46 protein-coding genes and 1 tRNA gene are annotated in these 49,400 nt (G+C 33.0%); 39 read left to right on the forward strand and 8 right to left on the reverse strand.

Going from position 1 to position 49,400, the window contains the following annotated elements; translation table 11 throughout:
- The 8 genes from CDIMF43_RS05860 to CDIMF43_RS13605 all read left to right on the forward strand — a co-directional run.
- Window positions 1-865 (forward strand): GH25 family lysozyme (locus CDIMF43_RS05860; protein WP_269845347.1); only part of this gene is annotated, 865 nt, incomplete at its 5' end.
- Window positions 866-870: 5 nt separating this feature from the next.
- Window positions 871-2,217, forward strand: a complete 1,347-nt coding sequence (locus CDIMF43_RS13600; protein WP_162532918.1) for a hypothetical protein — start codon at window positions 871-873, stop codon at window positions 2,215-2,217.
- Window positions 2,218-2,230: 13 nt separating this feature from the next.
- Window positions 2,231-2,656 carry a hypothetical protein gene (locus tag CDIMF43_RS05870; RefSeq protein ID WP_109841457.1) on the forward strand — a complete coding sequence of 142 codons (426 nt, stop codon included), beginning with the start codon at window positions 2,231-2,233 and terminating at the stop codon, window positions 2,654-2,656.
- A gap of 16 nt (window positions 2,657-2,672) precedes the next feature.
- Window positions 2,673-3,047 (forward strand): hypothetical protein, encoded by a 375-nt coding sequence (locus CDIMF43_RS05875; protein ID WP_109841458.1) that lies wholly within the window; start codon window positions 2,673-2,675, stop codon window positions 3,045-3,047.
- Window positions 3,040-3,195, forward strand: coding sequence for an XkdX family protein (locus tag CDIMF43_RS05880; RefSeq protein WP_109841459.1), 156 nt, complete (start codon window positions 3,040-3,042; stop codon window positions 3,193-3,195). Before CDIMF43_RS05875 ends, CDIMF43_RS05880 begins: the two co-directional genes overlap by 8 nt.
- 35 nt (window positions 3,196-3,230) lie before the next feature.
- Entirely contained in the window at window positions 3,231-3,539 is a 309-nt protein-coding gene (locus CDIMF43_RS05885; protein WP_109841460.1) for a hypothetical protein, read from the forward strand.
- On the forward strand, window positions 3,529-3,771 hold the full coding sequence (locus CDIMF43_RS05890) for a phage holin (protein ID WP_109841461.1): 243 nt from the start codon (window positions 3,529-3,531) through the stop codon (window positions 3,769-3,771). Before CDIMF43_RS05885 ends, CDIMF43_RS05890 begins: the two co-directional genes overlap by 11 nt.
- Before the next feature lie 56 nt (window positions 3,772-3,827).
- Window positions 3,828-4,727, forward strand: a complete 900-nt coding sequence (locus tag CDIMF43_RS13605; RefSeq protein WP_162532919.1) for an N-acetylmuramoyl-L-alanine amidase — start codon at window positions 3,828-3,830, stop codon at window positions 4,725-4,727.
- A 174-nt stretch (window positions 4,728-4,901) separates the two neighbouring features.
- Here the strand turns inward: CDIMF43_RS13605 and CDIMF43_RS05900 are convergent, their stop codons facing one another.
- The 3 genes from CDIMF43_RS05900 to CDIMF43_RS05910 form a co-directional block, all read right to left on the reverse strand.
- Window positions 4,902-5,714 (reverse strand): type II toxin-antitoxin system PemK/MazF family toxin, encoded by an 813-nt coding sequence (locus CDIMF43_RS05900; protein WP_109841462.1) that lies wholly within the window; start codon window positions 5,712-5,714, stop codon window positions 4,902-4,904.
- Between the two features lie 329 nt (window positions 5,715-6,043).
- A tRNA-Arg gene (locus CDIMF43_RS05905) sits at window positions 6,044-6,116 on the reverse strand.
- Between the two features lie 100 nt (window positions 6,117-6,216).
- Window positions 6,217-7,455, reverse strand: a complete 1,239-nt coding sequence (locus CDIMF43_RS05910; protein WP_074402025.1) for an aminopeptidase — start codon at window positions 7,453-7,455, stop codon at window positions 6,217-6,219.
- 501 nt (window positions 7,456-7,956) lie between these two features.
- Between CDIMF43_RS05910 and CDIMF43_RS05915 the strand changes: the two genes are divergently transcribed.
- Window positions 7,957-8,520, forward strand: a complete 564-nt coding sequence (locus CDIMF43_RS05915) for a TetR/AcrR family transcriptional regulator (protein WP_074402026.1) — start codon at window positions 7,957-7,959, stop codon at window positions 8,518-8,520.
- Window positions 8,521-8,584: 64 nt separating this feature from the next.
- Here the strand turns inward: CDIMF43_RS05915 and CDIMF43_RS05920 are convergent, their stop codons facing one another.
- A complete protein-coding gene (locus CDIMF43_RS05920) occupies window positions 8,585-9,025 on the reverse strand; it encodes a flavodoxin (RefSeq protein WP_074402027.1) in 441 nt (146 codons plus the stop codon).
- Window positions 9,026-9,253: 228 nt separating this feature from the next.
- Between CDIMF43_RS05920 and map the strand changes: the two genes are divergently transcribed.
- The 16 genes from map to wecB all read left to right on the forward strand — a co-directional run bounded on the left by map (window position 9,254) and on the right by wecB (window position 26,513).
- Window positions 9,254-10,009 (forward strand): type I methionyl aminopeptidase, encoded by a 756-nt coding sequence (map, locus tag CDIMF43_RS05925; RefSeq protein ID WP_074402028.1) that lies wholly within the window; start codon window positions 9,254-9,256, stop codon window positions 10,007-10,009.
- 90 nt (window positions 10,010-10,099) lie between these two features.
- Entirely contained in the window at window positions 10,100-11,029 is a 930-nt protein-coding gene (locus tag CDIMF43_RS05930) for a YihY/virulence factor BrkB family protein (RefSeq protein WP_109841463.1), read from the forward strand.
- Window positions 11,030-11,269: 240 nt separating this feature from the next.
- Window positions 11,270-12,004: a YveK family protein gene (locus CDIMF43_RS05935; protein ID WP_109841464.1), complete on the forward strand. Its 735-nt coding sequence runs from the start codon at window positions 11,270-11,272 to the stop codon at window positions 12,002-12,004.
- Window positions 12,005-12,016: 12 nt separating this feature from the next.
- Entirely contained in the window at window positions 12,017-12,736 is a 720-nt protein-coding gene (locus tag CDIMF43_RS05940; RefSeq protein WP_074402031.1) for a CpsD/CapB family tyrosine-protein kinase, read from the forward strand.
- Window positions 12,733-13,500 (forward strand): tyrosine-protein phosphatase, encoded by a 768-nt coding sequence (locus CDIMF43_RS05945; RefSeq protein ID WP_109841465.1) that lies wholly within the window; start codon window positions 12,733-12,735, stop codon window positions 13,498-13,500. The genes CDIMF43_RS05940 and CDIMF43_RS05945 overlap by 4 nt, the downstream gene beginning before the upstream one ends.
- Window positions 13,501-13,522: 22 nt before the next feature.
- Window positions 13,523-15,334 (forward strand): nucleoside-diphosphate sugar epimerase/dehydratase, encoded by a 1,812-nt coding sequence (locus tag CDIMF43_RS05950; protein WP_109841466.1) that lies wholly within the window; start codon window positions 13,523-13,525, stop codon window positions 15,332-15,334.
- Window positions 15,335-15,352: 18 nt separating this feature from the next.
- Window positions 15,353-16,546, forward strand: a complete 1,194-nt coding sequence (locus tag CDIMF43_RS05955) for a DegT/DnrJ/EryC1/StrS family aminotransferase (RefSeq protein WP_109841467.1) — start codon at window positions 15,353-15,355, stop codon at window positions 16,544-16,546.
- Between the two features lie 14 nt (window positions 16,547-16,560).
- Window positions 16,561-17,676 (forward strand): ATP-grasp domain-containing protein, encoded by a 1,116-nt coding sequence (locus tag CDIMF43_RS05960; RefSeq protein WP_199198157.1) that lies wholly within the window; start codon window positions 16,561-16,563, stop codon window positions 17,674-17,676.
- A gap of 15 nt (window positions 17,677-17,691) precedes the next feature.
- Window positions 17,692-18,585: an NAD-dependent epimerase/dehydratase family protein gene (locus CDIMF43_RS05965; protein WP_109841468.1), complete on the forward strand. Its 894-nt coding sequence runs from the start codon at window positions 17,692-17,694 to the stop codon at window positions 18,583-18,585.
- Window positions 18,566-19,153, forward strand: coding sequence for a sugar transferase (locus CDIMF43_RS05970; protein WP_109841469.1), 588 nt, complete (start codon window positions 18,566-18,568; stop codon window positions 19,151-19,153). Before CDIMF43_RS05965 ends, CDIMF43_RS05970 begins: the two co-directional genes overlap by 20 nt.
- A gap of 20 nt (window positions 19,154-19,173) precedes the next feature.
- Entirely contained in the window at window positions 19,174-20,430 is a 1,257-nt protein-coding gene (locus tag CDIMF43_RS05975; protein ID WP_109841470.1) for a glycosyltransferase, read from the forward strand.
- Window positions 20,431-20,479: 49 nt separating this feature from the next.
- A complete protein-coding gene (locus CDIMF43_RS05980; protein ID WP_109841471.1) occupies window positions 20,480-21,922 on the forward strand; it encodes an O-antigen polysaccharide polymerase Wzy family protein in 1,443 nt (480 codons plus the stop codon).
- 43 nt (window positions 21,923-21,965) lie between these two features.
- Window positions 21,966-22,913, forward strand: coding sequence for a glycosyltransferase family 2 protein (locus CDIMF43_RS05985; RefSeq protein ID WP_109841472.1), 948 nt, complete (start codon window positions 21,966-21,968; stop codon window positions 22,911-22,913).
- Window positions 22,914-22,922: 9 nt separating this feature from the next.
- Window positions 22,923-24,341 carry an MATE family efflux transporter gene (locus CDIMF43_RS05990; RefSeq protein WP_109841473.1) on the forward strand — a complete coding sequence of 473 codons (1,419 nt, stop codon included), beginning with the start codon at window positions 22,923-22,925 and terminating at the stop codon, window positions 24,339-24,341.
- A gap of 9 nt (window positions 24,342-24,350) precedes the next feature.
- Window positions 24,351-25,256: an LCP family glycopolymer transferase gene (locus CDIMF43_RS05995; protein ID WP_109841474.1), complete on the forward strand. Its 906-nt coding sequence runs from the start codon at window positions 24,351-24,353 to the stop codon at window positions 25,254-25,256.
- A gap of 108 nt (window positions 25,257-25,364) precedes the next feature.
- Window positions 25,365-26,513 carry a non-hydrolyzing UDP-N-acetylglucosamine 2-epimerase gene (gene wecB, locus CDIMF43_RS06000; protein WP_109841475.1) on the forward strand — a complete coding sequence of 383 codons (1,149 nt, stop codon included), beginning with the start codon at window positions 25,365-25,367 and terminating at the stop codon, window positions 26,511-26,513.
- A gap of 159 nt (window positions 26,514-26,672) precedes the next feature.
- Here wecB and CDIMF43_RS06005 read toward each other — a convergent pair whose 3' ends face one another.
- Window positions 26,673-27,323 (reverse strand): deoxynucleoside kinase, encoded by a 651-nt coding sequence (locus CDIMF43_RS06005; protein WP_109841476.1) that lies wholly within the window; start codon window positions 27,321-27,323, stop codon window positions 26,673-26,675.
- A 106-nt stretch (window positions 27,324-27,429) separates the two neighbouring features.
- Entirely contained in the window at window positions 27,430-28,806 is a 1,377-nt protein-coding gene (gene rlmD / locus CDIMF43_RS06010; protein ID WP_109841477.1) for a 23S rRNA (uracil(1939)-C(5))-methyltransferase RlmD, read from the reverse strand.
- 173 nt (window positions 28,807-28,979) lie between these two features.
- Here rlmD and recX point away from each other — a divergent pair, with 173 nt between their 5' ends.
- The 5 genes from recX to CDIMF43_RS06035 all read left to right on the forward strand — a co-directional run bounded on the left by recX (window position 28,980) and on the right by CDIMF43_RS06035 (window position 34,812).
- Window positions 28,980-29,819, forward strand: a complete 840-nt coding sequence (gene recX, locus CDIMF43_RS06015; RefSeq protein WP_109842347.1) for a recombination regulator RecX — start codon at window positions 28,980-28,982, stop codon at window positions 29,817-29,819.
- Entirely contained in the window at window positions 29,816-30,985 is a 1,170-nt protein-coding gene (gene mutY, locus CDIMF43_RS06020; protein ID WP_109841478.1) for an A/G-specific adenine glycosylase, read from the forward strand. The genes recX and mutY overlap by 4 nt, the downstream gene beginning before the upstream one ends.
- A 569-nt stretch (window positions 30,986-31,554) precedes the next feature.
- On the forward strand, window positions 31,555-33,057 hold the full coding sequence (locus tag CDIMF43_RS06025) for a helix-turn-helix domain-containing protein (protein ID WP_109841479.1): 1,503 nt from the start codon (window positions 31,555-31,557) through the stop codon (window positions 33,055-33,057).
- A gap of 242 nt (window positions 33,058-33,299) precedes the next feature.
- A complete protein-coding gene (ntdP, locus tag CDIMF43_RS06030; RefSeq protein ID WP_034570730.1) occupies window positions 33,300-33,833 on the forward strand; it encodes a nucleoside tri-diphosphate phosphatase in 534 nt (177 codons plus the stop codon).
- 133 nt (window positions 33,834-33,966) lie between these two features.
- A complete protein-coding gene (locus tag CDIMF43_RS06035; RefSeq protein WP_109841480.1) occupies window positions 33,967-34,812 on the forward strand; it encodes an SGNH/GDSL hydrolase family protein in 846 nt (281 codons plus the stop codon).
- Between the two features lie 33 nt (window positions 34,813-34,845).
- Here CDIMF43_RS06035 and CDIMF43_RS06040 read toward each other — a convergent pair whose 3' ends face one another.
- Window positions 34,846-35,937, reverse strand: a complete 1,092-nt coding sequence (locus CDIMF43_RS06040; RefSeq protein ID WP_074402053.1) for an FUSC family protein — start codon at window positions 35,935-35,937, stop codon at window positions 34,846-34,848.
- Between the two features lie 145 nt (window positions 35,938-36,082).
- Window positions 36,083-37,375 (reverse strand): glutamate-1-semialdehyde 2,1-aminomutase, encoded by a 1,293-nt coding sequence (locus CDIMF43_RS06045; protein ID WP_109841481.1) that lies wholly within the window; start codon window positions 37,373-37,375, stop codon window positions 36,083-36,085.
- 244 nt (window positions 37,376-37,619) lie between these two features.
- Between CDIMF43_RS06045 and CDIMF43_RS06050 the strand changes: the two genes are divergently transcribed.
- The 9 genes from CDIMF43_RS06050 to CDIMF43_RS06090 all read left to right on the forward strand — a co-directional run bounded on the left by CDIMF43_RS06050 (window position 37,620) and on the right by CDIMF43_RS06090 (window position 48,908).
- A complete protein-coding gene (locus CDIMF43_RS06050) occupies window positions 37,620-38,093 on the forward strand; it encodes a Fur family transcriptional regulator (RefSeq protein WP_074402055.1) in 474 nt (157 codons plus the stop codon).
- A gap of 113 nt (window positions 38,094-38,206) precedes the next feature.
- Window positions 38,207-39,172: a LacI family DNA-binding transcriptional regulator gene (locus CDIMF43_RS06055; RefSeq protein ID WP_109841482.1), complete on the forward strand. Its 966-nt coding sequence runs from the start codon at window positions 38,207-38,209 to the stop codon at window positions 39,170-39,172.
- A gap of 145 nt (window positions 39,173-39,317) precedes the next feature.
- Complete coding sequence (locus tag CDIMF43_RS06060) at window positions 39,318-41,006, forward strand: alpha-glucosidase (protein WP_109841483.1); 1,689 nt, start codon at window positions 39,318-39,320, stop codon at window positions 41,004-41,006.
- 2 nt (window positions 41,007-41,008) lie between these two features.
- Window positions 41,009-42,775, forward strand: a complete 1,767-nt coding sequence (locus CDIMF43_RS06065) for a glycoside hydrolase family 13 protein (RefSeq protein WP_109841484.1) — start codon at window positions 41,009-41,011, stop codon at window positions 42,773-42,775.
- 162 nt (window positions 42,776-42,937) lie between these two features.
- Window positions 42,938-44,203, forward strand: coding sequence for an extracellular solute-binding protein (locus CDIMF43_RS06070; protein WP_109841485.1), 1,266 nt, complete (start codon window positions 42,938-42,940; stop codon window positions 44,201-44,203).
- A gap of 68 nt (window positions 44,204-44,271) precedes the next feature.
- Window positions 44,272-45,576 carry a carbohydrate ABC transporter permease gene (locus tag CDIMF43_RS06075; protein ID WP_109841486.1) on the forward strand — a complete coding sequence of 435 codons (1,305 nt, stop codon included), beginning with the start codon at window positions 44,272-44,274 and terminating at the stop codon, window positions 45,574-45,576.
- Window positions 45,577-46,428 carry a sugar ABC transporter permease gene (locus tag CDIMF43_RS06080; RefSeq protein ID WP_109841487.1) on the forward strand — a complete coding sequence of 284 codons (852 nt, stop codon included), beginning with the start codon at window positions 45,577-45,579 and terminating at the stop codon, window positions 46,426-46,428.
- A gap of 29 nt (window positions 46,429-46,457) precedes the next feature.
- Window positions 46,458-47,267, forward strand: a complete 810-nt coding sequence (locus tag CDIMF43_RS06085) for a DUF1189 domain-containing protein (protein WP_109841488.1) — start codon at window positions 46,458-46,460, stop codon at window positions 47,265-47,267.
- Window positions 47,268-47,279: 12 nt separating this feature from the next.
- Window positions 47,280-48,908: a glycoside hydrolase family 13 protein gene (locus CDIMF43_RS06090; protein ID WP_109841489.1), complete on the forward strand. Its 1,629-nt coding sequence runs from the start codon at window positions 47,280-47,282 to the stop codon at window positions 48,906-48,908.
- Window positions 48,909-49,400 lie beyond the last annotated feature (492 nt).

Consider the following 49,400-nt stretch of genomic DNA (forward strand, 5'->3'; position numbering starts at 1 on the left):
AGAAACGTCTGAACTGACAATTGGTGATCGTTTTATTTCATTATCACAGTACCAAGCAGAATTAAAAAAGAAAAATAACGCGTTGAATGATATTGCCGATAAAACAAACTCTTTAATCAAACGCACCAATAATCTTAATAAAACAACAGCTGGATTGGGAAAAGAATTAATTGAAAGTAATAAAGTTATCTCCCAGCAACAGCAATTAATCGAGGATGCACTTCGGCGTATTAAAGAACTTGAAAATGGGACGGATCCAGAACGTCCAATCGGTAAAATTATTGATGTTTCTGAACACCAAGGGCAAATTGATTGGGCTAAAGTAAAAGCGGATGATATCGAACTTGCGATTATAAGAGTTCAAGATGGCAGCTCTTACGTTGATAACTATTACCGTTATAACATCCAACAATGTCAGCAACTTAATATTCCTTATGCAGTGTACGCTTTTGCGCGATATGTTAATGAGGCTGATGCTGGTCAAGAAGCAACTGACTTCTATAATCGCACAAAATCTATTTCCGGAACAGGTAAGCAACCTTTATTTTATATGATTGATGTTGAAGTGGCCACGATGGAAAATATGAGACAAGGAACTGAAGCGTGGCAAAATAAGATGATTTCATTTGGAATTGCCCAAACGAATCAAGTCGCTTATATCGCAAATTATTTATACGATCAATTTAATATCAATGTCGCTCGCTTTGGAAGTATTGTAATACCTGCTTATCGCAGCACTCCGCCAGATCATCCGTGGGATTTATGGCAATACAGCGACAAAGGAAGCGTACTGGGAATTAATGGCAATGTTGATATGAATAAAGATCCATCAGAAAGATTTAAAAAACAATATTTAGGTAGGTGAAAAAAATGCCCGTAAATTATAGAGACCCAACTCATATAACAGGAGAGAGTTGGATTTTCGAAGACAAAGTTAGCAAAGTTCATAAAATTTTAGCGAAATGGATTCGTGAAAAAATGTATGGTCAAGATGTTCGAGAGGCACTTGCTCTATTGGTTGAACAGACTTCTTCCGATTTATACGACGATAAACAAATTGCACTTGCACTTGAAAAATTAGCACAAGAACTGCAGATTAAATGGGACAACGACACTCAAAAAATTATAGACGAGTGGAAGAACACAATAGGTGGTGTGACAGTCGATAGTGAACTAATCAACGCTAGAATCGACTTACACGGAATCGTTTATAAAACGCTTAAAGAGCGCTTAGACGATATGCAATCGAAGATTGAAAACTTAGATGCTACGGAATCTGTTTTTAAACTAACCCACAATCAAAATTGCTATCCGGCATTAAGAGTGTTTTACAGCACTTATGGCGCAGCAGTTGTACCATCGGAAGAAGAACCAACGGGAGCTGGAGGGTCAGAAGTTAATTACGTTCATGCTGAACCTCTTTATCATGATTTAGATTCTCTAACTGTAAAAGTTCCATTTAAGTATAAGATGGTCAACCCGACAGTTGAACGAATTTCTGAAAATCAATATTTATTAGTTGAGGACATTCGGACATTGCTGGTTGAGATAGGTTCTAAGGGTGAAGCGAATGTTGAAACCACGATGGAATATACATCTACTTTAGATTATAAAAATAAAGTAGCCAACAGCATTGTAGAGAATCCAAATAAATCGTATCGCACACCATATAGCGGTATTGGATCAATAGATTTAATTGATCCAGATACATTAAAAGGTACATTAGAATTAGATGGTGGGCTATATAAAAATATCAGTTATAAAGATAATGTCATTACAACAATCACCATAAATTCTGGTGAATATCGTAGTCAAATGCTATTTAAATACAATGTTGTGGAGGATATTAAGCGTAATTTTCCGTCATTATTCAACGGATTAGTATTAGAGCAACAAGCTATTTTAGCTAGAAAATATGTTGTCGCTGCTAATTCAAGTGCATTTGCAAGAGGAAGCAACAGCGATGGGAATCATTGCCAAATTAATAATTATGGTTTTGGCGTTTGGCAAGGTGGAGAAACTAATGCCAATAAAACAAACGAGATTAAAAAAATAGGTAGTGAAATTACAAAAGTTGGAAATTATATACAAGAAGACGGAACAGTTAATTCGTTAGTATCAGCTAAGCCAAGTGACGGGAAAATACCAAGCTCGCTAATGGTTGATTACGCAAGTTTAGAATACACTGTAGCTGTACCATTCGCACCAATAAAATAAAGGAGTGAACTAAATGGATTTGAAAAAAATATTTAAAGGGTTGCCAGATTGGAATAAAACCGTTAATGATAATTTTGATTTGATTAACAAAAGAGTAGAGCAAGATACCGGATGGATTAAAGCTTCGATTGGGGCAGGTGCCACAACTCAATTTCTTGAATATCGACGCATTGGAGATCAAGTTTTTTATAAAGGAGAGGGGCGAACAGCAAAAACAGGAAACATTATTGCGTTTGCGGCAGGTTTTAGACCAGACTCCGATGCCGTTGTTGAAGCAGGGTGTGTGGAAGGAGGGGGAAGTGCAGTAGGGGATCAGACAGTTATTAAAATCGATAAAGTTAATAATTGTATGACTATTGTATACAGAACCCGTGCGGACTCGACTTTTAGCATGCATGGTATAAGTTATTTTACTAAAGATCCATTTCCACAAAAATAAAGAAGGAGGAAAAAAGATGAAATTTATAGAAGTTATCCAAATCGATGAAAAAGGAAATGTTGAAATACCGATAGTGGTTAATAAAGAAACGTTCGAGGAATCAGAGTATACGAAGTTCCAATGGGAAGGGTTATTTCTAAAACCTAAATGGTCTTTCCGCTTGAATAAATGGATTGAAACGGCAACGGATGATGAACTTAATCCACCAGATATGGAAGAAGAGTTATCGGAGGTTCAACAGTTAGCTCAAGCCCTTACTGAATTAGAATTAGATAATTTTGAAAAAGACAACAGAATCAACGAACTAGAAAAAGAAAACCAATTGCTTGGCCAAGAATCAACAGATCACGATTTACGATTAATTGAATTGGAGGAAAAATTAAATGTATAAATCACTAAAAGAAAGATATTTAAAAGAATGGGTTACAGAAAAACAGCTTGCTCACTATGTTGATTTAAAAAAAATTACTGCTACACAAATGCAAGAAATCATGAAAGAAAAAGATGCCAAAGACAAAGAAGAAGCTATTGAAATTTAATAGCTTCTTTATTTTATAAAAAAGAAGGTGTAGGAGTGACAATTGAATTGACTATTTTATTATCAATCGTATCTGTATCAGCCGCGGTTTATTTTGGCTTGTCTGGTGCTCGACGGGACCAAAAGAATGATGATATGCAGGAAGCTGCGCAACTAACAACGGTACTGGTTAAGTTAGAGAATATAAACAATGGAATCAATAAAATTGAATCTAAGATGGATCGTGTTGAAAGCGAGACACGAGCCAATTCAGAGAAACTGATTAAAGTTGAAGAGTCCACGAAACAGGCTCATAAACGCATTGATGAAATTGTTCAGAAAGGGGTGATTGATAGTGAAAATTAATTGGAAAGTAAGAATTAAATCAAAGGCTTTTTGGTTGGCCATGATTCCAATTTTATTGGTATTAATCCAACAGATTTTAAGTTGGTTTGGAATTGGATTTGCTAAAGAGTTAATCGAAAACGAAGCAATGCAATTTATTAATACCTTATTCCTGTTATTGGGAATTCTAGGGATTGTAAACGATCCTACGGTACCAGGTATCAGTGATAGTCAAAAAACTTTAAATAAATGATAGTCCTCAATCGGGGGCTATTTTTTTATAAATAAAATTAGAAATGGAGAGATAAAATGAAAAAATTAAACAAAGTATTATTAATGTTAGTAGTATTAATGACATTAAGCACATCAACGGTAGCAACTGCTGCGATTACAACGTCACATGCTGGTCATGGTGGAGTTGATCCAGGAGCGATCGGAAACGGCTATAAGGAAGCTGATATTGCTAGAATGATTAATAATCAAATTGTAGCTAAATCGGGAGCAGTTGATGCCACTGACAATAGCGCAATTTCTGTGAATGATAACCTTGCAAAAATTGTAAATAAAGTAAACTTGAATTCGAACGGAACATCATGGAATTTATCAAATCACTTAAATAGCGCGTCCCCTGCAGCAACTGGTGTAGAAGTATTTTATTATGCTGGTGACCCTGTAGGAAAAGTCAAGGCGGAGCAAGTAAGTGCAACGATTGCAAATGTATTGGGGATTCCAAATAGAGGTGCAAAGACTGCAGATTTATACGTTATCCGTAATACTAAAGGGCATTCATTGCTGATTGAATGGGGCTTTATCAGTAACAGCGGAGACGTCCAAAAATTACTAACTAAGATGGATACCGTAACTACAGAAGTTGTTAAGCTATTTAATTCAACTGTTAATCCAGTTCCGCCAGTGACACCACCTGTTAATCCAGTACAGCCTCCAACAACTGGATTTGCTAGAGCATATAACGAAACCGGAACGATGTATGCGACAGAGCGAAATTGGGTGAAAGACACACCAACTAAAGCAGCACGACTTGTTGAATATCAATCAACTGGGCAAGCGATTAAATATCATAAAGTTGTATGGTCAGACGGAATCGTTTGGTTGCAATTAACAGGGTGGGATGGAAAACAACGCTATGTTGCCTATTCTGATGCAACGCAAGGGAATGGATTTGGTCGTAAGTACGGTTATTGTTTATAGAAAGAACCTCCTACTTTGTGGGAGGGTACATAAAGAAAAAAAGCACCAATACTTGAATAAAATCAAGTGTTGGTGCTTTTTGATAGGCTTAAAGCCTCAGTCTCAAAATAATGGAGTCAAGCTCCCAGTAACACAATTATCACACTTAAAAGTAAATTTGTCAACATTATCTTTTTATCTTGATGCATAAAGTTTTATTAACTCTGTACTAATTTTATTCATAATTTCATTAGATAACTTGATTTTTCCAGAGGGATCAAATTTATTTATTTTGTTAATTCTATATTTAGAAATAGTTTTTATATCTGAAATTCTAACAAATGACTCATTGTTATACTTACTATAAATATCAATAACTTTAAGAATTGATTTTTTATTTTTTTTAAGCTCAGAAATTTTTTTAGAATACGATTCATGCACAGCCGATATTTTATCAGCAGCTGAAATCACTTTTTCTAAATCTTCTTTTACGTCGTTCGAATTTACTGTATTTGATTCTATATATTTCTTTATGTTTTCTATTCCTTTTGTCGTTTCGTTAATATCGTTATCTAATTCTATACTAGTCAATTCTATGTCGGTATATTCTTGTCCCATAAGATTTACATTTTTTTGTAGTAAATGAACTGTTTGAGTAAATAATTCTTTACCTATGGAGAAACGGTTATTTCCTCCTTTAGAGGTTAATGGTAAAACTGTTAAAACCGGATTGTTAGGGTTATCCTTTTTATTTAGAATTATAGCAAAGTGTTTTCCAGAGAACTCACTATCGATATTAACCCCAAAATCAATCATTACTATTGTACCTCGTTTAAAATATGGATATTTATTATGTTGTTTAGACTTACATTCTTTTTCATGCATTTTAGCTTCAAATAATAACCAACTCGGCAAATAAGTAAAGCGACTTAAACCACTTAAAAATGTATTTTTATGAATCTCACTTGCATTTGATATTTTAGAAATAAGAAAATCACTTTTTTCCATAAAACCATCCTTACTTTAGTATTTTTTTATTTTCTTAATTACTATATCAAAATATATAAGATAAACCAAATAAATATTTATCAAAATTATTTTTTACCTAACTATAATTACTATATTAATTTAACCATCCAGCCTAACCGCTAGATGGTTTTTTTGTATTAAAAAGACCACCTATTTACTTAATAGGTGGCATACATATTAAATTTAGGATCAAGCGTTTAACTCAATTAATTTAAAAAATATTCCCAAAATATTCCCAAATCTAAAAAAATGCATAAAAACAAGCTGATATACAAATCAAGAAGGTTAATATACCAGTCTTAATCTAACGTTCCTAACAGGATTCGAACCTGCGACACATCGTTTAGGAAACGAATGCTCTATCCCCTGAGCTATAGGAACAAAAGAAATCTCTTACACAGTTTCTCATGGTTTAAAAAAAATGTCTAGCCCTTAAAAAGAAAAAAGAACCCGTAATGTAGAATTACGAGTTCTTTTCTATTTATGCCCAGTTTCCGTTTCTAAAGATTGGAACAATTGAGCCATCTTTACGGATTCCGTCAACATTCATTTCATTTGAACCAATCATAAAGTCAACATGGACGTTGCTACGGTTTAAGCCAGCAGCAATCAATTCTGCTTCGGTCATTTCTGTACCACCTTCTAAACTAAACGCATAGGCTGATCCTAAAGCTAAATGATTAGAAGCATTTTCGTCAAATAAGGTATTATAGAAAACAATTCCTGATTGAGAAATAGGAGAGGGATCTGGAACCAAGGCCACTTCACCTAAACGAGCAGAGCCATCATCTGTTGCAATTAATTTTTTTAAAACCTCTTCACCTTGTTTAGCTGTAACATCTACTACTTTTCCATCTTTAAAAGTAAAAGTCATATCTAAAATAGTCGTGCCAGCATAGCTAAGTGGTTTAGTGCTTCTGACTACACCATCTGCGCGATTTGCGTCAGGAGCAGTGAAAACTTCTTCTGTAGGCATATTTGCCATGAATTTTTCGCCACGAACATTAAAGCTACCAGCGCCTTCCCAACGATGATTTTTTGGCAAACCAATGGTTAAATCAGTTCCAGGAGCAGTGTAATGAAGAGCATCAAATTGTTCTTTATTTAATTCATTTGCTTTTGCTTCTAAAAGTTGATCATGATTAACCCATGCCTCAACTGGATTGTTTTCATAAATACGAGTGGTTTTAAAGATTTGATCCCATAATGCGTCTACTTGTTCCTCTGAAGTTGCTAAATCAGGGAAGACCTTAGCTGCCCATTTAGCACCAGCTGCAGCAACGACTGACCAACTAACTTTATTTGATTGAGTAGCTGTGCGTTGCTCTGAGAGAGCTTTTCCAACAGCACTTTGGTAGGCCGCAACTTTATCTGTATCTACGCCAGCAAGAGCATCAGGGTCAGCAGAACGGACACTAATACGACTTGCGCCTTTTTTAATTTGATCAATAGATTCATCGATCTTATATTGAGGAATGTCTACTAAACGTTCTTCTGGAGTACCTAAAAAGACTTCGCGATTAATTTCATCATCTAACCATTTTACAATGACTTCTGTTGCCCCTAATTTGTAGGCTTCTTTAGTAATCAAACGAGCAAGTGGTGCTTGTTCAACATCTATTTGTAACACAACAGTGTGGCCTTTTGATACATTTACGCCTGTACTAACAATTAGTTCAGCATATTTTTGTAGATTTTCTTGAAAATTTGGTAATACCATGTTAAATTCCCCCTGAATTAAGATTGTAAACATTGAAAAACTATATTTTTATCATAGCACAAGGAGAGAGTGGAAACAATTTATCAAATGCAAAATAATCTTTAAAATCATTACAAATGTTGTCAATTTTTAAGGTTTCATAAAATAACTTTAAAAAAAACGTCACATTTTTTAGAATAATGACTATATACGATAAAAAGTTCTTTTTTTTCTGTTGTAAAGGTGTTAAAATAACAATAACATTTATTGTTAATAGTTAAGGAGGCTAAAAATTAACATCGATTATTAAAAAAGAAATTTGTTATAATTTTTAAATCCTTTTGAAGACAGGTAATGTAAGTCTTTAGTGCACTTATTTTATCCATTTATGAAGTATAAAAAATAGATCCTCGTAATGATCAAACTAGATAGTTAAAATAGTGTTTTGATAAATAACGAAAACTATTTTTTATTATAAAAATACAGTAAATAACCCAACTAAACGAAACGAGGTGCAGCCGGATGGCTAGAAAAAAAACAATTACCAAACTACAAATATTAAATGCAGCATATGAAGTTGTTAGAACTGAAGGTTTTGGAGGATTTACAGCACGTAATATTGCCAAAAAAATGAAATGCTCTACTCAACCTATTTATTTAGAATTTAAAAATATGGATGACTTGAAAAATGAATTATTTGAAAAAATCAAAAATTATTTAAAACAAGAAGTTTATTCAAATGAACATACGGGAGATGCGTTGCTTGATGCATGTATCAACTATATCCAATTTGCAGATAAAGAAAAAGTTTTATTCCGAGCATTGTACATTGAAAATCACTTAGGTATTGAAAAAATGCATAAAATTTCATTGGATTTCGCTATGCGCTTAATGGAAGAAAATGAAGACACGAAAAATTTATCAAACGAAGACAAGTTTGAATTGTTTACTAAAATTTGGATTGTAGCTCAAGGGATTGCGTCATTAATTTCATCTGGTTTATTGCCAATGAATGAAGAAGACATTGAATCGAATTTACGCGATGCGTTATCTGATATGATTCTTGGTGCAAGATACAGTAACTAAAACTAAAAAAGAACGGACTTAGATTTTTCTAAGTCCGTTCTTTTTTTTACATATAAGTACAAGATTATAATTTCGACGCCAATTCTTTTGCGAAGGCTTCTAATTTTTGAATGTCTTCTTCTTCTACAGCTAAATCAACCTTAACGCTGTCAGCACCTTGTGTTGCGCCAGTTTCAATAAAACGAGCAGTGAAGTCATCAACAGATTTGCAAAACTCATCATAAAATGTATCGCCAGAACCACAAGTTCCAAAAATTTTACCAGATAAATTAATTTCAGCTAATTCTTCATAAAAATCAACAATTTCATCAGGAAGATCGCCATCGCCATAAGTATATGTAGCGACGATACACAAATCCACATCCTCAAAATCTTCAGGATCAGCTTGAGTACATTCTACAGTTTCAACATCAATATCTAAGTTTTCTAATGCTTCAGCAACAACATCGGCAATTTCTTCTGTGTTACCAGTCATACTCGCATAAACAATTTTAGCAGTTGCCATTTTTTAGTCCATCCTTTCTCTATCTAAATAGTGAACAAGTCTTATCGATTATAACAAAAACCGTCTTGTAAATGCAATTAGAAAACGATAAAATAAATAGGATTTCATAAGAAATCAACCACAATAGTACACAAATTAAAAAAATACGTTATAATATAGAAGATGATTATTAAGAAACCACAATACTAATCTAGTATCAAGAAAATAAAGAAATGAGGAATAAATAGAATGATTACACTAAAATCAACACGTGAAATTGATGCAATGGCGGAATCAGGTGCATTATTAGCCGATGTGCATATTGCTTTGCGAGATTTTATTAAACCAGGTATTACAAGTTGGGACATTGAAGAATTTGTTGATGATTATATAACAAAACACGGAGGTATTGCAGCTCAAAAAGGATTTGAAGGATATGAGTATGCAACTTGTGTTAGCATTAACGATGAAATTTGCCATGGTTTCCCTAGAAAAGAAGTATTAAAAGACGGTGACTTAATCAAAGTGGACATGTGTGTCGATTTAAAGGGTGCGTTATCGGATTCTTGTTGGAGCTATGTAGTAGGAAAATCAACTCCAGAATTAGATCATTTGATGGCTGTTACTAAAAAAGCACTATACGTTGGGATTGAACAAGCACAAGTGGGCAATCGAATTGGGGATATTGGCCACGCGATTCAAACTTACGTAGAAGGTGAAGATTTAGCTGTTGTCCGTGAATTTATTGGACATGGAATTGGACCAACGATTCATGAAAGTCCTGCAGTTCCTCACTATGGTGAAGCTGGCAAAGGGTTACGTTTAAAAGAAGGTATGGTAATTACAATTGAACCAATGGTAAATACAGGGACTTGGAAATCTAAGATGGACGACAATGGTTGGACTGCTCGCACAAAAGATGGTGGTCTAAGCTGTCAATTTGAGCATACTCTTGCGATTACAAAAGAAGGACCTAGAGTTCTTACCTCACAAAAAGATCAATAAGTAAAAAACGTTGAATGAAGATTCAACGTTTTTTTACTTAGAAGTATGAACCAAATATTAAAAGCTGTGTAATGAGTTAAAGGAGCGATTATGGAAATAAAGCAACGATTAATGGAGAAAAAAGAACTTGTTCGTTTAATCCAGACCATTCAAAAGAAATACAAAGAAGCAGAAGTCACAAATTCAGCAGTGATTATAGCTTACTACTTGCTACTCTCTTTTTTTCCCATTCTAATTGTAGTAGGAAATTTGCTCCCTTTATTAAATCTAGATATGGAAATGTTGATCCCTTATATGCAAAGTTTGATTCCAGAATATATTTTTACACAACTAGAGCCTACTATGTTAAATTTATTGACTTCTAGCAGCAGCGGTTTGTTATCTGCAGGTGCCATTGGAGCAATTTGGGCATCCAGTAAAGGGATGAACGCTATGCAAGTAAGTATGAATAAAGCATACGGCGTAGAACCTAGAAAAAATATCTTTGTAATTCGGTTAGCTTCGCTAGCGTTTACGTTAGTATTGATTCTGGGAATCGTTTTATTAGTATTAGTATTTAGTTTTGGTCAGATGATTTTAGATTATTTGACGCCCCTTTTACAACTGTCTACATCTACACTGAAAACGTTTCAAACCTTGAAGTGGCCTGTTACCTTGCTTGTGCTATTTTTTGTTTTTATTCTAATTTATTATATGGTGCCAAACGCTAAAACAAAGGTGAAGAATGTGATACCAGGCGCGTTGTTCGCAACAGTTGGCTGGATGACTTTGTCACAAGGATTTGCCATCTATGTGAATTATTTTTCTGGGCGAACTCAAAGCTATGGAACGATTGGCACAATGATTGTACTGATGCTATGGTTAAATGGTTCTGGTGTTATTTTAACATTAGGAGCCGTAATCAATGCCTCTCTGGATCAATTTTACCATGGAGAAATTGAAGAAAATACAAATATTGTTGGGAAATATTTAGTCAAAAAATTTGATGAAGGAAAACAAAAAATTCAAAAAAAGAAATAATAGATTGAGAGAAAATGATTTGAATGCAGTTGTTATTTTCTTTATTTTCTCTAAAAAGGTAAAAAAAGAATTGGCTTTTTTCATGAAATGACAGCGCTAGATATATAAAGTGTTCTATAATTAGAGATTAATAAATTTTGATGGAAACATAAGGAAATCGTTGTTGAGTATGATATAATTATTAAGATTGATAAAAAAAGAATAAATGAAATTAAGTAAAGTAGTTACTGGGAGGAAAAGATGGAAGAAACAATTAATTTATCAGAGCTGTTTGAAGTGATTCGTAAAAGGATGGTATTGATTATTGGTGGAGGATTAGCAGGTATCATTTTAGCAGCAGTAATAACCTACTTTTTTATAACCCCGCAATTCAATTCATCTACACAATTATTAGTAAATCGTGCCAAAGATGAAAGTCAAGTTGCTACCCAATGGAACGATTTACAAACGGATGTACAAATGATTAACACTTATAAGGATATCATTAAAGGTCCAGTTATTTTAGAAGATGTACGAAAAAAATTAAGCACTACATCAAGTGTGGAACAATTAGCTAGTAAAATTGAAATTATCACACAACAAAATTCTCAAGTATTTACCATAAAAGTAACCGATTCAGATCCATATAAAGCAGCCGATATTGCCAATACAGTCGCCGCTGTCTTTCAAGAAAAAATCGGTGGAATCATGAGCGTTCAAAACGTTACTCAAATTTCTAGTGCACATCCAAATACATCTCAAGTTTCCCCTAAACCAATGCTAAATATCTTAATAGGATTCATTGTTGGGATTATGGGAATGGTTGGCGTTAGTTTCTTATTAGAATTTATGGATAAAACCGTGCGAGATGAAAAATTCATATCCGAAACATTAGGGTGGACGAATTTAGGAACCATCTCGGAAATGAATTTTGATGAATTAAATGCTAAATCACCAAGTTCAATTGTCTCAAGAAGAACAAAAACACGTGTATAAAGGAGTAAATGGATGTTTAAAAAAAATAAAACAACTAATCAAGGAACGTCAAATGGTGCAAGTTTAATTACAACTACAAAACCAAATTCTGTGGTCGCAGAACAATTTAGAACCATTCGTACAAATATTCAATTTTCAATGGTTGATAAAGAGTTAAAATCATTGATTTTTACCTCTTCAGGACCAGGCGAAGGGAAATCAACGATTTCAGCCAATACAGCAGTTGTTTTTGCTTCACAAGGAAAAAGAGTTTTATTGGTGGATGCAGATATGCGCAAGCCAACGGTTCATAAAACATTTGGAATACCCAACCATGAAGGGTTAACGACATTGTTAACAGAAAAAGACGTTAAGCTCAGCTCGGTTATTCGTCAAGGAAGCAATGAAAATTTATTTATTCTAACGAGTGGACCCGTTCCACCAAATCCATCAGAGTTGTTGGATTCAAATAAAATGAATAAAATTATTGATATTTTAGAAGGTGCGTTTGATTTAGTTATTTTCGATATGCCTCCAATCATTACCGTGACCGATTCTCAAATTATGGCAGCTAAGACAGATGGCACCATTTTTGTTGTTCGTAGTGGTGTAGCAAGTAAAGAAGCCTTAGTTAAGTCAAGACAACTTCTTGAAATTGTAAATGCAAACGTGATAGGAACTGTATTTAATGGAGTAGAACGAACAAAAGACAGTGCCTATAAGTATTATGGGTTGGAGAGTGACTCGATATGATCGATTTGCATTGTCATATTTTACCTGGAGTTGATGACGGTGCTCAAACGTTGGAGGATTCAATTGTAATGGCTCATGCAGCCGTTGCAGAGGGAATCACGCATATTCTGGTGACACCACATCACAATAATGGTCGGTATTTTAATAAACGAGAAGATATTATTGATAAAATGAAGGCTCTTCAGTTAGAGTTTGAGGAACGCCAAATTCCCTTAACCCTATTTCCTGGTCAAGAAGTTAGAATAACAGGAGAACTGATAGAATCGATTCAAAAAGGTGATATCCAGTTTGTGGATGAAGAACAACAATACTTATTAATTGAGTTTCCAACGATGACGATTCCTCAATTTAGTGAAGAGTTGTTTTTTCAGTTAAATAAAAGCAAAATCACCCCGATTATCGTTCATCCAGAACGAAATCAAGTTTTTATAAATAATCCAGATAGATTGGGAGCATTTATCGAAAGAGGAGCACTTGCTCAATTAACAGCAGGTAGTTATCTAGGTTATTTTGGGAAAAAAATTGAAAAAATTAGCAAACAAATGGTGGAGGCAAATTTAATTCATATTATTGCATCAGATGCGCATAATGTCACTACTAGAACATTTCATTTAAAAGAGGCTTATGCAAAATTAGAAAAAAACGTAGGAATAGAAAAAGTTGCAGTTTATAAACAACATGCAAAAGACTTAATTAATGGAGAAACCATTAGTCCATTTCCTATTAGTAAAGTGAAAAAGCATAAATTTCTAGGGTTGTTTTAATAAAAGGAGGGGAAAAAGTGAAATGAAGAGAGGGATAAAGAAAAGTATTCTAATTGGAGTCGATACGTTAGCGATTGTTTTTTCAAGTTTATTGTCATATATCTTTTTAAGTCCATATATTGACCCATCTCAATTCTTTTTATATATGAGTGTTGGTTTATGTATCATTAGCTATCTTGCTTTTGCATCATATTTTAAGATATTTTCAAAAATTAATCGATACGTTAGTATTAAGGAAATCATTAATATATTCGCGTGTGTCAGTTTATCTTTTCTTGTGGTAACAGTGATTTCAAGTTTGACCTTAATGGCAGTAAGTTTCCGATTTATTTTGTTAACGTATATTTTTTCCTTATCTGTGATTGCAAGTAGTCGCATTATTTGGCGAATTTTGAATGAATTAAATTATCATAGCGAAAAAAAACTACAAACACAAAGACAAATAAAAACCCTAGTCGTAGGTGCTGGTGAAGGTGGAAGTATATTTTTAAGAAATACCCAAAAAAATACCACTGATCTTAAAATAGTAGGAGTAGTTGACAAAGACCCTACTAAATTAAATACGTATTTACATGGTGTTCCAGTTATTGGTTTAGTAACGGATATTCCTGAAATTGTGAATGAGTACGGTATTAAACAAATTACAATTGCAATCCCTTCTCTACAACCTCAAGAGTACGAAGAAATATTAGATATTTGCAATGCGATTTCTGTTAAGGTAAATTTAATGCCCTCGGTTGAAGATGTGTTAAATGGAAAATTATCCGTGAGTCGTTTTCGTGAGATTGATGTTGTAGATTTATTAGGTCGAGAAGAAGTTCAATTGGATATGGAACAAATATCTAAAAAATTAACAGGGAAAACGGTTTTAGTAAGTGGTGCTGGCGGGTCAATCGGATCTGAAATATGTCGTCAAGTTGCTAGATTTGCGCCTAAAAGAATGATTTTACTTGGTCATGGAGAAAATTCTATCTATCATATTCATCAAGAAATGACAAAATCCTATCAACAAACGATTGAAATGATCCCGGTAATTGCTGACATACAAGACCGACAACGTATTTTTGATGTCATGAAGGAATACCAACCAGCTCAAGTTTATCATGCAGCTGCCCATAAACATGTGCCAATGATGGAGTATAATCCAATAGAAGCTTTAAAAAATAATGTTTATGGAACAAAAAATATGGCAGAAGCTTCAAAAGAGGCAAATGTTGAAAGTTTTGTGATGATTTCAACTGACAAAGCGGTTAATCCTCCTAATGTTATGGGAGCTACAAAACGAATTGCAGAAATGATTGTCACGGGTTTAAATGAAGAAGGGAAAACAAAATTCGCTGCTGTCCGTTTTGGAAATGTTTTAGGAAGCCGTGGTAGTGTGGTTCCGTTATTTAAAGAACAAATTAAAAGTGGTGGGCCTTTAACAGTGACGGATTTTAGAATGACACGTTACTTTATGACGATCCCAGAAGCGAGTCGTTTAGTACTTCAAGCTGGAGCTTTAGCAAAAGGCGGCGAAATATTCATTTTAGATATGGGAGAACCTGTTAAAATATTAGATTTAGCGAAAAAAGTGATTAAACTAAGTGGTTTTAAAGAAGATGAAATAGAAGTAGTCGAAACTGGCATTAGGCCTGGTGAAAAACTTTATGAAGAATTATTAGTAGATGGTGAACAGACAAATAAAAAAGTACATGATAAGATTTTTGTTGGGGAGGTTTCTAATTATTCAGAAAATTCAATTACAACTGAATTGAATAATTTGAATAGAGAAAATGATGATTTATTAAAAGAAAGATTAATAAATTTAGCAAATAGAAATGAAATATATTAGAAAGAAAAGAGGAACATTATGAATATACCGTTTTCACCGCCAGATATTGGAATTGAAGAGGTAAAAGCAGTATCTGAAGCATTAAAATCAGGTTGGATAACTACAGGACCCAAAACAAAAGAATTAGAAAATAAGGTAGCAGATTATTGTAATACAGAAAAAGCTGTATGCTTAAATTCAGCTACAGCATGCATGGAAACTACACTAAGATTATTAGGAGTAGGAGAAGGTGATGAAGTTATTACTTCAGCATATACGTACACAGCTTCAGCTAGTGTAATTCATCATGTAGGAGCTAAAATAGTTTTAGTCGACACTAAAAAAGAATCATATGAAATGGATTATGATCAAGTAGCTAATGCTATAACTAAAAAAACAAAGGCAATTATTCCGGTTGATTTAGCAGGAATAATGTGCGATTACAAAACATTAAATAGAATTGTAGAAGAAAAAAAGTTTTTATTTGAACCAAAAAATGAAATTCAAAAGACGTTTAGTAGAATTATCATTATTGCCGATTCAGCTCATTCTTTCGGAGCGATAAAAGACTATAAAAAAAGTGGAGAAGTAGCAGATTTTACATGTTTTTCTTTCCATGCGGTAAAAAATCTAACAACAGCAGAGGGGGGAGCAGTAACATGGAAGCCACGAACAGATTTAAATAGTGAAGAAATTTATAAAAAGTATATGTTGTTTTCACTTCATGGTCAAACTAAAGATGCGCTTTCTAAAAGTAAAATTGGTTTATGGGAGTATGATATAGAAATTTTAGGATATAAAAATAATATGACGGATATACATGCTTCAATTGGTTTAGCTCAAATTAATAGATACAAAGATATGTTAAGTAGAAGAAAAGAAATTATAGAAACTTATAATAAAGGTCTGTGTGAATTACCTGTGAGATATTTAGAACATTATAATACAACAGATTATTCTAGTGGTCACTTATATTTAATGAACTTGCTGAATAAAACCGAAAATGAACGGAATTCATTTATTGTTGAATTAGCAAAAAAAGGGATAGCAACTAATGTACATTATAAGCCACTACCAATGTTGACAGCATATAGAAATTTAGGATTTAAAATTGAAGATTTTCCAAATGCATATAATTTATATAAAAATGAAGTTACATTACCTGTATATTCGATATTAAAAGATGCTGAAATTGAATTTATTATTGAATCAATAAAAAAAATAATTAAGTAATAATGGAGGACAACATGGATAGAAAAAAAGTTTTGATATTAGGGGTTGCTTCAGTTCAAATGGATGCAATTATTGAATTAAATAATTTAGGTTACGAAACATTTGCTTGTGCGATGGCCAATGATGGACCGGGCGCCAAAGAAGCACATCATTTTTCTGAAATTAATATTCTAGATGAAGATGCATTAATTGAATATATTGAAAAAAATAATATTTCGGTAATTTATTCAGTAGGTTCTGACTTAGCAATGCCAATCGTAACTTCAATTAGTCAGAAATTAAAGTTACCTCATTTTGTATCAAACGAAACAGCTAAAATTTGTAATAACAAGAACTTAATGCGCCAAACTTTGGGAAATGATTTTATTGGAAATGTTCGACATCAAATTGTTGAACATAAAAAAGCCGTAATTGAACTTGATTATCCTTTTATTATGAAACCAACGGATTCTCAAGGTCAGCGAGGAATTTATTTAATTAATAATTACGATGAATATTTAAAGTATTATGAGTCAGTAAAAAGTTATTCAAGATCTGGTTTAGTAATTTTGGAAGATTATATTACGGGACCAGAGCTATCAGTAAATGGTTATGCAATAAATGGAGAAATTTGTTATTTAGTAGCATCAGATAGAGAAACATGGCCTGAATATACAGGTCTAATAAAAAAACATATAGTTCCTTCTGAACAATTGAAACTTGAAAGCGAAAAAGAATTATTTCATATAATTGAAAATGCATGTAAAAAATTAAATATACTGGATGGTCCGTTTTACGTTCAAATGAAGCTTGAAAAAAATAGTCCATATATAATAGAAATAACACCACGATTAGACGGTTGTCATATGTGGAATTTATTACAAAAGTATTCAGGAGTAAATTTATTGAAATTAACTTTTGAACATTTATTAGAACAAAAAACAAATGAATTAGAACAAAAACAAATAATAAATGATCAGTATATTTTAGAATTTATTTGTCAAAAACCAAATACTAAAGCAACGTATAAAAAATATACAAAAGAAATCAAACAGTCTTTAGAAAACTTTATGTATTATAATGAAAATGACCTAATCCGTCCTGTAAATGGTCAACATGATAAAATTGGATATTTTATTTACAAAAAATAGATTTGAGGTTTGCTTATGAAAGTTGCAATAACGGGTGGAACAGGATTTTTAGGAAAGAATGTAGTCTCTCTACTAAAAGAGAAAGAAATAGATATTAAAGTTTTATCTAGAAATGTAGAAATTAAGGATTTTTGTTATAAAACAAATTATTCAAAAGAGGATTTAATCAGTAGTTTAAAAGACGTTACGGCAGTTATACATTTAGCTGCAAGTAGAGGTAGTCAAGGAGAAATAAAAGAGTTTCATAATAATGAAGTATTAACACAAAATCTTTATGATGCATGCGTGGAACTAAATATAAAAAACATAGTTTATGCATCAACTATTTCAGTATATTCAAGTGCTGAAGAGCTTCCATGGAAAGAAAAAAACATACCACGCCCGAATTCTATGTATGGTATTAGCAAAGTAGTATGTGAGCAAATTGGAAACTTGTATAGTGAAAAAAAAGGATTGAAAGTAAAAAATTTGAGACTAGCCCATCTTTATGGTTTTAATGAAAAAAATAATTATATGATAAATAAATTTTTTAGACAAGCATATAATAAGCAAGAACTGGTACTTGACTCGAAAAGTGAGGCGAAAAGAGAATTTATATATGTAAAGGATGCTGCTAATGCCGTATACAAAGCTTTAATGACGTATGAATATACAGGTACATTAAACATAGGAACCCAAGATCAATTAACTAATATTGAAGTTGCAAAAAATATTAATGAAGTTTTTAACAATAATGGAAATTTAACAATAACTAATCCAAATAAAATTGAAAATATACAATCATCATATATGGATAGCTCTGAGGCAGAAAAGAAAATTGGATTTATTCCAACATATAAATTTAACGAAGCACTAAAAGATATTTATAATTTAATGGAGGAACTAGAAAATGTACCAATTTTTTATTAAACGAGTATTAGATATTGTACTATCGATATTAATTTTACCAGTGTTAATTGTTCTAATGATTCCTACTGCTATTTTTATTAAATTAGAAGATAGAGGGACAATTTTTTATAATGGTAAACGTCTTGGGAAAAATATGGAGCAATTCTCAATGTATAAATTTAGATCAATGAAAGAAAATGCTAAAGACATAAGGAATATTGATGGAAGTACATTTAACTCTAGTAATGATTCTAGAGTAACAAACATAGGAAGAATAATTAGAAAAACAAGTATCGATGAATTGCCTCAAATTTTTAATGTTTTAAAAGGAGAAATGAGTTTTGTGGGTCCTAGGCCAAGCCCGTTAGGTAATGAATCTAGGTATACAGATGAATTTAAGAAAAAATTTAGTGTGAAACCGGGAATAACGGGATATAATCAAGCTGTACTAAGAAATAAATCAACAATGGAACAAAGAATGAATAATGATATTTATTATACAGAAAATATTTCTTTTATTCTAGATGTTAAGATTATTTATTTAACTATTGTTTCAGTAATAACTAGAAAAAATATCAACCATGACTAAAAGAAAAATGAGGTTTGAAAATGAGTAACTGTTTAATTTTATTAACTAATTACTATCCTTATTATAAAGGAGAGGAGTATATAGAATCTGAAATAGAATATCTATCTAGCTGCTATGATAAAGTTATCATAATTTCTACAATGGTTTCTTTAAAAATGGAACAGACTCGTGAGGTTCCACCAAATGTTGAAATTATAAAAAGTAATATTAACCATTCGAAGATGGGTAAACTGTCAATGTTTTTTAAAAATTATATTAACATAAGAAAAGATAAAGAAAAAGTGAAAAACATAAAAAAAGAAACAGAAACAATATTCGAAAGGTTGTATTCCTACTATTTTGAAGCAAGAGCATTAAGCATTTATAAAAATATAGAAAGTAACTTAGCTTCTTTTGAAATTGATAAGTTTAATGTAGTTACAATATATAGTTATTGGTTTTATATAACAGCTAGAGTAGCGATTGAATTAAAAAACAAATTATTTAATCAACTACAGCCATATACTATTTCAAGAGCACATAGATATGATTTATATGAGAATGAATCTCCTTTAAAATTTTTACCTCAAAGATTATTTTTATTAAATGAACTTGATAATATTTATCCTTGTTCTCAAGATGGCGTTGATTATTTGAAAAATAGTTATCCAATGCATACAAAAAAAATAAGTGTTGAAAGATTGGGAACAATTGACCCATTCATTCAAATGATAGAAAGTAAAGATGTTTTATCGATAGTAACTTGTTCTGCAGTTAGAAAAGTTAAAAGATTAGATTTACTAATTGAAGCTTTAAAAATTCTAGAGTTTCAAGATATTCCTTTTAAATGGACACATATAGGAAATGGTCCAGAATTAGATGAATTAAAAAAAAGTGCACAAAAAAATTTAACGTGTTCAAATTATTCATTTGTAGGATTTTTAAAAAATAATGAAGTTTTAAACTGGTATAAAAATAATCCAGTAACAATTTTTATGAATCTATCGCTTTCAGAAGGCGTTCCTGTTTCAATCATGGAAGCTATGTCAATTGGTATTCCCATTGTGGCAACTGATGTAGGAGGAACAAAAGAAATAGTAGAGAATAATGTTAATGGATTATTGTTACAAAAAAATTGTACCCCATTAGAAATTGCAAATAGTATCCGACAGTTTTATACAATGGATTTAAAAAAATATAATAAATTTAAAATTAATTCAAAATTAATTTGGGAAAATAAAAGTAATGCGGATAAGTTATACTTAAATTTTTCAAAAAAAATATTAGAGAATAGCTGATTATTCCTATTATAAATATTTTGATTATTTGGAAGCCGAGGTTGAAAGTATGAAGAAGACCTATTTTTTTAATGCTATTTACTTACTTTTAGCAATAGTCGTTTTTGTGATGGGTTTAATTTTTGATTCTACCCTACTTGAATTAACTGCAGTTTTAATAGTTTTGTTTAACAATGTAAGTTATTCAATTTCGAATTTTAATAAAAATGTAATTTTTTTCTGTTTTAATTGTACATTTTTTATATTTTTAATTGGCAGAATCTTTGTTTCAACATTTTTTAACTATAGATCTACTGAAAGAGGAACTTATGGTTTAGATTTTGTTGATTCTAGTTATGTTCATTTGACTATGACTTGTTTATTTCTCTCACTAATTTTTGTTTTTTTAGGATATGTAATAGTTCAAAAGATTAAAATACCCTATGTAAGTAAAATTACAATTTCTAATGACTATAATAAAGCTTTGGAAAATGCAGCATTAATATTTTTTTATATTTCTATTTCTTTTAGATTAATTATAGTTTGGCAGATGAGAAATACAGCCATAAGTGAGGGATATTTTGAAACCTTTACTACATTTAAATCAAGTTTGCCAGGTGTTTTACAGAATGTATCTAATATGTATGATATTGCTTATTTTGCATTTTTGGCAACTTACCCAACTAAAAGAAAAGTACTTTTACCCACTAGTTTGTATCTTTTAGAAGGAATAATTGCCTCAATGGGAGGTAGAAGATCAATTTTAATGCTTAATATCCTAATTGTTTTCATTTATTTTGTTATTAGAAATATTGGGATTGTAAATAAAAAAGAAAAATGGATTGGAAAATTTGAAGTATTAGCTTCGTTGATAAGTGTTCCCATATTAATGTCCTTAATGACCATTATTGGAAATGTCAGAGCGTCTTTTACCGAAAAAACAGCTACTGCAAATAGTGGTGATTTTATTAATTCATTGAAAGAATTTTTATATTCACAAGGTGTTAGTGCAAACTTAATTGGTTACACTGAGATGTATCGTGATCAACTACCTCATAAAATATATACATTGGGTCCAGTGATAGAATTTATAGATAATAATATTTTTAGAAAATTAAAAGGGTTACCAGAATTTACAGGACAATCAATAGATAGAGCTATAAATGGTCATCTGTATTCTCAGGCCTTACCATATCTTATAATGCCTGTTGCCTATTTAAAAGGCTATGGCTATGGCTCAAGTTTTATAGCTGAAAATTATGCTGACTTTTCATTTTTAGGTGTTATTATTGGGAGTTTTTTATATGGTTGTTTGCTGCATATTTTATTTGTTGCTATTAAGAGTAACAAGTTTATTATCGTTACTTTTGCGTTGCTTATGACTCGAACAATATTGTTTGCACCTAGAGCTGCATATTTATCATTTATCGTATCCTCACTTTCTCCAATTAAAATTGTTACAATTGTATTGATTATAATCTTTGCTAAAATAATTAAAATTAAAGATGAATAGAACATTAGTAATAAATAATATGAATTTTGAAAGGTAAATTTAAATGATTACAATTATAGTTCCAATTTTTAATAGTGAAAATTTTTTAGAAAAATGTTTAGAAAGTATTTTAGCTCAAACGTACAAAGATTTAGAGATTATCTTAGTTAATGATGGTTCGAATGATAGAAGTAAAGATATTTGTAATGCTTATGCCAAAATAGACTCTCGAATAAAGTTGATTCATAAAAATAATGAAGGAGTATCGGCTGCAAGAAACGATGCTTTAAAAGTTGCAAAAGGAGAATATGTTGGATTTGTTGATTCTGATGATTGGATTGATCCAAAAATGTATGAAAATCTATATAAATTAATCAGGAGCACTGATTCAGATATTTCTGTTTGTGGATACAAGACTAGATTAAATTCATCTATAAATGGAAAAATTGATTATTTTACTATTGAAGATAATAAAGAAAAAATAAACATATTAATAAAGAATAATCAAGTAGGTGGATATCTATGGAATAAGCTTTTTTCAATGGATATTATTAAAAAAAATGGAATGTCTTTATTTGATGAAAATATTTATTTTTGTGAAGATTTACTCTATACTTCTCAATTATTTATGGAAAGTAAGTCTGTTTCTGTAACTACAGCAAGCTACTATAATTATATTACTCATGGGAATAATAGTACTTCTTATACTTATAGTAAGTCAAAATTAACAGCGTTGTTGGCATTACAGCAGATAATCGATAAATTTCAAGATAGCATTAATGGTGGGCTTGAGTTATATAAAGATTTGTTTATGCATATTAATATTAGTTTGCTTATGAATGGAATGAAACAAAAGAAGTTAGATAAAAAAACAACGCTGTATTTGAAAAAAAACTTATTTAGATACAATTTGCTAGATTTAAAATCATATAAAATTAAATTGTCATGTCTGATTTGCAGAATAAATTTAAGATTACATTATATCATTTGGAATAATTTTTATGGAAAGTAGGTTTCTATAATGAACTTTAAATTAAAAAGTATAACTAAAAATTTTTCATATACTTTTGTTGCCAATTTTTTATCTTTAGTTGTTTCAACTATTTTAATTATTATTGTTCCTAAATTTATTGGAATTAGCTCATATGGATATTGGCAACTTTATCTTTTCTTTACAACGTATATATCATATATGTCATTAGGGATAACTGATGGGATTTATTTAAGATTTGGTGGAAGTCACTATAAAGATTTACCTAAAAGACTGCTAGCTTCTCAATTTTGGTTTATAGTTTTTTTTGATTTAATGGCAAATTTTTTGATTTTATATTTATATTTTATTAATTACGATGATATAAACAAATTATTTGTAGTTGCTTTCACTTGTGTAACTGGTATTTTAGTGGTTCCTCGATCATTAGTAACATTTGTGTTACAGGCCACTAATAGAATTAAAGAATTTTCTATTATCCTTATTATTGAAAAAAGTCTTTATTTTATTTTTACAATTACGATTTTATTGTTAGGGATCAAAAAATTTGAAATTTTAATTTATGCTGATATTGGAGCTAAACTGTTTTCAACTCTCTATGCAATAATAATATGTAGTGATATGATTTTTCAAAAACTAGAAAATTTAAAAACTACTATGCGTGAAGTTTGGATAAATATTTCTGTGGGAATTAAATTGCTAGTTGCAAATTTATCAAGCATGCTGATAATAGGAATTATCAGAATTAGTATTGAAAAAAATTGGAGTATAGATACATTCGGAAAAGTCTCTTTAACTCTGAGTATATCAAATATGTTAATGTTATTTATTAATTCACTAGCTATTGTAATTTTCCCAGTAATGAGAAGAACATCGAAAGATAATTTAATCAAACTATATCCGATGTTGAGATTAGGAATAATGACTCCACTTTTAGGAGTGCTGCTATTTTTTTATCCAATGAAATTTATTCTTTCAATGTGGTTGCCACAGTATTCCGATAGTCTGAGCTATATGGCATTGTTGTTTCCAATGTGTTTGTATGAAAGTAAAGTTTTATTGTTAGTGAACACGTATTTAAAAACGTTAAGAAGAGAAAATATTTTGCTAAAAATTAATCTGTTAGTAGTTATAACTAGTTTTATTTTAACTGGGATAACAGCATTTTTATTGAAAAATTTGATAGTTACTATTTTATTAATCGTATTTTTGCTAGCTTTGAGATGTATAATTTCTGAATTATATCTATCTAAAATATTGGAAATTAAAGTGTTGAAAGATATCATTATCGAATTGATTATAACGATTATTTTTATTGTTAGTTCTTGGAATTTACCGTTATTAGATGCTTATTATATCTATCTTTTTACATATATATGTTATATAATATTGAAAAGAAAAGAACTCACAAAACTGGTTCAAGATAGTAAAAATTTAATGAATAGTTAGGAGATAGGAATGAAAAAAATTTTAATCTGGATTCTATGTATTTTTTTACTCGCAGTAGGAGCAATGGGGGCTTACGCCTATAAGGTATATCATGATGTTACCAAAACAACGGATAAAATGTATAAAAAAGTTGATAAAGAAGAAACTCGAAAAACACCAATTAATATTGAAAAAGGAGAACCATTCTCTGTCTTATTATTAGGGGTGGATACAGGTGATTTAGGTAGAACAGAGCAAGGTCGTTCTGATTCTGTGATGGTCGTTACCGTAAATCCAGAAAAAAATGAAACAAAAATCGTAAGCATTCCCAGAGATACGTATACTGAAATTGTAGGTCATGGTACAACAGATAAAATTAACCATGCATACGCTTTTGGTGGGACAACAATGGCAATCAATACGGTTCAAAATTTATTAGATATTCCAATCGATTATTATATTGAAATCAATATGCAAGGAGTAAAAGAAATTGTTGATGCAGTTGGTGGTGTCGATGTTGAAAGTCCTCTTGATTTCACTCAAGATAATATTAAGTTTACCAAAGGTCCTGTTCATCTAGATGGAGAGAAAGCATTAGCCTACTCAAGAATGCGTTACGAAGATCCAACAGGGGATTATGGCAGACAAGGTCGACAAAGACAAGTCATTGAAGCGATTGTTAAAAAAGCGGCTAATTTTTCAACTTTGACGAGATACAAAGATATTTTAAACGCAATGGGGAATAATATGGCAACAAATTTAACTTTTGATGATATGATGGACATTCAAGGGAAATATAAAGCAGCTGCAGGAAATGTTGAGCAAATTCAAATGCAAGGTACCGGAGAAATGATTAATGGTGTTTCATACCAAATTATAGCACCAGAAGAGTTACAAAAAATTTCTGAGAATTTAAAAATACAATTAGGCTTGTAAAAATAGAAAGCAAACAAACGAGTTACAGGTTTGTTTGCTTTTTGTTTTATGTTACAATTATTTTAGTTATTTAGTTAATAGAAAATATACTTAAAAGGAAATGAATTTATGAAGAAAATAAAAGTAATGACGATATTTGGAACGAGACCAGAAGCTATTAAGATGGCTCCATTAGTTTTAGAATTAGAGCGTCAAAGTGATCGATTCGAATCAATCGTAGTTGTAACAGCGCAACATCGTCAAATGTTAGATCAAGTATTATCCATTTTTAACATTAAACCAGACTATGACTTAAATGTGATGAAGGATCGCCAAACCTTAGCTCAAATCACAGCGAATGTTTTAATTGGCTTAGAAGATGTAATGAAAGAAGCAAAACCAGATATCGTGTTAGTTCATGGCGATACAACCACAACTTTTGCAGCAGGAATATCTGCCTTTTACAACCAAATTATGGTAGGGCATGTTGAAGCTGGATTAAGAACATGGAATAAGTATTCTCCCTTCCCAGAAGAAATGAACCGCCAAGTAACGGATGTCTTATCCGATTTATACTTTGCTCCAACAGTTGAAAGCGAAGAAAATTTAGTGAATGAAAATCATCCAAAAGATAAAATATTTATTACTGGAAATACGGCAATTGATGCCTTAAATGAGACGGTTAAAGAAGAATATCAACATGAAGTGTTAGCTAAAATTAAAGAAGACAATCGTTTAATTTTAATGACAATGCACAGAAGAGAAAATCAAGGTGAACCAATGGAACGCGTTTTCCATGCGATTCGTAAAGTCGTGGACAGTCATGCTGATGTGGAAGTAGTTTACCCAGTACATCTAAATCCAGTTGTACAAGAAGCCGCAAGTAGCATTTTAGGCAACCATGACCGGATTCATTTAATTGACCCATTAGATGTTATTGATTTTCATAACTTAGCAGCTAGAAGCTACATGATTATGAGTGATTCTGGTGGTGTTCAAGAGGAAGCTCCTTCATTAGGTGTTCCAGTATTAGTTTTACGCGATACAACCGAGCGTCCAGAAGGTGTTAAAGCTGGGACACTAAAATTAGTAGGAACTGAAACAAAAGATGTTTTAGCGGGTATGACTGAACTATTAGATGATCCAAAAGCACATCAACAAATGGCTGAAGCAAGTAATCCATATGGCGATGGAAAGGCCTCAGAACGTATTTTAGAAGCCATTGCGTATGAATTTGGTGTGAGTACCAATGCGCCTGCTCCATTTTGTGTAGAATAAATTTGCAAAAGGGACTTACTATTTAGTAAGTCTTCTTTTTTATTAAAAAATCTGTTATTTTTATGAGTGTTTAATTTTATGATGATATGAAACGGATTGCATAAATACGGAAAAATAGGATTGCGTTTAACCATTCACGGTTAAATTCAATCCTATTTTTTAATTCATATTTTCTAATTTATTATGGATTAGCTGAATGATTTTTTCTGCATCAGCCGGATTTTCTAAATCATGTTGATCAATATCAATCACAAGAGTCGCACTTTTATCGTATTGGTCGAACCAATCATCATAATGGCTGTGGAGTAAGGTATAGTAATCTAATAACCCCTCATTTCCATCAATTTGTTCGAAAGTTCGACCGCGTTTTTTGATTCGAGATAGGACGGTGTCTAAGGAACCTCTTAAATAAATTAATAAATCAGGAGCCTTTTTCGGTAATGAATCAAGTTCTTCCATCATATTGTCTAATAGATCAAGATAAGTATCCATTTCAGCATCACTCATATTTCCTTGCTGATGGTTAATTTTGGTAAATAAAGCATCTTCGTAAATAGAACGGTCAAGAACATTATGTTGCTGTTGCAAGGCCTGTTTAATGCTTCTGAAACGAGTATTTAAAAAATAAATTTGTAACGAAAATGCCCAACGCTTAGGATCCTCATAAAATTTTTCTAAAATACGATTGTCATCCACACTTTCATAAAATGCATCACTTTCAAGTGCTTCAGAGATTAATTTTGTATAGGTGCTTTTTCCAGCACCAATCATTCCTGCTAAAACAATCACAGCATTATTGTCTCCCTTCATTATTTCATACACTCCTATCAAAATACATGGATGTAAAAATTAGTCTATTATAAGTTGAAATTGATAAGGAGAAAATTCATAGTCGAATTTCCCCCTTAAAGTTTGATTATTTTGCAGTTAATTTTACAACGACTTCGCAACGAGCGGTTTGTGGAAACATATCAACGGATTGTAAGTAATCCACTTTATAGCTTCGTGATAATTTTTCTAAATCTCTTCCTAAAGTGGAAGGATTACAAGAAATATAAACCATTTTTTTAGGTTTTGCCTTGACGATTGCCTTGATTAGTTCAGGGTCAAGGCCAGTTCTTGGTGGATCAACTACAATAGCATCAGGTTTAAAGCCACGTTTTAACCAAAGCGGCAACAATGATTCTGCTTTTCCGACTTCGTAACGAACGTGGTCAAAGCCCATTTTGATTGCATTTTCTTTTGCGTCAGCAATGGCTTCTGGAATGGTGTCCATCCCACGGACTTCTTTGGCATCTTTTGCTAAGCTCAGACCAATAGTTCCAACACCACAATAAGCATCTACTAAAGTCTCATCTTTTTGTAAATCAAGTGCTTTTCTAGCTTCATCGTATAATACGTTTGTTTGAATAGGATTCAGTTGGAAAAATGCACGTGCAGACAAGTCGAATTCTAACGTGTCTAATTTTTCAGTTAAGCTTTCTTTTCCAGCAAGATGAATCGTTTCTTCACCCATAACTAAAGAAGTTTTTTCTTGATTGACGTTTTGCATGATTGAGACGATTTCTGGTAACTGAAGTTTAACTTGCTCTAAAAATTGTTTTTTCTTAGGCAATTTTTTACTATTTGTTACTAAAACTAACTGAACTTCACCTGTTTCAATCCCAACACGAGCCACAATGGTTTTAATGATTCCACTGTGTTTGACTTCATCATAAATTGGAATATCCAAGTCAGATAGAAGTTGTTTCACGACATTGACTGTTTTTGTTGTTTCAGGTCGTTGAACCAAACAATTGTCAATATTTACTAATTTATGAGATCCTTCACCATATAGACCGGCAATGACGTTGTCGTCTTCGTTTTTACGAACTTGGAATTGAGCTTTATTCCGATAACGCCAAGGATCATCCATTCCTATAGTAGGTCTGATATCAAATTCTTCAAAACCTGCAGGTTTAAATTTTTCAAGAGATTGTAAAACCATATCACGTTTAAAATCTAATTGTTTATTATAAGAGAGATGTTGTAATTGGCAACCACCGCATGCTTCGTATACTTCACAAGGAGGAGTCACACGATTTTTTGATGGTTTTCTGATTTTTTTAATAGTTGCTGTAGCAAAACGCGGCATGATTTCAGTGACTTCAGCCACGACTTCTTCTTCTGGTAAAGCGCCTTTTACAAACACGATGGTGCGTTTATAATAGCCAATCCCTTCGCCGTTAATTCCTAAACGTTTAATCGTAAGAGGAAATCGTTGACCAATTTCAATTGTATGTTCTGGATTCATAAATACCTTCCAATCTTATATTTTTTAACTGTACTCATTATAGCATGATTGGTCAAGTAAAACTTGCTTTATGAAACATCAAAACAATCTTTTTCAAAAGTATTTCTATGTTATACTAATGATAAACTAGCACAAAAGTAAAGGAGCTAACGTTGAAGAAGGGAACGAATCCAATGAATGAAAAAAAAAATCAAGAAACAACGCCAAAAATTCCTGTCATTACTAAAATAGAAGCGCAAAAACGTAGTGAACGCTATAACATTTATTTAGATGGAGAGTATGCTTTTCCAATAGATGAAGCCATTTTAGTGAAGTACGTGCTGCATAAAGGCATGGAAGTTACTAAAAGTTTTCAAAAAGAATTAGAAACGGAAGATGGCCTTCGCAAAGCTTATAATCGTGCTTTGAACTACTTAAATTACGGCTTGCGTTCGGAAAAAGAAGTGCGTGATGATTTAGTAAAACATGAATTTACTATTGAAACAGTAATGAGCGTCATTGAAAAATTAAAAGAACAAAAATATATTGATGATTTAGTTTATGGCGAAAGTTATACTAGAACAGGAGCCAATATTGGTGGCAAAGGTCCTATTGTCATTAAACAAGAATTAAAACGTAGAGGACTAGATGACGCAACGATTGTAAAGGCACTTGAACAATATCCTTTTGAGCAAATGGTCGAAAACGGTGTAGCAATTGGAGCAAAAGTTTTACGAAGAACAAGTGAACACTCATCCAGAGAAACACGCCATAAAGTGCAACAAACTTTAATGCAAAAAGGTTTTTCGAGTGAAGTTATTTCTATTGTTTTAGAAAATATTGATACAGTTAAAGATGATGAGGATGAATACGAAGCATTAAAAAAACAAGGTGAAAAACTCTGGCGTAAAAATGAACGCATCAAAGGGTTTAAAAAAATTCAAAAAGTAAAAACAAGTCTCTTTCAAAAAGGATTTGCAGGAGACTTAATTAATCAATTTATTGAAGAAAAGGAATTGGAAGAAGACGAATGACAAATGAGCTGAATAACTGGTCTGAAACTAAAATAAAAGATTTTCAAGCAATTTTTTTAAGTTGGTACGATTTAGAAAAAAGAACCTTACCTTGGCGTGAAAATAATGATCCTTATCGAATTTGGGTATCAGAGATTATGCTGCAACAAACGCGGGTAGATACGGTCATTCCGTATTATTTAAATTTCATGAATTTATTTCCAACAATTCAGGCATTAGCCGATGCCGATGAAGATGTTTTGCTAAAAGCATGGGAAGGCTTGGGCTATTATTCGAGAGTTCGAAATTTACAAAAGGCAGCAATTCAAATTGTAACGGAATTTAATGGTGAAATGCCAAAAGATCCAGCATTAATTGCGACTTTAAAAGGAATTGGACCTTATACCACGGGAGCTATTTCAAGCATGGCTTTTCAGTTGCCAATACCAGCAGTAGATGGAAATGTGATGCGAGTGGTTAGCCGTCTCTTTGAAATCAGTGAAGATATCGCAAAACCAGCATCAAGAAAAACTTTTGAAAGAATAATGACAGATATTATCGATCCCCATAAACCAGGGGATTTTAATCAAGCGATGATGGATTTAGGTTCTAGCACCTGTACGCCAACAACGCCAACTTGTCATCTTTGCCCAATCAATGAATTTTGTCAATCATTTGAAAAAGGAACGATGTTACAGTATCCCGTAAAAAGTAAAAAGAAAAAGGCAAAACCGGTCTACTATATAGGAGCGATTATCAAAAACAATCGTGGTGAATTCTTATTAGAAAAGCGTAGTGAAAAAGGGTTATTAGCCAATATGTGGACATTTCCTTTAGTAGAAGAAGAAATCATTGTAGAAGATACCCCGTTGCCATTAGGAGTATTGACAAGTAAGCAACCTGAGACGATTGAAAATCAGACTTTAGAAAATTTAACAAATGAAATCAAAGAAAACTATCAAGTAGAGCCAGTTTGGTTAAAGAAACCTTTTATTGAAGTGAAACACATCTTTAGCCATTTAAAATGGTTTGTCGCAGTTTACTTTGGTCAATTAACGGAAGACAACGAGGCTGAAGAAATTCCAAAAAATTGTAAATGGGTACATCCAAGCGAATTTGATCAATATACTTTTCCAGGTCCACAACAAAAGATGTGGCAAGCTTATTTAACGAAATTTAAAAGCTAAAAAGCATGAACTTCTGACTAGAAGTTCATGCTTTTTATCATTTTTTTTAAGAAATGGTCAAATAAACGATAAATGACTCAATAATCCTTATATACTAGTCTTTATAGACGGTATTTACTCGAATTAAGACTCCTGCTCCAAACAAAAACGTTCATAATTAAAAGGAGAAATGCTATAATTCATTATCAAGTTAAGTAAGCTTTTAGTTATTGAACAAAGAACTTTTAGTTTTTATAGTAAATTTAAACGAAAAGAGGAGATTGAAGATGTCAGGATTTGTCGATCAATTAATTCAAAGTGTTGTAGAAAAAAATGAAAAAAGAAATGTAGAACAAAAAGGTAGTTCAGCTCAAGAAACATTTTCAAAAGTATCTTAAGCTTGTTATTCAAAAAAACTGCAGTCTGACTAGTAAATAATGTCAAAACACAAACAATTTTTAATTTTAAATAATAAAAAGGAGAGAAAACCCCTATTTCTCTCCTTTTTGGTATGGATTAGTATATAATGTATAAGATAAGATAAAAAATAGCGTGCACTTGATTAATTTAGTTGGGGGTAAACAAATTAAATGAAACACTTTTTAGACAGATTGCAAACTCGAAAAATTCGTTTATTAAAGATCGCTAAAGATAATAAAGAACTAAACAATATTAGTGATTTAGCAAAAGAGCTAAACTGCTCAACACAAACGTTGACAACAACAGTTGAATCTTTAATAGAAGATTTAGAAGAATTAAGCATTCAGACGCTATCAATCAAAATAGACAATAAATTGTTTATTGCTGATTTTAGTAATGAGTTTTCATTAGATCGTTTGATTCATTTATATTTAAAGAAATCTTTTGAATATCAAGTAATTTTAGATTGTTTCTTTAACACCACAAAAAGTACATCGCAATACGCAAAAGACTATTATTTAAGCCAAGCTTCAACTTATCGCAAAATAAATAGTGTTAAAACAATCTTAGCTCAATTTAACTTAGAATTACAACAAGCTTCAAAAATTCAAATAATTGGTGAAGAAAAAATGATTCGATATTTCTTTTATTCTTTCTTTTGGGAAACAAGAACAAGCGTCACGTGGCCATTCCCCTATTCAAAAGATTTTATAGAAGAGTTGAGACAATTGCTTTATCCTGAGAACTATCTTAAGGACAATACCTTAATTAATGAAAACAAGCTTGATTTATGGTTTGCGATTACATTGATGAGGGTAAAGGAAAATGAGTTGATTGGATCGTTGCCAGAAATAAAAAAAATGTTACAAAAAAATCCCTCTTATTTAAAAAATAAAGCTGAAATTACAGAACGTTGTTTAGAAGTAAATAGGGATCTTACTCCCCAACAAATAGATGAAGAAGTTTATTTTTATTACGTAGTGATGATGTACAATATTTATTACGTTGAATATGATGATAAAATGATGCCTCTTTTAGAAGCAATTAATGAAAATAATGAGGTCTTTAAACTCGCTTCCGTTCAATTTATTGAGAGTCTGAATCATTTTTTATCAAAACCATTGAAGATAGATCAGTACAATATTTTATTAGCAAATTTAATTAGTATCCACATGTATGTTTTTTTATTTGAAGGACTGTTGTCCCCATTTGAAGAACCTTTAAAGACAAAACGTTTTGATCGGATTTACCCTTCTTTTTATAAGTTGGTAAAAAACACGTATCAAAATTTTATTGAGTTTGATTCTTTCTCAAAGTATTACTACAATAAAGAATTGCTGTTTCCTAGTTATATGCTGACGCTTTTTGTTTCAATTGATGTGAAAAACTATACAATACCAATCAGCGTCTATCTTTATTCTTCTCATAGTAAAATTTTAGAAACGATTTTAAAAAAAGAACTTTCTAAAATGACACAGTATCATTTGTTTTTTACAGACGAAGAGATGGATGAGACAGATTTAATTGTTTCTGATACGTTTAATATTCCATATAAGTTATCGGAAAATCGAATGTTAATTTGGGATCCAATTCCAAGTGATACAGATTGGAAAAATTTACGTGATAAATTAAGTGAAATAAAAAAAGAAAAAGAATTTCTTTTTTTAGATTAATAGGCTAGGAAATCCTTCTTTTATTAAAAAAATAAATGTAAATCGTTTTAATTTTTAACAACAAAACGATAAAAAACAGTTTCTTTTCGAAGTTAGAAACTGTTTTTTTACATAGATGAACGGAATAATTTAGATAAACGCTACCATATGTGATATAATATTGATGAGTTAAGAAGAAGTAAAACTGTTAATTATTAAATTATTTCTCTTTTTTATCGAGGAATCAGAAAGTTGGGTATGGGATGCGTGTTCCAAAAGAAGGAGAATTCATCACCATCCAAAGCTACAAACATGATGGCAGTTTACACCGCACATGGCGAGATACTATGGTTCTTAAGACGAGTGAACAATCGGTAATTGGTTGCAATGATCACACACTAGTAACTGAAGCAGATGGTAGAAGGTGGCTCACAAGAGAACCAGCAATTGTTTATTTTCATAAGCATTATTGGTTTAACATAATTGCAATGATTCGCGAAAACGGCATTTCGTATTATTGTAATTTAGCTTCACCCTATACAATGGATGAAGAAGCGTTAAAATATATTGATTATGATTTAGACATTAAGGTATTTCCTGACGGAGAAAAACGCCTATTGGATGTAGATGAATATGAAGCTCACCGTAAAAAGTGGCAATATCCAAACGATATCGATCATATTTTAAAGGAAAATGTTAAAGTTCTTGTAGAATGGATTAATGAAGAAAAAGGTCCATTTTCTAAAGAATACGTTGAACTTTGGTATGAACGCTATCAACAATTGTCACAAAAATGATGGGTTTTACAATTGGATGACAAGGATGATTCATAAAAAAGCACCGCTTTGACAGGGTGCTTTTTTTTTTTTAAACAATCATTATGGCAAATATGATATAATAAATTAGTATATAGAAAGGAGTTATGTCAAGATGGAGAAAAGAAATATCTTTTTTTTACTAGTTGGTGTTGTGGTGACAGTTGGGGTAATTATAACGGGTTCTCACTATGCTGAAACGAAAAAAGAGGCAATGATTAATCAAGGAAAAACTGAAATTGTAAAAAAAGAAGTATCTGACAAAAAACAAGAAGAAAAAGAAATTAATGAATTTGAAAACAATCGAGGAAGTTTATCAACGGTAGATTATTTAAAATTTGTGGCTACTAAAAAACAAAAAGCGACTGTTTCATTTTTTGGAGGAAAAGAACAGCAACCCGAATTCATTAACCCTTTGCAAAACTGGATGGGTGAAAAATTGAAGGTAGCAGACTTGGCGATTCAATCTGTCTCTATTCCAAACCCAAGTACATACCAATTAATGACTCAAAATTCAGTGGCTACGCTAGCAAGTAATGCACCGGATGTTGTTTTTTTCCAAGTACCTGTAGTGGGAGATCAAGAAATTGATATTAGTTTAACCAATTCAAAACAATACCTTCTTCAACTTATGGAGGACATCCGGGCTCAGTTACCTGAAGCATTGGTGATTCTAGTGACGCCTCCACCAAGTACTGCCTTAAAAGAAGTGTATAATTCTAGATCAATCAACTATGTCAGTTATTTGGAAAATTTAAAAGAAATTGAAGCAGAGCAATCGTTTCTTTATTTTGATCTTCATGATCAGTATCTCGCTGATTTAGAAGAAAAAGCTCAACCTTTAGAAAGTACCTTAGAAGCAGATGGAATCACATTGAACAGTGTAGGAAATGCTCTCTATATAGAATTATTTGAAAAAGCTTTGACTCAACCTATCGATACAACAAGTGGAATTAAATAAAAAAACAATGAGCAAATTTTGCTCATTGTTTTTTTATTGCTCTACATTTTCGATATTTGAAATATCTGAAGAGGGGTTCCAATGATTTCCTTTGTAACTCGTGACAAGAGCATTTAGATGTTCTAAATACTCTTCATAATTTAAAATGCTCGACATAATATGAATCACTGAGTTGCTTTGTAGATAATCATCTTTAATGTTTTCTTCCGTACTTGCTTCATCAAAGAAAGATTGCATAAATTCTTTACGTAACGAGCGATTGTTTGCGATAAAGTTTACACTGCCAGCAGGCACCCGACCATTGAATTTTAAAAGAATTTGCTCATGAGCACTTAAGAGAGTCTCTAATCGCTCACGAATTAAAATCCGCAATTCAGGAGGGAAATTATTAAAGGCATTTTCATTATTATGAATGGTTTTCAATAAATTGTAAGCGGCCTTAGTAGTTGAAATCATTTGACGATAAACCACAACTTTTCTTAAATTTTGAAACCGAGTCTTTCTAAAATAAACATCTTCTTCGCTAAACAAAGAATAATAAAAATCCATTTTTTCCATTTGTTTTTTAACCCATTTTAAATCTTTTTTCAAAAATGGATATTCAGTATTTTTACGAACACTAGCCCGAATCCATTTTAAAATCTCAGTTGTGGCATAGTCGACTACATGGTAAAGCTTTTCTTCATAACGTGGTGGGAAAAAGAGTGTATTGACAATAAATGCGGTTAGAATCCCAATCATAGTAGAAGAAAAACGCAATAAAGCGTAAAGCATAAAGCTATCTTCTGAAGTCATCATAACAACGATTAAAGTTACTGTTGCCAGTCCAATTACACTATCTAGTCGAAAGCGGTTAAGAATAGCAATCAGAATAATTGCAGCAATTCCGATAACAACAAAATTATTTCCAACCGTTAAAAATGCCCCAATGGCGATTCCAGCACCTAATAAATTCCCGATAGTTTGATCTTTTAAGGTTTTAAGAGATCTTTTCACCGAAGGCTGCATGGCAAAGACAGCAGAAATTGCAGCAAACGTTACATAAGTAATGCCTGCTAAGTGTGTTAAGTATAGCGCGATGGCAATTGCTAAGCCTGTTTTTAAAGTCCGAGCGCCTAATTTCATAGAAAAAGTCAACTCCAATATCTTCTTTAGTTAATAGTAAGCGATATTCTTCATTTAAGCAAAGCTTTTATCCAAAATTTAAACGAAAAACAACTTCTTCTACTATGTTCACTAAAATAGTAGAAGAAGTTGTTCGAACTCTAGTTTAAGTTAGTTTAGAAAAGGCATTGTTAATGGCAACGATAGTATCATCAATGTCTTTTTGAGTATGCATAATGGTTAAGAACCAAGCTTCAAATTTACTTGGAGCCAAGTTAATCCCTTCATCCAACATTAATTTGAAGAAACGACCAAAACGTTCTGAATCCGTATTCTTTGCATCTTCGTAATTGACCACAGGATGATCTGAAAAATAAACCGTTAAGGAACCTCCAATTTGATTGACCACAGTTGGAATGTTGTGAGCGGCTCCCGCTGCTAATAACGCATCTTTTAATTGTTCAGCAAAATGTGCCATACGTTCGTAAATACCAGGTTCTTGCAATACTTCTAAACAAGCAATTCCAGCTTGCATTGAAAGAGGATTGCCCGCCATTGTTCCTGCTTGATAGGCTGGGCCAAGTGGAGCAACCGTGTTCATAATTTTATCAGGACCGCCATACGCCCCAATTGGCAATCCACCACCGATTGATTTTCCAAAAGCAGTTAAGTCAGGAATGACTCCTAACATGTCTTGTGCAGCACCGTATCTAAATCTAAAGTTGGTAATAACCTCATCATAGATAACAAGCGCACCAAATTCATGAGCGATTTCATTTACCGCTTCTAAAAAACCAGGGATTGGAGCTACCATTCCAAAGTTCCCAATAATAGGTTCAACTAATACAGCAGCAACTTGATGGCCCCATTTTTCCATAACCTGTTTAAAAGGTTCTACTTGATTGAAAGGCACTGTAATTACTTCTTTAGCAGTTCCATTAGTAACCCCAGCAGAATCACTTGCACCTAAGGTTGAGGGGCCGCTTCCTGCTTCAACTAAAACCAAATCAAAATGACCGTGATAGGCACCTGAGAATTTAACAATCAATTCACGATTGGTATAAGCTCTTGCAACCCGAATCGTAGACATAACGGCTTCAGTTCCGGAGTTTGTAAAACGAACCTTATCCATTGATGGAATCGCATCCGTTAACATTTTAGCAAATTTAATTTCATGTTCAGTAGGTGTTCCAAATAACACACCAGTTTCTGCGGAACGTTTGATTGCTTCAACAATATGAGGATGATTAAAACCTGTAATAATGGGCCCAAAAGCGGCTAAGTAATCAATATAACGATTGCCATCTACATCGAAAAGATACGCACCATCTCCTTTGACCATTGTAACAGGGTCTCCACCACCAACGCCTTTAAACGAACGACTTGGACTATTAACCCCACCTACAATAACTTGTCTAGCATCATTGGCTAAACGGTTTGATTCCGTATGATCTAACATAAAAATCCCTCCTATTTGATAACACTGCTCCTTTATTGTAAGTGTCAAAAGAGAGAAGTGCAACGCTTAGTGGCTAAAAAATGAACAATTTGTCATCATCGTTGCAAAAAGAGGGAAATAGCAGTATGATAGAAGGGATAAAGAACGATTCTTAGTTATAAAACTAAATCAATCCTTTCCTAATTTATTAAAAAAAAGCATCACTTATTCAACCAAACGGAATTAAAGTCAAGGAGGAAGTCGAATGAAAAATTCACAAGTCGTTCATTCAATTGAGAAATTAAAAGCCTCAAATATTAGAATTACCCCACAACGTTATGCTATTTTAGAATTTCTAATTGAATCCGAAAGCCATCCGACTGCAGACGAGATTTATCGGGCTCTAGCAGATCGTTTTCCCAATATGAGTGTAGCGACAGTTTACAACAACCTTAGATTATTTACTAAGATTGGCTTTGTACAAGAAATGGTTTATGGAGACTCTTCAAGTCGTTTTGATTTTACATCAACTCAGCACTACCACGCTATTTGTGAAGAATGCGGAAAAATTGTTGACATCTATTATCCAGGATTAGACGACGTTGAAGTGGTTGCTTCTAACTTAACAGGTTTTGAAGTTACTCACCATCGTATGGAAATGTATGGTACTTGTCCAGAATGTCTTGCAAAACATACAGCAGCTGAAAACGTGTCAACAGAAATACCAGTCAATCATTAAAAACTAGCCTATCTAGGCTAGCTTTTTTTGTAAAGAGAGACTTGAAATTTCTGTAACAAGAAGTCATAATATAGAAAATAGCAGTTGGAAATTTAACCGAGGTGAATCAATTAATGGTAACGCTGACAGATGTGGCGAAAAGAGCAAATGTTTCAAAAATGACCGTTTCTCGAGTAATCAATCATCCTGAACAAGTAACAGATGAATTGAAAGAGTTAGTTTTTAAAGCCATGAAAGAGCTAGATTATCGCCCAAATGTGGCAGCTAAAGCATTAGCAAATAATCGCACTCAAGTCATTAAATTTTTTATCTTGGAAGAAATGAACACGACGGAACCTTACTATATGAATTTATTAACAGGTATCGCAAAAGAGTTAGATAAATATCACTATACATTGCAACTAGTCACTAAAAACAGTTTTGATATTGGTGCATGTGACGGGTATATAATCACAGGAATGCGAGAAGAAGATTATCGTTGGATTGAAGGCGCTAAAAAACCGGTTGTGTTATTTGGAGAGAATCACCATGGCTATGATTTTGTTGATACAGATAACAAGTACGGCACTACTTTAGCTACACAACATGCTATCCAACAAGGCTTTACCTCCATTGTTTTTATTGGCATCAATGTCAAAGAACCTTTTGAATATTCTAGAGAAGCAGGATATATCAATACCATGCAGCAACATGGTTTAGTTCCCGTAATCCATCGATTTGAAAATCGTTCGCGTTATTCCTCGGAGTTTATCATAGAAAATTGGAACCAATTCAAACCAGGCACAGCTTTTATTTGCAGTTCGGATCGATTGGCGATTGGCATCGAGCGTAGCATCTTGACATTAGGAGGGAAAATCCCTCAAGAATATGGCATTATTGGAAATGATGGTGTTTTTCTAGATCAAATTGCCTCACCTCCATTGACTACCGTGAAGCAATCCGTCATTGAAATGGGCGTTGATTGCGCTAGAATGCTGTTAAATAAAATTGAACAACAGGGCGCTCCACAAGGAAGTCATTTTTTTCAACCAGAACTAGTCATTCGTGAATCAACAGTTCCTATAATTAAACCAGAATAACTAACAGGCAGTTTGACTATGAGTCAAGCTGCTTTTTTAATTCAAAAATAATGTTAGCGGTAACAATTGAATTGTGATTGTCACCACTTCAATTTTTGTTTAAGCTTAGAGAGAATTTAAAAACAATGACGGAGGTGTGGCATACATGAATCAAAAATGGTGGCAGTCAGCTGTTGTCTATCAGATTTATCCTCGTAGTTTTCAAGATACGAATGAGGATGGAATTGGTGATATACAAGGGATTATCCAGCGATTAGATTATATTCACTCACTTGGGGTAAATGTCATTTGGTTAAACCCAATATTTATTTCACCTCAAATTGATAACGGTTACGACATATCAAATTACTACCGAATCGATCCGATATTTGGCACAATGTCTGATGTCGAAGAATTGATTGAAAAAGCGCATCAGCTTGGAATTAAGCTAATGTTTGATTTCGTTTTAAACCATACATCAGATCAGCATCCTTGGTTTCAAGAAGCCTTGCATGATCCTGATAGTTTATATCGAGATTACTATCTTTGGGCAGATGAAAAAAAAGCAGGGCAATTGCCAAATAATTGGGCCTCCTTTTTTGGTGGATCGGTTTGGGAAAAGGCACCTAATCGAAAAGACTATTATTTTCACCTATTTGCTAAAGAAATGCCCGATTTAAACTGGAAAAACCCAGAAGTTCGAGTAGCGATGCTAAATATTGCAAAATTTTGGCTAGCTAAAGGAGTGGATGCCTTCCGATTAGATGCATTTATTCATATTGCAAAAGAAAAAGACTACCCAGATGTCGCGAATGTAGCAGAAGGGAAACTTGCGATTGCAGAAGAATTTTATAGCAATTTACCAGAAGTTCATGAGTATTTAAGTGATTTTATTGAAGAAGTGCGACGTGTTAAGCCGGATGTATTTATTGTTGGAGAAGCTGCTTCAGCTGACGTTGACTTAGCAGTTGCCTACACTGACCCAACAAAAGACGAGTGTGACGCAGTCATTTCTTTTCGTCATTTTGTAGAAGACGAAAGTCAAAAAGACCCGTTATTACCATCAGGAATGCAAAAAGGTTCATTAGATTATCACACATTTAAAAAAGTGATGGCGGAATGGCAAATTAAATTAGCTTCAATTGGTGGCCCAACATTGTATTGGAACAACCACGATATGGCAAGAATCGCAAGCCGATTTGGTGATGAAAGGCAGGAATTCCGGAAAAACAGTAGCAAAATGTTAGCGACTTTAATGTATTTACAAAAAGGAATTCCGTTTATTTTGTATGGAGAAGAGTTAGGGATGCTCAATTTAAAAATGAAAGACTTGGCAGCCTATGAAGATCCAGGTGCTGTTGGCTTTTACGAAGAGGCAACAAACTTAGGCTATTCGGATTCCGCTATTTTGGAAATGCTAAATAGCAGCAGCAAAGATGTTAGTCGTGGCGCCATGCAATGGGATGCAAGTGACTATTCAGGATTTTCAAAAGTAGCCCCATGGAGCGGCGTCAATCAATCGAAAGAAGATACTGTTGCCACAGAAGAAATTGAAAAAAATAGTGTGTTAAATTACTACAGAAAAATGATAGCGCTTAAAAAAACATCTTTATTTACAACCGGTGTATTCCAATTACAAGAAACGTCAGATGAGTTTTACTGCTACACACGTTCGATTGAGGATTCAACTGCGAATATCTACTGCAATTTAACAGATACACCTAAGCAAATGACCTGTTCCAAAGCAGAACAAGCAGGGACTGTTTTACTTGAAAACGAAGGCAACTATATTCAAAATCAACAGATTCACTTAGCGCCATACGGATGCTTGGTAATACACCCTAAAGGAGAATAGAAATGGAAAAATCAGCAATTTTACACAGACCAGATAGCGAATACGCGTACCTCTATCAAGAGGGAGAATTTCATATTCGATTGAGAACAAAAAAAGATGACGTTGAGACTGCCTATTTAATTAGTGGCGATCCTTATTTATTTGGAGAAGATCAATGGTTCCAAGAACAACAGCCAATGGCCTTACTTGCTAGTACGGAAATTCATGATTACTGGCAAATTGTTGTTGAAGCACCGTACCGTCGTTTACAATATGCTTTTTCATTAGTTGGAAAAGACCAAGAGACCGTTTTCTACGGAGATCGTGGAAGCTTTGAAGATACGAAAGCAGTCCGAGAAGTGGCAGGATATTATTTCAGAATGCCTTATTTCCATGAAATTGATCGCTTTAAAGCACCAGATTGGGTTAAGAAAACGATTTGGTATCAAATTTTCCCAGAGCGATTTGCAAACGGTGACCCAAGCATTACTCCAGTAGGAGCCTTAGCATGGGGAAGCAAGGAACATCCAGACACAACTGATTTTTATGGCGGCGATTTACAAGGGATCATCGACCACTTAGATCATTTAACGGAGTTGGGAATTAACGGTCTTTATTTATGTCCAATTTTTAAAGCGAGTTCCAATCATAAATACGATACCATTGATTATTTTGAAATTGATCCAGCCTTTGGAAGCAAAGAGACTTTTAAAGAATTAGTCGAAAAAGCCCATCAAAGAGGGATTAAAGTGATGCTAGATGCGGTATTTAACCATGCAGGAGACAAGTCTCCATTATGGCAAGATGTCTTGAAAAATGGCAAGCAATCAAAATATGTCGATTGGTTCCATATTCATAGCTTCCCTGTTGCAATTGGTGAAAATGGCAACTTTGAAGGAGCTAGGACGGTTTCTTATGATACGTTTGCATTTACACCACATATGCCTAAACTGAACACCGCAAATCCGGAAGTGCAAGATTATTTACTTGATATTGCCACATACTGGATCAAAGAATTTGATATCGATGCTTGGCGCTTAGACGTTGCTAACGAAGTCGATCATCATTTTTGGAAAAAGTTTTACAAAGCAACAACAGCCTTGAAAAAAGACTTTTATATCTTAGGTGAAATCTGGCATTCCTCTCAAAGTTGGTTACAAGGCGATGAGTTTCACGGCGTAATGAACTACGCTTATACCGAAACGATTGAAGACTTCTTTATTAAGAAAAGCATCGCTCCAACTAAAATGGTTTCAGGCTTAAACGAACAATTAATGTTGTACCGTCAACAAACCAATGAAGTAATGTTTAATATGTTAGACTCACATGATACAGCACGCTTATTGACCATTTGTAATGGAGACAAAGAATTAGCAAAAGCAACACTGGCCTTCACTTTCTTACAACACGGTTCTCCATGCATTTATTATGGAACTGAAATTGGGTTAGATGGCGCTAATGATCCTGATTGCCGTAAATGTATGGTTTGGGACAAAGCCAAGCAGGACTTAACTTTGTTTGAATTTACCAAAAAATTAATTCAATTAAGAAAAGAGCATCAAACGTTGTTGAGTTTTGGTTCATTAGAGTGGCATTTAATTGAGGAAGATGAAAAGGTAATTGGCTTTAAACGAACAGCAAATGACGAAACCATTGTGGCCTACTTCAATCAAGGAGATGCTATGTATACGGTAAGTGAGCAAGGTACACTTTTGATGGAACAAGCTACGGAATTAAAGGATGGAAAATGGCAAATCCAACACAATGGATTTGTAATTTTAAAAAAATAAAAAAAGAAACGGACTTGGTTTTTGACGAAGTTCGTTTTTTTTTGAAGTGAACTAATTTCTGTTAGCGGTAACAGTGAGAAAACGTTTGCAAACGCTGTTTTTTCAAGTCATAATAAGTTTTGTAATAAGGAGCTCGCTAAACTTTTAAGGAGGAATTTAAAGATGAATAAAAAAAGTTTTAAGAAGATGGCATTAGGATTACTTTCAGCATCAGTTATTTTAACATTAGCTGCATGTGGGAATGGCAGTTCAAGTAAAAAGGATGCGACAGCAGATGACAAAACCTTGACAGTATCCGTTGCTAAAGGATACGTTGATTATGTAAAAGATATCAAAGGGGATTTTGAAAAAGAAAACGATATTAAAATTAAAGTAGTAGAAAAAGATATGTTCGATCAATTGGAAGCCCTTTCTTTAGATGGCCCAGCAGGGAAAGCACCAGATGTTATGATGTCTGCTTATGATAGAATTGGTCCACTAGGGCAACAAGGTCATATTGCTGAGGTAAAATTAGGCAATGAAGAACAATACGATAAAACAGATAAAGCGCAAGTAACAGTTGATGGCAAAATCTTTGGCGAACCAGCAGTAATTGAAACGCTTGTTTTCTACTATAATAAAGATTTAATTACAGAAGCACCAAAAACTTTTAAAGATGTTGAAGAATTAGCGAAAGATCCGCGTTTTGACTTTAAAGGAGAAGCAGGAAAAAACACAGCATTCTTAGCAAAATGGACAGATTTTTATTTCTCATACGGTCTATTAGCAGGATATGGCGGTTATGTCTTTGGAGATGAAGGAACAAATCCAAAAGATATTGGCTTAAACAATAAAGGCGCAGTTGAAGGAATCACTTATGCTACAAAATGGTTTAAAGATGTATGGCCAAAAGGGATGCAAGATGTGAAAAGTGCAGATAACTTTATTGCAGAGCAATTCACGACAGGGAAAACAGCAGCAATTCTTGGTGGACCTTGGGCAGCTCAAAGCTACAAAGAAGCTAAAATTAACTACGGTGTAGCTACAATTCCAACATTAGACAATGGCGAAAATTACAAACCATTTGCTGGTGGAAAAGGTTGGGTTATTAGCAACTACTCAAAACATAAAGAAGTTTCACAAAAATGGTTAGATTACGTAACCAATAAAGACAACCAAACAAAATTCTATGAAGCAACAAATGAAGTACCCGCTAACCAAGCAGCTAGAGAAATTGCAAAAGGTAAAAATGATGAATTGACCAATGCCGTTATTGCGCAATATGCGAATGCTGAACCAATGCCAAATATTCCGGAAATGGGTGAAATTTGGACAGGTGCAGAAAACTTAATGTTTGAAGCAGCAGCAGGAAATAAAACTCCACAAGAATCAGCTGATGCGTCAGTAAAAATCATTAAAGAAGCAATCGATCAAAAATATACAAAATAATGAATTGATTTTCCCGACAGCAAATAAAAAAATCTGTCGGGGAAATTAAAAAGAGAGGCTTGACGAACATGAAACCAAAAGCAGTTCAACCAAACGAAGTAAAAAAAGCCATGCGCTTGTCTTTCATTCCAGGATTAGGACAATTTTACAATGGACAACCCTTTAAAGGGGTTATTTTTCTAGGATTAACCATTATTTTTATTAGTCAAATGGCTGTAAGTGGCGTTCAAGCACTAACAGGGTTAGTTACATTAGGGAGTGTTCCTATTGAGGATCATTCTTTATTTTTAATGATTGAAGGAACCTTGCAATTAATTATTACCGTTTTATTTTTAGTTTTTTATAGCATTAATCTGATGGACGCAAAACGAGTAGCCACCATGAAAAGCAATGGTGAAAAAATCAATCGCACAGCAAAAGAAATTATTGCCAATATGTTAGATCACGGTTTTCCCTATTTACTTACATTTCCAGCTTACTTTGCAATGATCTTTACGATCATTTTCCCTGTATTAGTTACAATTTTTATGGCATTTACCAACTATGATTTTTATCATATTCCGCCTGCAAGTTTAATTGATTGGGTGGGTTTTAAAAACTTTTTCAGTATTTTCTTTTTAAGCTCTTATCGAGCAACCTTTATGGCTGTTTTTAGTTGGACTGTAATTTGGACGCTATTATCTTCAACGTTAGCAATTGTGCTAGGTGTTTTTACAGCCGTCATTGCAAATCAAAGCTTTATTAAAGGCAAACGGTTTTTTGGAGTTATCTTTTTACTACCTTGGGCAGTACCAGCATTTATTACGATTATGAGTTTTTCAAATATGTTCAACGATAGTATCGGAGCGATTAATACTCAAGTTATTCCGTTACTCAATCATTTGCCTTTTATTGATATTGGTGCGATTGCTTGGAAAACCGATCCATTTTGGACAAAGGTAGCGATTATCTTAATTCAAGGTTGGCTAGGTTTCCCTTATATTTACGTAATGACAACAGGAATCTTACAATCCATTCCAGGAGAACTTTATGAAGCTGCAAAAATTGATGGAGCCAATGCAATTCAACGATTTAAACAAATTACAATGCCGATGATTTTATTTGTGGCAGCACCTATTTTTGTTACGCAGTATACAGGAAACTTCAATAACTTCTCAATGATCTATCTATTTAATGAAGGCGGACCAGGAAGCGTTGGTGGAGGTGCTGGTTCAACAGATATCCTGATTTCATGGATTTATAAATTAACAACAGGAAATTCACCGCAATATTCTGTCGCAGCAGCAGTAACACTTTTAATTTCAGCACTGATTATTACAGTCTCTTTAATCATCTTTAAGAAGACAAATGCCTTTAATATGGAGGACTTATAAATGAAAAATTATGCAAAATCACAAAAAACAAGTCGATTAATAGGCAAAATGTTAACGTATCTTTTTATGATTGTACTATCAATTATTATCATCTATCCCATTTTAATTACGGCTAGTTCTGCCTTTAAAGCAGGAAATGTCTCTGCCTTTTCACTTGATTTAAACAGCAAATGGACATTAGGAAATTTCGGACGACTATTTAATGAAACACTTTATGCAAGCTGGTATAAAAACACCCTGATTATTGCGATTTCAACAATGATCGTTCAAGTAACCGTGATTACGTTAGCTGGATATACCTACAGTCGCTATCGTTTTATTGGTCGTAAAAATAGTCTCTTGTTCTTTTTAATTATTCAAATGGTTCCAACGATGGCGGCTCTAACTGCCTTTTATGTAATGGCGTTGTTACTTGGTGCGCTAGATCAATATTGGTTCTTAACGTTAATTTATATTGGTGGCGGAATTCCAATGAATACATGGCTTATGAAAGGTTATTTTGATACGGTTCCCATCGATTTAGACGAATCTGCTAAATTAGACGGAGCAGGACATTTGCGTATTTTCTGGCAAATTATTTTACCTTTAGTAAAACCAATGATTGCGGTTCAAGCACTTTGGGCCTTTATGGGACCTTTTGGAGACTTTATGTTAGCCAAATTCTTATTACGTTCTCCAGAAAAACTAACGGTTGCAGTAGGTTTGCAGACCTTCATTAGTGACGCACAAAATCAAAAAGTTTCCCTTTTTGCAGCCGGAGCGATATTAATTGCGTTGCCAATCTCAGTGCTCTTCTTTATGTTACAAAAGAATTTTGTGTCTGGCCTAATGGCTGGTGGAACCAAAGGATAGGATATTAATGTAGAAATGACGTGATTTAATTGAAACAAACGAGCTTTCCCCTAAATTATTTTCAAAGTATGGTGACACCAAAGGCGGCCTTTTATGGTCGAAATCAATTAAATTGGTTTCAAATTGTGATTGTCTTTCTGTTTTTAAATGGGCTATTAATGATTCCAGTAAGTTTATTCTTTGCAAATTCAAAGCAATTTCAATTAGAAGAGATGATGCCAAACGCCTTGCAACTGATTGACGACGAAACAATGAAGTCAATGGAAGGGGTGGGCTTTAAAAATGGAGAGATGCAATCTAGCTCCAAATTGTTGATTGAAAAAGAATCAGGAGTCGTAGGCGTGAATCAACCTGAAAAAGCCTTGAAAAAAGAAGCAAATGTGGTAGCATTTGAAAAAAATCAGTTTATTTTAAAAGATCAAAGTGGTTATGAGTTTAACGTAGCGTATACAAAAGATTTTGATAAAACCGCAAGTACAACAGCTAAACAATTAGTCGATGAGTTAAAACGAATGTGGTACCAGCAAAATCGTGCCTTTGTTTCATTTACCATGATGTTGATGACGGGATCTATCTTAGTAGTAAGTAATATATTGCTAATTGGCGGAGCGGCTATTTTCGTCTGGCTTACAAAGCACAATGCCTATTCATCCATTGCAAGTTACCGAGAATCTGTCAATTTCATTTTAAATGCAAGTGGTTGGGGAATGTTATTGGGGTTAGTGGTAGGCATTGTTCATTTTGATCTCACTATAATGCTCAGTTTAAGTTCGTTAGGAATGGTAATTATGTTGACCGCTGCATTTGTTGTAACTAAATTTAAAGACAAAAAAATGTAAAGGAGTGAGTAGATGGAAAAAAAATGGTGGCAAGATTCCGTGATTTATCAAATCTATCCTCGAAGCTTTCAAGACAGTAATGATGATGGTATAGGGGATTTAAGAGGAATTATAAAACGACTGGATTATTTAGAAAAACTAGGAATCGATGCTATTTGGCTTAGTCCTGTATATCAATCGCCTAATGACGACAATGGATACGATATTAGCGATTACGAATCTATTCTTCCCGAATTTGGGACGATGGAAGACATGGAAGAACTCATTGCTGAAGGAAAGAAACGAAACATTAAGTTCATTATGGATTTAGTTGTGAATCATACTTCAGATGAGCATCCATGGTTTATTGAAGCAAAAAAATCAAAAGAAAATCCATATCGTGATTATTACATTTGGCGTGACCCAGTGGATGGTAAAGAACCAAACGACTTGCAATCTATTTTTAGTGGGTCCGCTTGGGAGTTAGACGAAACAACAGGTCAGTACTATTTGCACCTGTTTAGTAAAAAACAACCCGATTTAAATTGGGAGAATCCAGCCGTCCAACAAGAAGTATGGAAATTAATGAACTTTTGGCTAGAAAAAGGAATAGGCGGTTTTCGAATGGATGTCATTGATTTGGTTGGAAAAATACCAGATCAAAAAATTACAGGGAACGGTCCAAGACTCCACGAGTATCTCAAAAAGATGAACCAAGAAACCTTTGGAAAATACGATGTCATGACAGTAGGTGAAACATGGGGGGCTACTCCAGAAATTGCCAAACTCTATTCCAATCCAGACCGTCAAGAATTATCAATGGTTTTCCAATTCGAACATATCGGGTTAGACGAGCAACCTGGTAAGAGCAAATGGGACTATCAACCCTTAGATTTTATCAAATTAAAGCGCGTATTATCTAAATGGCAAACAGAATTAGGCAATGAGGGCTGGAATAGTCTTTTTTGGAACAACCATGATTTACCTAGAATCATTTCAAGATGGGGAAATGATAGCCCAGAATATCGCGAGTTAAGCGGAAAGATGCTGGCAACGCTCCTTCATTTAATGAAAGGAACGCCTTATATCTATCAAGGAGAAGAAATCGGCATGATTAATACCCCTGTTTCTTCTATAGAAGAGATTGACGATATCGAAAGCATTAATATGTATCAAGAACGTATAAAGCAAGGTTATGAAAGTAAAGACATCTTAAAATCAATCAATCGCAAAGGGCGTGACAACGCTCGCAGACCAATGCAATGGGATGATAGCTTAAATGGTGGCTTTACAAAAGGGAAACCATGGCTTAGTCTGAATGAATTGTATCCGGAACTTAACGTAGAAAAAGCTTTAGCAGATCCTAATTCAATTTTTTATTACTATCAACAATTAATTACATTAAGAAAAGAAAATCCACTCGTTGTGTGGGGGGACTATAGAGAACTATTGCCAGATGATCCACACCTATTTGTCTATCAGCGGAGCCTAGCAAATGAAAAATGGTTGGTGATGGCTAATTTTTATAATAAACCTGCTAGTTATCATGGCGAAATTCAAGAAATAGATAAAGTCGTGCTATCGAATTATCCAAATCCTCCACAAAATCTAGTTGGAATGACGTTAAAACCTTATGAAGTAATTGTTTTTAAACTCAAATAACTGATTACTGAAACAAGCGATGCTTGTTTCAGTAATTAAATAGACGAACAACTAAAACTTTTAAACCCTGAAAGACGGCTCTTTTTTGCATAGATATCCGATTTTTAAAATAGAGGAAAGTTGTAATGTTCGTTTTTAAATTTTTTTGAATAAAAATGATAAATTATTGTTGACCAATTGAAGATAACTTGGTATAGTAGTTGATGTCGCTAAGACAGTAACGTTAACAAGAAAAACTTCTGCTTATCAAATGAAAAAGGTTTGACAAGCAAAAAGAAAAATGTTACCATAGTAAAAGTCTTGTGAAAAAGACAAGAAAAACGTTTTGAATAATTATTCATCAATTGAAAAAATATTCAAATTTATTGTTGACAACCTTCTAGCGAGATGTTATTATATAGAAGTTGTCAAAACAACAACGAAACAACTTAGACCTTTGAAAACTGAACAAAGTAAGACGAACCAAATGTGTAGGGTCTCTTGACTAGGTCA

Source organism: Carnobacterium divergens, from assembly GCF_900258435.1.
Lineage (GTDB): Bacteria > Bacillota > Bacilli > Lactobacillales > Carnobacteriaceae > Carnobacterium > Carnobacterium divergens_A.

Coding starts and splice junctions, on each gene's coding strand:
- CDIMF43_RS13600 (WP_162532918.1), top strand. CDS start 871: ATGCCCGTAAATTATAGAGACCCAACTCATATAACAGGAGAGAGTTGG.
- CDIMF43_RS05870 (WP_109841457.1), top strand. CDS start 2,231: ATGGATTTGAAAAAAATATTTAAAGGGTTGCCAGATTGGAATAAAACC.
- CDIMF43_RS05875 (WP_109841458.1), top strand. CDS start 2,673: ATGAAATTTATAGAAGTTATCCAAATCGATGAAAAAGGAAATGTTGAA.
- CDIMF43_RS05880 (WP_109841459.1), top strand. CDS start 3,040: ATGTATAAATCACTAAAAGAAAGATATTTAAAAGAATGGGTTACAGAA.
- CDIMF43_RS13605 (WP_162532919.1), top strand. CDS start 3,828: ATGAAAAAATTAAACAAAGTATTATTAATGTTAGTAGTATTAATGACA.
- CDIMF43_RS05900 (WP_109841462.1), bottom strand. CDS start 5,714: ATGGAAAAAAGTGATTTTCTTATTTCTAAAATATCAAATGCAAGTGAG.
- CDIMF43_RS05910 (WP_074402025.1), bottom strand. CDS start 7,455: ATGGTATTACCAAATTTTCAAGAAAATCTACAAAAATATGCTGAACTA.
- CDIMF43_RS05915 (WP_074402026.1), top strand. CDS start 7,957: ATGGCTAGAAAAAAAACAATTACCAAACTACAAATATTAAATGCAGCA.
- CDIMF43_RS05920 (WP_074402027.1), bottom strand. CDS start 9,025: ATGGCAACTGCTAAAATTGTTTATGCGAGTATGACTGGTAACACAGAA.
- map (WP_074402028.1), top strand. CDS start 9,254: ATGATTACACTAAAATCAACACGTGAAATTGATGCAATGGCGGAATCA.
- CDIMF43_RS05930 (WP_109841463.1), top strand. CDS start 10,100: ATGGAAATAAAGCAACGATTAATGGAGAAAAAAGAACTTGTTCGTTTA.
- CDIMF43_RS05935 (WP_109841464.1), top strand. CDS start 11,270: ATGGAAGAAACAATTAATTTATCAGAGCTGTTTGAAGTGATTCGTAAA.
- CDIMF43_RS05940 (WP_074402031.1), top strand. CDS start 12,017: ATGTTTAAAAAAAATAAAACAACTAATCAAGGAACGTCAAATGGTGCA.
- CDIMF43_RS05945 (WP_109841465.1), top strand. CDS start 12,733: ATGATCGATTTGCATTGTCATATTTTACCTGGAGTTGATGACGGTGCT.
- CDIMF43_RS05950 (WP_109841466.1), top strand. CDS start 13,523: ATGAAGAGAGGGATAAAGAAAAGTATTCTAATTGGAGTCGATACGTTA.
- CDIMF43_RS05955 (WP_109841467.1), top strand. CDS start 15,353: ATGAATATACCGTTTTCACCGCCAGATATTGGAATTGAAGAGGTAAAA.
- CDIMF43_RS05960 (WP_199198157.1), top strand. CDS start 16,561: ATGGATAGAAAAAAAGTTTTGATATTAGGGGTTGCTTCAGTTCAAATG.
- CDIMF43_RS05965 (WP_109841468.1), top strand. CDS start 17,692: ATGAAAGTTGCAATAACGGGTGGAACAGGATTTTTAGGAAAGAATGTA.
- CDIMF43_RS05970 (WP_109841469.1), top strand. CDS start 18,566: ATGTACCAATTTTTTATTAAACGAGTATTAGATATTGTACTATCGATA.
- CDIMF43_RS05975 (WP_109841470.1), top strand. CDS start 19,174: ATGAGTAACTGTTTAATTTTATTAACTAATTACTATCCTTATTATAAA.
- CDIMF43_RS05980 (WP_109841471.1), top strand. CDS start 20,480: ATGAAGAAGACCTATTTTTTTAATGCTATTTACTTACTTTTAGCAATA.
- CDIMF43_RS05985 (WP_109841472.1), top strand. CDS start 21,966: ATGATTACAATTATAGTTCCAATTTTTAATAGTGAAAATTTTTTAGAA.
- CDIMF43_RS05990 (WP_109841473.1), top strand. CDS start 22,923: ATGAACTTTAAATTAAAAAGTATAACTAAAAATTTTTCATATACTTTT.
- CDIMF43_RS05995 (WP_109841474.1), top strand. CDS start 24,351: ATGAAAAAAATTTTAATCTGGATTCTATGTATTTTTTTACTCGCAGTA.
- wecB (WP_109841475.1), top strand. CDS start 25,365: ATGAAGAAAATAAAAGTAATGACGATATTTGGAACGAGACCAGAAGCT.
- CDIMF43_RS06005 (WP_109841476.1), bottom strand. CDS start 27,323: ATGAAGGGAGACAATAATGCTGTGATTGTTTTAGCAGGAATGATTGGT.
- rlmD (WP_109841477.1), bottom strand. CDS start 28,806: ATGAATCCAGAACATACAATTGAAATTGGTCAACGATTTCCTCTTACG.
- recX (WP_109842347.1), top strand. CDS start 28,980: ATGAATGAAAAAAAAAATCAAGAAACAACGCCAAAAATTCCTGTCATT.
- mutY (WP_109841478.1), top strand. CDS start 29,816: ATGACAAATGAGCTGAATAACTGGTCTGAAACTAAAATAAAAGATTTT.
- CDIMF43_RS06025 (WP_109841479.1), top strand. CDS start 31,555: ATGAAACACTTTTTAGACAGATTGCAAACTCGAAAAATTCGTTTATTA.
- ntdP (WP_034570730.1), top strand. CDS start 33,300: ATGCGTGTTCCAAAAGAAGGAGAATTCATCACCATCCAAAGCTACAAA.
- CDIMF43_RS06035 (WP_109841480.1), top strand. CDS start 33,967: ATGGAGAAAAGAAATATCTTTTTTTTACTAGTTGGTGTTGTGGTGACA.
- CDIMF43_RS06040 (WP_074402053.1), bottom strand. CDS start 35,937: ATGAAATTAGGCGCTCGGACTTTAAAAACAGGCTTAGCAATTGCCATC.
- CDIMF43_RS06045 (WP_109841481.1), bottom strand. CDS start 37,375: ATGTTAGATCATACGGAATCAAACCGTTTAGCCAATGATGCTAGACAA.
- CDIMF43_RS06050 (WP_074402055.1), top strand. CDS start 37,620: ATGAAAAATTCACAAGTCGTTCATTCAATTGAGAAATTAAAAGCCTCA.
- CDIMF43_RS06055 (WP_109841482.1), top strand. CDS start 38,207: ATGGTAACGCTGACAGATGTGGCGAAAAGAGCAAATGTTTCAAAAATG.
- CDIMF43_RS06060 (WP_109841483.1), top strand. CDS start 39,318: ATGAATCAAAAATGGTGGCAGTCAGCTGTTGTCTATCAGATTTATCCT.
- CDIMF43_RS06065 (WP_109841484.1), top strand. CDS start 41,009: ATGGAAAAATCAGCAATTTTACACAGACCAGATAGCGAATACGCGTAC.
- CDIMF43_RS06070 (WP_109841485.1), top strand. CDS start 42,938: ATGAATAAAAAAAGTTTTAAGAAGATGGCATTAGGATTACTTTCAGCA.
- CDIMF43_RS06075 (WP_109841486.1), top strand. CDS start 44,272: ATGAAACCAAAAGCAGTTCAACCAAACGAAGTAAAAAAAGCCATGCGC.
- CDIMF43_RS06080 (WP_109841487.1), top strand. CDS start 45,577: ATGAAAAATTATGCAAAATCACAAAAAACAAGTCGATTAATAGGCAAA.
- CDIMF43_RS06090 (WP_109841489.1), top strand. CDS start 47,280: ATGGAAAAAAAATGGTGGCAAGATTCCGTGATTTATCAAATCTATCCT.